The sequence below is a fragment of the Streptomyces sp. 6N223 genome (assembly GCF_052246635.1).
Taxonomy (GTDB): Bacteria; Actinomycetota; Actinomycetes; order Streptomycetales; family Streptomycetaceae; genus Streptomyces.
This window is the reverse complement of record NZ_JBQQCA010000006.1, coordinates 112,390-167,190: the sequence shown is the minus strand read 5'-3', so window position 1 is coordinate 167,190 and position 54,801 is coordinate 112,390. Positions and strand designations below refer to the sequence as shown.

46 protein-coding genes and 1 tRNA gene (1 of these 47 only partly in view) are annotated in these 54,801 nt (G+C 68.3%); 27 read left to right on the top strand and 20 right to left on the bottom strand.

All coding sequences use genetic code 11. From position 1 onward, the window contains the following. The first annotated feature begins 55 nt into the window (after window positions 1–55). Window positions 56–2,083, top strand: a complete 2,028-nt coding sequence (locus tag ACTWQH_RS06985) for a PTS fructose transporter subunit IIABC (protein ID WP_443285463.1) — start codon at window positions 56–58, stop codon at window positions 2,081–2,083. 52 nt (window positions 2,084–2,135) lie between these two features. Here the strand turns inward: ACTWQH_RS06985 and ACTWQH_RS06980 are convergent, their stop codons facing one another. Beyond that, window positions 2,136–3,263 (bottom strand): P1 family peptidase, encoded by a 1,128-nt coding sequence (locus ACTWQH_RS06980; protein WP_443285462.1) that lies wholly within the window; start codon window positions 3,261–3,263, stop codon window positions 2,136–2,138. 140 nt (window positions 3,264–3,403) lie between these two features. Here ACTWQH_RS06980 and ACTWQH_RS06975 point away from each other — a divergent pair, with 140 nt between their 5' ends. Beyond that, the gene (locus ACTWQH_RS06975) at window positions 3,404–4,144 is read left to right on the top strand and encodes an AMP-binding protein (RefSeq protein ID WP_443285461.1); all 741 of its coding nucleotides are present in this window, start codon (window positions 3,404–3,406) and stop codon (window positions 4,142–4,144) included. Between the two features lie 29 nt (window positions 4,145–4,173). On the opposite strand, the gene ACTWQH_RS06970 is transcribed toward ACTWQH_RS06975, so the two are convergent. Both ACTWQH_RS06970 and ACTWQH_RS06965 read right to left on the bottom strand, forming a co-directional pair. Further along, complete coding sequence (locus ACTWQH_RS06970; RefSeq protein ID WP_443285475.1) at window positions 4,174–4,668, bottom strand: MscL family protein; 495 nt, start codon at window positions 4,666–4,668, stop codon at window positions 4,174–4,176. 183 nt (window positions 4,669–4,851) lie between these two features. Then, the gene (locus ACTWQH_RS06965; RefSeq protein ID WP_443285460.1) at window positions 4,852–5,436 is read right to left on the bottom strand and encodes an RcpC/CpaB family pilus assembly protein; all 585 of its coding nucleotides are present in this window, start codon (window positions 5,434–5,436) and stop codon (window positions 4,852–4,854) included. Window positions 5,437–5,576: 140 nt separating this feature from the next. On the opposite strand from ACTWQH_RS06965, the gene ACTWQH_RS06960 reads away from it, so the two are divergent. Beyond that, a complete protein-coding gene (locus ACTWQH_RS06960) occupies window positions 5,577–6,104 on the top strand; it encodes a methylated-DNA--[protein]-cysteine S-methyltransferase (protein ID WP_443285459.1) in 528 nt (175 codons plus the stop codon). Window positions 6,105–6,135: 31 nt separating this feature from the next. On the opposite strand, the gene ACTWQH_RS06955 is transcribed toward ACTWQH_RS06960, so the two are convergent. The 3 genes from ACTWQH_RS06955 to ACTWQH_RS06945 all read right to left on the bottom strand — a co-directional run bounded on the left by ACTWQH_RS06955 (window position 6,136) and on the right by ACTWQH_RS06945 (window position 8,976). Continuing rightward, window positions 6,136–6,975 (bottom strand): S-methyl-5'-thioadenosine phosphorylase, encoded by an 840-nt coding sequence (locus tag ACTWQH_RS06955; protein ID WP_443285458.1) that lies wholly within the window; start codon window positions 6,973–6,975, stop codon window positions 6,136–6,138. Beyond that, on the bottom strand, window positions 6,972–7,322 hold the full coding sequence (locus ACTWQH_RS06950; RefSeq protein ID WP_443285457.1) for an FmdB family zinc ribbon protein: 351 nt from the start codon (window positions 7,320–7,322) through the stop codon (window positions 6,972–6,974). Before ACTWQH_RS06950 ends, ACTWQH_RS06955 begins: the two co-directional genes overlap by 4 nt. Before the next feature lie 133 nt (window positions 7,323–7,455). After that, window positions 7,456–8,976, bottom strand: a complete 1,521-nt coding sequence (locus ACTWQH_RS06945) for a potassium/proton antiporter (protein WP_443285474.1) — start codon at window positions 8,974–8,976, stop codon at window positions 7,456–7,458. 324 nt (window positions 8,977–9,300) lie between these two features. On the opposite strand from ACTWQH_RS06945, the gene ACTWQH_RS06940 reads away from it, so the two are divergent. Continuing rightward, window positions 9,301–11,982, top strand: a complete 2,682-nt coding sequence (locus ACTWQH_RS06940; RefSeq protein WP_443285456.1) for a penicillin acylase family protein — start codon at window positions 9,301–9,303, stop codon at window positions 11,980–11,982. A gap of 26 nt (window positions 11,983–12,008) precedes the next feature. Here ACTWQH_RS06940 and ACTWQH_RS06935 read toward each other — a convergent pair whose 3' ends face one another. Continuing rightward, on the bottom strand, window positions 12,009–12,680 hold the full coding sequence (locus tag ACTWQH_RS06935; protein WP_443285455.1) for a 5-formyltetrahydrofolate cyclo-ligase: 672 nt from the start codon (window positions 12,678–12,680) through the stop codon (window positions 12,009–12,011). A gap of 130 nt (window positions 12,681–12,810) precedes the next feature. Here ACTWQH_RS06935 and ACTWQH_RS06930 point away from each other — a divergent pair, with 130 nt between their 5' ends. The 7 genes from ACTWQH_RS06930 to ACTWQH_RS06900 all read left to right on the top strand — a co-directional run bounded on the left by ACTWQH_RS06930 (window position 12,811) and on the right by ACTWQH_RS06900 (window position 17,867). Further along, a complete protein-coding gene (locus ACTWQH_RS06930; RefSeq protein WP_443285454.1) occupies window positions 12,811–13,725 on the top strand; it encodes a UTP--glucose-1-phosphate uridylyltransferase in 915 nt (304 codons plus the stop codon). After that, window positions 13,718–14,977: a molybdotransferase-like divisome protein Glp gene (gene glp, locus ACTWQH_RS06925; RefSeq protein ID WP_443285453.1), complete on the top strand. Its 1,260-nt coding sequence runs from the start codon at window positions 13,718–13,720 to the stop codon at window positions 14,975–14,977. The genes ACTWQH_RS06930 and glp overlap by 8 nt, the downstream gene beginning before the upstream one ends. A gap of 22 nt (window positions 14,978–14,999) precedes the next feature. Then, window positions 15,000–15,482 carry a cyclic pyranopterin monophosphate synthase MoaC gene (gene moaC, locus ACTWQH_RS06920; protein ID WP_443285452.1) on the top strand — a complete coding sequence of 161 codons (483 nt, stop codon included), beginning with the start codon at window positions 15,000–15,002 and terminating at the stop codon, window positions 15,480–15,482. After that, a complete protein-coding gene (locus ACTWQH_RS06915; RefSeq protein WP_443285451.1) occupies window positions 15,479–15,982 on the top strand; it encodes a MogA/MoaB family molybdenum cofactor biosynthesis protein in 504 nt (167 codons plus the stop codon). Before moaC ends, ACTWQH_RS06915 begins: the two co-directional genes overlap by 4 nt. Before the next feature lie 5 nt (window positions 15,983–15,987). After that, window positions 15,988–16,638 (top strand): GNAT family N-acetyltransferase, encoded by a 651-nt coding sequence (locus tag ACTWQH_RS06910; RefSeq protein WP_443285450.1) that lies wholly within the window; start codon window positions 15,988–15,990, stop codon window positions 16,636–16,638. A 118-nt stretch (window positions 16,639–16,756) separates the two neighbouring features. Continuing rightward, window positions 16,757–17,716 (top strand): divisome protein SepX/GlpR, encoded by a 960-nt coding sequence (gene sepX / locus ACTWQH_RS06905; RefSeq protein WP_443285449.1) that lies wholly within the window; start codon window positions 16,757–16,759, stop codon window positions 17,714–17,716. A gap of 77 nt (window positions 17,717–17,793) precedes the next feature. Next, window positions 17,794–17,867: transfer RNA gene (locus ACTWQH_RS06900), tRNA-Ala, on the top strand. 234 nt (window positions 17,868–18,101) lie between these two features. Here ACTWQH_RS06900 and ACTWQH_RS06895 read toward each other — a convergent pair. After that, on the bottom strand, window positions 18,102–19,904 hold the full coding sequence (locus tag ACTWQH_RS06895; RefSeq protein ID WP_443285448.1) for a hypothetical protein: 1,803 nt from the start codon (window positions 19,902–19,904) through the stop codon (window positions 18,102–18,104). Next, entirely contained in the window at window positions 19,901–20,884 is a 984-nt protein-coding gene (locus tag ACTWQH_RS06890) for a hypothetical protein (protein ID WP_443285447.1), read from the bottom strand. Before ACTWQH_RS06890 ends, ACTWQH_RS06895 begins: the two co-directional genes overlap by 4 nt. Window positions 20,885–20,914: 30 nt before the next feature. On the opposite strand from ACTWQH_RS06890, the gene ACTWQH_RS06885 reads away from it, so the two are divergent. After that, on the top strand, window positions 20,915–21,262 hold the full coding sequence (locus tag ACTWQH_RS06885; RefSeq protein WP_443285446.1) for a helix-turn-helix domain-containing protein: 348 nt from the start codon (window positions 20,915–20,917) through the stop codon (window positions 21,260–21,262). Window positions 21,263–21,429: 167 nt separating this feature from the next. Here the strand turns inward: ACTWQH_RS06885 and ACTWQH_RS06880 are convergent, their stop codons facing one another. The 3 genes from ACTWQH_RS06880 to ACTWQH_RS06870 all read right to left on the bottom strand — a co-directional run bounded on the left by ACTWQH_RS06880 (window position 21,430) and on the right by ACTWQH_RS06870 (window position 24,767). Next, the gene (locus tag ACTWQH_RS06880) at window positions 21,430–21,963 is read right to left on the bottom strand and encodes a hypothetical protein (protein ID WP_443285445.1); all 534 of its coding nucleotides are present in this window, start codon (window positions 21,961–21,963) and stop codon (window positions 21,430–21,432) included. A gap of 513 nt (window positions 21,964–22,476) precedes the next feature. Next, window positions 22,477–23,919: a UvrD-helicase domain-containing protein gene (locus ACTWQH_RS06875; protein WP_443285473.1), complete on the bottom strand. Its 1,443-nt coding sequence runs from the start codon at window positions 23,917–23,919 to the stop codon at window positions 22,477–22,479. Window positions 23,920–24,503: 584 nt separating this feature from the next. Beyond that, complete coding sequence (locus tag ACTWQH_RS06870) at window positions 24,504–24,767, bottom strand: helix-turn-helix transcriptional regulator (RefSeq protein ID WP_443285444.1); 264 nt, start codon at window positions 24,765–24,767, stop codon at window positions 24,504–24,506. Window positions 24,768–25,522: 755 nt separating this feature from the next. On the opposite strand from ACTWQH_RS06870, the gene ACTWQH_RS06865 reads away from it, so the two are divergent. After that, on the top strand, window positions 25,523–27,610 hold the full coding sequence (locus tag ACTWQH_RS06865) for a tetratricopeptide repeat protein (protein WP_443285443.1): 2,088 nt from the start codon (window positions 25,523–25,525) through the stop codon (window positions 27,608–27,610). A gap of 90 nt (window positions 27,611–27,700) precedes the next feature. Beyond that, window positions 27,701–28,549 carry a methionyl-tRNA formyltransferase gene (locus ACTWQH_RS06860; RefSeq protein WP_443285442.1) on the top strand — a complete coding sequence of 283 codons (849 nt, stop codon included), beginning with the start codon at window positions 27,701–27,703 and terminating at the stop codon, window positions 28,547–28,549. A 4-nt stretch (window positions 28,550–28,553) separates the two neighbouring features. Here the strand turns inward: ACTWQH_RS06860 and ACTWQH_RS06855 are convergent, their stop codons facing one another. The 4 genes from ACTWQH_RS06855 to ACTWQH_RS06840 all read right to left on the bottom strand — a co-directional run bounded on the left by ACTWQH_RS06855 (window position 28,554) and on the right by ACTWQH_RS06840 (window position 33,476). Beyond that, window positions 28,554–30,842: an ATP-binding protein gene (locus tag ACTWQH_RS06855; protein WP_443285441.1), complete on the bottom strand. Its 2,289-nt coding sequence runs from the start codon at window positions 30,840–30,842 to the stop codon at window positions 28,554–28,556. A 127-nt stretch (window positions 30,843–30,969) separates the two neighbouring features. Beyond that, window positions 30,970–31,584 (bottom strand): DUF6879 family protein, encoded by a 615-nt coding sequence (locus tag ACTWQH_RS06850; protein ID WP_443285440.1) that lies wholly within the window; start codon window positions 31,582–31,584, stop codon window positions 30,970–30,972. Further along, the gene (locus ACTWQH_RS06845; protein ID WP_443285472.1) at window positions 31,577–31,846 is read right to left on the bottom strand and encodes a hypothetical protein; all 270 of its coding nucleotides are present in this window, start codon (window positions 31,844–31,846) and stop codon (window positions 31,577–31,579) included. The genes ACTWQH_RS06850 and ACTWQH_RS06845 overlap by 8 nt, the downstream gene beginning before the upstream one ends. A 349-nt stretch (window positions 31,847–32,195) precedes the next feature. After that, the gene (locus ACTWQH_RS06840) at window positions 32,196–33,476 is read right to left on the bottom strand and encodes a DGQHR domain-containing protein (RefSeq protein ID WP_443285439.1); all 1,281 of its coding nucleotides are present in this window, start codon (window positions 33,474–33,476) and stop codon (window positions 32,196–32,198) included. Between the two features lie 504 nt (window positions 33,477–33,980). On the opposite strand from ACTWQH_RS06840, the gene ACTWQH_RS06835 reads away from it, so the two are divergent. Beyond that, on the top strand, window positions 33,981–35,417 hold the full coding sequence (locus ACTWQH_RS06835) for a DNA phosphorothioation-associated putative methyltransferase (protein ID WP_443285438.1): 1,437 nt from the start codon (window positions 33,981–33,983) through the stop codon (window positions 35,415–35,417). A gap of 6 nt (window positions 35,418–35,423) precedes the next feature. Here ACTWQH_RS06835 and dndA read toward each other — a convergent pair whose 3' ends face one another. Then, window positions 35,424–36,569, bottom strand: a complete 1,146-nt coding sequence (gene dndA, locus ACTWQH_RS06830) for a cysteine desulfurase DndA (RefSeq protein ID WP_443285437.1) — start codon at window positions 36,567–36,569, stop codon at window positions 35,424–35,426. An 87-nt stretch (window positions 36,570–36,656) separates the two neighbouring features. On the opposite strand from dndA, the gene dndB reads away from it, so the two are divergent. The 9 genes from dndB to ACTWQH_RS06785 all read left to right on the top strand — a co-directional run bounded on the left by dndB (window position 36,657) and on the right by ACTWQH_RS06785 (window position 48,589). Further along, entirely contained in the window at window positions 36,657–37,775 is a 1,119-nt protein-coding gene (gene dndB, locus ACTWQH_RS06825; RefSeq protein ID WP_443285436.1) for a DNA sulfur modification protein DndB, read from the top strand. Further along, window positions 37,772–39,265, top strand: coding sequence for a DNA phosphorothioation system sulfurtransferase DndC (dndC, locus tag ACTWQH_RS06820; protein ID WP_443285435.1), 1,494 nt, complete (start codon window positions 37,772–37,774; stop codon window positions 39,263–39,265). Before dndB ends, dndC begins: the two co-directional genes overlap by 4 nt. Next, a complete protein-coding gene (dndD, locus tag ACTWQH_RS06815) occupies window positions 39,252–41,243 on the top strand; it encodes a DNA sulfur modification protein DndD (RefSeq protein ID WP_443285434.1) in 1,992 nt (663 codons plus the stop codon). The genes dndC and dndD overlap by 14 nt, the downstream gene beginning before the upstream one ends. Then, window positions 41,233–41,613, top strand: coding sequence for a DNA sulfur modification protein DndE (dndE, locus tag ACTWQH_RS06810; protein WP_443285433.1), 381 nt, complete (start codon window positions 41,233–41,235; stop codon window positions 41,611–41,613). The genes dndD and dndE overlap by 11 nt, the downstream gene beginning before the upstream one ends. Before the next feature lie 308 nt (window positions 41,614–41,921). Further along, entirely contained in the window at window positions 41,922–42,389 is a 468-nt protein-coding gene (locus ACTWQH_RS06805) for a hypothetical protein (RefSeq protein ID WP_443285432.1), read from the top strand. After that, entirely contained in the window at window positions 42,362–42,799 is a 438-nt protein-coding gene (locus ACTWQH_RS06800) for a GIY-YIG nuclease family protein (protein WP_443285431.1), read from the top strand. The genes ACTWQH_RS06805 and ACTWQH_RS06800 overlap by 28 nt, the downstream gene beginning before the upstream one ends. After that, complete coding sequence (locus tag ACTWQH_RS06795; RefSeq protein WP_443285430.1) at window positions 42,796–44,529, top strand: ATP-binding protein; 1,734 nt, start codon at window positions 42,796–42,798, stop codon at window positions 44,527–44,529. The genes ACTWQH_RS06800 and ACTWQH_RS06795 overlap by 4 nt, the downstream gene beginning before the upstream one ends. A gap of 156 nt (window positions 44,530–44,685) precedes the next feature. Continuing rightward, the gene (locus tag ACTWQH_RS06790; protein WP_443285429.1) at window positions 44,686–46,833 is read left to right on the top strand and encodes a hypothetical protein; all 2,148 of its coding nucleotides are present in this window, start codon (window positions 44,686–44,688) and stop codon (window positions 46,831–46,833) included. A gap of 214 nt (window positions 46,834–47,047) precedes the next feature. After that, complete coding sequence (locus ACTWQH_RS06785; protein WP_443285428.1) at window positions 47,048–48,589, top strand: restriction endonuclease; 1,542 nt, start codon at window positions 47,048–47,050, stop codon at window positions 48,587–48,589. Window positions 48,590–49,222: 633 nt separating this feature from the next. On the opposite strand, the gene ACTWQH_RS06780 is transcribed toward ACTWQH_RS06785, so the two are convergent. The 3 genes from ACTWQH_RS06780 to ACTWQH_RS06770 all read right to left on the bottom strand — a co-directional run bounded on the left by ACTWQH_RS06780 (window position 49,223) and on the right by ACTWQH_RS06770 (window position 51,230). Continuing rightward, window positions 49,223–49,954: a hypothetical protein gene (locus ACTWQH_RS06780; RefSeq protein ID WP_443285427.1), complete on the bottom strand. Its 732-nt coding sequence runs from the start codon at window positions 49,952–49,954 to the stop codon at window positions 49,223–49,225. Between the two features lie 258 nt (window positions 49,955–50,212). Continuing rightward, window positions 50,213–50,635, bottom strand: coding sequence for a hypothetical protein (locus tag ACTWQH_RS06775; RefSeq protein WP_443285426.1), 423 nt, complete (start codon window positions 50,633–50,635; stop codon window positions 50,213–50,215). 52 nt (window positions 50,636–50,687) lie between these two features. Continuing rightward, entirely contained in the window at window positions 50,688–51,230 is a 543-nt protein-coding gene (locus ACTWQH_RS06770; RefSeq protein ID WP_443285425.1) for a hypothetical protein, read from the bottom strand. A gap of 275 nt (window positions 51,231–51,505) precedes the next feature. Between ACTWQH_RS06770 and ACTWQH_RS06765 the strand changes: the two genes are divergently transcribed. From ACTWQH_RS06765 to ACTWQH_RS06755, 3 genes are all read left to right on the top strand, one after another. Continuing rightward, on the top strand, window positions 51,506–52,501 hold the full coding sequence (locus ACTWQH_RS06765; protein WP_443285424.1) for a phosphotransferase: 996 nt from the start codon (window positions 51,506–51,508) through the stop codon (window positions 52,499–52,501). A 487-nt stretch (window positions 52,502–52,988) separates the two neighbouring features. Continuing rightward, window positions 52,989–53,573, top strand: coding sequence for a hypothetical protein (locus tag ACTWQH_RS06760; RefSeq protein WP_443285423.1), 585 nt, complete (start codon window positions 52,989–52,991; stop codon window positions 53,571–53,573). Between the two features lie 525 nt (window positions 53,574–54,098). Beyond that, window positions 54,099–54,801, top strand: partial view of a phosphotransferase family protein gene (locus tag ACTWQH_RS06755; protein WP_443285422.1) — the 5' portion only. The gene runs 185 nt beyond the window's last position; the window shows 703 of its 888 coding nt (coding positions 1–703); it begins with the start codon at window positions 54,099–54,101; its stop codon lies off the right edge, out of view.

Below are 54,801 nucleotides of genomic sequence, written 5' to 3'. Positions count from 1 at the left end.
CCGCACCCCCGTCCCCCTCACCCCCAGATCCCTCCTCCACCTCCGGGAGCCAGTGATGAGCCAGCACGCTCAGCTGATCACGGCGGACCTGGTCGATCTCGATCTCTCCGCCACCACCAAGGACGCGGCGGCCCGCTCGCTCGCCGAACGTATGACCGCCGTGGGCCGGGTCACCGACCTTGAGGGCTTCCTGGCGGACGTCGCCGCCCGCGAGGCCCAGATGCCCACCGGCCTCGAGGGCGGCATCGGCATCCCGCACTGCCGCAGCGCCCACGTCACCGAGCCGACGCTCGCCTTCGGCCGCAGCGCCGACGGCATCGACTTCGGCGCCACGGACGGGCCGGCCGACCTGATCTTCCTCATCGCCGCCCCGGCGGGCGCCGACGAGGACCACCTGACGATCCTCTCCGGCCTGGCCCGCGAGCTGATGCGCCCCGAGTTCACGGACGCGCTGCGTGCGGGCACCGACCCGGCCAGGGTGGCGGAACTGATCAGGGGAGAGCAGCCAGAGGAGCCGGAGGAACTCGCCGCGCGGAGTGAAGCCGATGCCGAGGACCCGGCCGGGACCCCCGCTCCCGAGCCGTTCACGATCGTGGCCGTCACCTCCTGCCCCACCGGGATCGCGCACACCTACATGGCCGCGGAGTCGCTGGAGCGCGCCGCCGAGGCCGAGGGCGTGCGGATCAGCGTCGAGACGCAGGGCTCCGCCGGGTTCGAGCGGCTGGCGCCGGAGGTCATCGCCGCCGCCGACGCCGTGATCTTCGCGCACGACGTCGAGGTCAGGGAACGGGACCGCTTCGCGGGCAAGCCGGTTGTCGACGTGGGCGTCAAGGCGGCCATCAACCGGGCCGCCGAGCTGATCGCCGCCGCCCGCGCCCGGGCCGCCGACCACGTCCCCGGCGCCGCCGGCGTGGCCCCGGCCGCGTCCTCGCCGATGGACCGCGCCGGGGAGCCCGGCGACGGCTTCCCCACCCGGCTGCGCAAGTGGCTGATGACCGGCGTCAGCTACATGGTGCCGTTCGTGGCCGCCGGCGGGCTGCTCATCGCGCTCGCCTTCGCCATCGGCGGCTACCAGATCAACGAGGCCCCCGCCGTCGCCGACCACTTCGTGTGGACGCAGACCGACAGCTGGGCGGCGTTGTTCTTCCAGATCGGCGGCGCCGCGTTCGGCTTCCTCGTCCCGGTGCTCGCCGGGTACATCGCCTACGGCATGGCCGACCGGCCGGGCCTGGTGCCCGGCTTCGTGGGCGGCGCGATCGCGGTGACCGTCAACGCCGGGTTCCTCGGCGGCCTGGCCGCGGGCCTGCTGGCCGGGACGGTGGTGATGGGCATTCAGCGCGTCGGCATCCCGCCCGCGCTGCGCGGCGTCATGCCGGTCGTCGTCATACCGCTGCTGTCGTCCATCGCCGTCGGCTTCCTGATGTTCATCGTCATCGGCAAGCCCATCGCCGAGGCCCAGTCCGGGCTCACCGACTGGCTGAACGGCCTGAGCGGCACCAACGCGGTGCTGCTGGGCGTCCTGCTCGGCCTGATGATGTGCTTCGACCTCGGCGGGCCGGTGAACAAGGTCGCCTACACCTTCGCCACCGCGGGCATCGCCGTGGCCAACCCCGGCGACACGAACATGGAGATCATGGCCGCGGTGATGGCCGCCGGCATGGTCCCGCCGCTGGGCATGGCCCTGGCCACCCTGGTGCGCGGCAGCCTCTTCGACCGGACGGAGAAGGAGAACGGCAAGGCCGCCTGGGTGCTGGGCGCCTCCTTCATCACCGAGGGCGCGATCCCGTTCGCCGCCGCCGACCCGCTGCGCGTCATCCCCTCGGCCATGGCGGGCGGCGCCGTCACCGGGGCGCTGACCATGGCGTTCGGCAGCACGCTGCGTGCCCCGCACGGCGGCGTCTTCGTCACCGGCCTGGTCGGCAGCCCGGTGCTCTACCTGCTGGCGATCGCCGCCGGCACGGCGGTGACCGCGACGCTGGTGATCGTCCTGAAGGAACGCGCCAGGTCCCACCGCGACCGGGTCGGGGCCGCGGCCGAGACGGCCGCGAGCCCGGCACCCGTCGCCACGGCCACGGCGGCGTAGGACCACGCTCCCGGGCGGCGGCCCGGGAGCCTCCGCCCCCGCCTACCGGGACCTACTCCCCTCCGTACAGGTCCCGGTAGGCGGGGATCAGCGCGCCCGGCGTGTCCACGGTCTCCGCGGCGAGCACCGCCGAGACCACGGCCCGGGTCAGGACGTCCGCACCCGCGGCCAGCAGCTCGTTGAAGCCCGAGGCCGCCTCCAGGCCGGCGACGGGGGAAGGGAGCGGTCGCTCGCCGGTCGCCAGAGCGAAGACCGTGTCGCCGTCGACCATCAGATGCGCCGGACGCACCGCCCTGGCCAGGCCGTCGTGGGCGACGCCCGCCAGCTTCCGCGCCTGAGCCTTCGTCAGCGTCGCGTCCGTCGCCACCACCGCCAGCGTGGTGTTCAGCGGCGAGCTGCCGCCAGCGGGCCCCCGGCGGCCCGTCTCCCGCACCGACTCCGCCAGGCGGCGCATGGCCTCCTCGTGCACGGCGGGCGGCGGCGGGGTGCTGCCGGGTGCCCCGAACAGCGCGCCGGTCTCCCGGTCGAACGGCGAGCCCGCCGCGTTGACCGCGGCGAGCGCGGCGACCGTGACCCCGGAGGGCAGCGCCGCGCTCGCCGTGCCCACCCCGCCCTTGATGCCGCCCGCCTTCGCGCCCGTGCCCGCGCCCACGTTGCCCTCGGCGACGGGCGCGCCGGGCCCGGAGCCGCCCGCCGCCTCGGCCGCCGCCCGGCCCAGCGCCGCGTCCGGCCGCGCCCGCCCGTCACCGCCGCGCCCGAGGTCGAACAGGACGGCCGCCGGGACGATCGGCACCACGTGCGGCCCTATCCGGACGCCGCGGCCCTGCTCCTCCAGCCAGCCCATCACGCCGGTGGCGGCGTCGAGACCGAAGGCGCTGCCGCCGGTCAGCAGCACGGCGTCGACGCGCTCCACCAGGTTGCTGGGGTCGAGCAGGTCCGTCTCCCGGGTGCCGGGGCCGCCGCCGCGCACGTCGACCCCGGCCACCGCGCCGCCCGGCGGCGTCAGCACCACGGTGCAGCCCGTAAGCCAGCCGTCCCCGGTCCGCTGGGCATGCCCCACCCGCAGGCCCGCCACGTCCGTCAGCGCGTTCCGCGGCCCGGCGACGAACGCCCCGCCCGCGCGAACTCCGCGCTCGCCACGCTCTCCGTGCTCTTCCGGCTCGCTACTCGGCTCAGTCATGGCCCATGCGTACCACGCCCGGCTCATCGGCTCATCGGCCGCATCACCCCCACCCGTCTCACCAGCCGCGACGCGACCCGGGCGGGGACGTCCAGCGGACGTTTATCGGACGTCAATCGGGAGGGGCGAGGCTGCCCCGCATGCCGCCAGACGACCATGACCAGCGGGGCCGGGATGACGAGGGCTCCGGAAGAGGAGCGCGGGTCCGGCCCGCCGACGTGCTCGGCCATGCCCAGATGCTGCGGCAGGGGGAACAGGCGGCGGAGGCCCTGGCCCGGCTCGGCGTGCGCGAGGGCGACCCTGTCGCCGTGCTGCTGCCCATGTGCCTGGAGTCGGTGATCGTCACCCTCGCCTGCATCAGGCTCGGCGCGATGCGCATCACCCTCCCCGTCGGAAACCACCTGGGCTTCGTGCGGAACCGGATCCGCTCCTCCGGCGCGCGTGTGGTCGTCAGCGCGGACAGCTGCCGGCAGGACGACGCCGTCCAGGACGTGAAGGCCGTGCTCGACCGGGCCCTGTGGGGATGCCCGGGCGTCCACACCGTGCTGGTGGTGTCGCAGCTCGCCCGGCCCGTCCCCTGGGAGCCCGGCCGGGACCTGTGGTGGCACGAGGCGCTCGCCGCCCGGACCCCGACCCCGCCGGGGGGGCCGTACGCTGGGCTCATGACCAGCACCCCGAACTCCCCGGAGGGCCGGCGTCCGCAGCGGCAGAGGCGGGAGCGTCTGGCCGCCCTGGACTTCGGCGACCCGCTGGACCAGCGCGCGCCGGACGACGCCGACGAGGGCTGGGGCGAGCGGCTTCCCGAGGACCCGGCCCTCGGCGGCGGTGGCGTGGCGGACCTCGCCCGCTTCCTCAACGAACGGCCTCCGCACCACCTCTGACGCCCCGCCGGGCGGGCCACGACGTGCCGCTAGGGCCTGTTCTCCGCCGCCGACTCGTCGGAGCCGGTGCGCTGGGCCACGATCGCGGCGGTGGCGTCGCCGGCTTCGGCCGTCGGCCGCTGGGCGCGCAGCGCGTCGCGGATCTCGATGAGGACCTCCAGCTGGGTCGGCTCGGCGGGCGCCTCGGCCTGGGCCTCGGCCTGTGCCTCGGCCCTGGCCTTGCGGCGCTCCTGGTACCGGTTGATCGGCAGGATCATCAGGAAGTAGACCACCGCGGCGGTGATCAGGAAGGTGAGCGAGGCGCTGATCACCGTGCCCCAGCGGATCGGGATGCCGGAGACCACCTCTCCCGCCTCGTTCACCTCGCAGGGGCCGCGCAGGCAGGACTCGTAGGCGTCCAGGTCCTGGGTGCCGAGGGCGCCGATGAGCGGGTTGATGACGCCCTTCACCACCGCGTTCACGATGTTGGTGAACGCGGTGCCGACCACGACGGCCACGGCGAGCTCCACCACGTTCCCCCGCATCAGGAACTCCTGGAACCCCGACAGCACCCCCTTGGCTCCCGTCACCAGGCTCTTGCCTCGCTCGCTCACCGCGCTCCCTCCGCTCTCTCCTCCACGCCGGACGCGGCTCACGCTGCCCCAGGCGGGCGAGGGCTGTCCAATCCGATGACCACGTGAAGGTGTGGCCACGGGCAGGCGTTCGGATCACCATCGGGCCACCGCCAGTCCGCCGGCGGACGCCGCCCCGGCGAGGTCGGCGGCCGTGCCGGGCGGGACCGTCAGCACGAGCAGGGCGCCGGGCGGGCTTATGCCGCCCTCCTCGGGCTCCATCGGCGGCCTGGGCACCTCGGCCACCCGGGCCCGGTGGGCGATCACGCGGGCGCGCTCGGGCCCGTCGCCGCCCGAGCGCGGCGGGGCCGCCAGCACGTCCACCTCGTCGCCCGGCTTGAGCAGGCTCACCGCGGCCGGGTCGGCGATGCGGACGGCGGTGGCGACGAGACCCTCGCCGCCGGGCTCCCCCGGCCCGTCCGCCGTCCCGGGGCGGGCGTCGCCGGCTCCGGCGGGGGCGCCGTCGGGGCCCTCGCCGCCGCCCCAGGGCGCGGCGGCGGCCAGCGCGACGGCCGTGACCGCCAGCGCTCCGGCCAGCACGCGCCGCCCGCGCCGCCGGCGCCGCAGGACGCGCCGCAGCCGGTGACGCCCGCCGCGCGGGCCGACCGGCGCGAAGTCGGGAACGCGGGATCGGGCGGGTGACGAAACGGGGCCCGGTGCCGGGCGTGGTGCGGAGTTCATGCACCCACCGTGCCCGCTCGCGGCACGTCCCGCCGGGGCCTGTGGACAACTCGGCGCCTGTGGAAAACTCCGTCATCCGTTCGAGGTCGATGTCCGATCTCCGCTGGCGCCGCCGCCGTTCGATCACGGACAGTGGCAGCATGATCCGCTTCATCGCAGCGAGCCCGGATCCGGGCCGCACCGCAGAGCCGTGTTACGCCGTCATGGACTCGCCGCTGGGAGAGCTGCTCCTGGTGGGCGACGACCGGGGGCTGCATCGCGTGGACCTGGCGGCCGAGGCCCGCATAGACCCCTCGTGGCGGGCCGACCCGGCCCCGCTGGCCGACGCCACGGCGCAGCTGGCGGCGTACTTCGACGGTGGCCTCACCGACTTCGACCTCGCCGTCGCCGTCGGCGGCACGCCCTTCCAACGGCGGGTGTGGCGCCGCCTGACGGAGATCCCGTACGGCTCGACGGCCACCTACGGCGACCTGGCGCGGGAGCTCGGCCTGCCCCGGGGCGCCCGCGCGGTCGGCGCGGCGAACGCCGTGAATCCGGTGCCGCTCGTCCTGCCGTGCCACCGGGTCCTGGCGTCCTCAGGCGACCTGGCCGGGTACGGCCTGGGCGGTCCCGAGCGCAAGCGGCAGCTGCTGCGTCTGGAGAGCGGCCAGCTCGCGCTCGCCGGCTAGCCGGCCGGGCCACGGCTGGGCCGGGCCGGGTTCAGGGCAGCTCGATGCCCGGGTCCTGGCCGCCGAGGGCGCTGGTGCACAGGCACTCGCGGTCCTTGGGGAGGCGGGCGACGACGTCGAACAGGACGGTGCGCAGCCGGTCGACGTTCTGCGCGAAGACCTGGAGGACCTCGGTGTGGGAGACGCCGTCGCCGATCTCGGCGCCGGCGTCCAGGTCGGTGACGAGGGAGAGGGAGGTGTAGCACAGCTCCAGCTCGCGGGCGAGGATCGCCTCGGGGTGGCCGGTCATGCCGACGACGGACCAGCCCTGGGCGGCGTGCCAGCGGGACTCGGCGCGGGTGGAGAAGCGCGGCCCTTCGATCACGCACATCGTGCCGCCGTCGACCGCCTGCCAGCCGCTGCCCCGGGCGGTAGCGAGCGCCGCCTCGCGCCCGGCCGGGCAGTAGGGGTCGGCGAAGGCGACGTGCACCACGTTGGGCCGCAGGCCGTCCTGGCGCGGCTGGCCGTCGTAGAAGCTCTGGACGCGGCTCTTGGTCCGGTCCACGAGCTGGTCGGGGATGAGCAGCGTGCCCGGGCCGTACTCGGGCCGCAGCCCGCCGACCGCGCACGGGCCGAGCACCTGGCGGACGCCGAGCGAGCGCAGCGCCCACAGGTTGGCCCGGTAGTTGATGCCGTGGGGCGGCAGGTGGTGGTTCCGGCCGTGGCGGGGCAGGAAGGCGACGCGCCGGCCGGCTATCTCGCCGAGGAAGAGCGAGTCACTGGGCGGGCCGTAGGGGGTGTCCACGGTGACCTCGGTCACCTCGCCGAGAAACGAGTAGAAGCCGGACCCCCCGATGACGCCTATGTCGGCGGCCGTCTCGTCGGCGCTCATGCGGCGGAGGCGGTGCTCGCGGACGAGGACGAGGAGGACGACGAAGACGAGGAGGACGAGGACGAAGACCCGGATGATGACGAGGAGGACGAAGACGACGAGGAGCCGTTCTCGGACTTCTTCGCGGTGGACTTCTCCGAGCTCGACGAGGAGGAGCTGCCGGAGGAGGCGTTGCGGCTGTCGTTGCGGTAGAAGCCGGAGCCCTTGAAGACGATGCCGACCGCCGAGAACACCTTCTTGAGCCGCCCCTGACAGCTGGGGCACTCGGTGAGGGCGTCATCGGTGAACTTCTGCACCACTTCGAGGCCCTCCTGGCATGCGGTGCACTGGTACTGGTACGTCGGCACGAGTTCCTCCCGGCACTGGCACTCTTCCTGAGTGAGTGCTAACGACGCTCCATCGTGCAACATTCCCCGCCCCCGCGTCTACTCACGGCGGCCTCCGGGGGCACGCCGCGGTCACCCCGCCGTCAGCCCGGTGTCAGTCCCGCACCCCGGTGCTTCCGCCCGCGTCGCCGAGCCAGCCGGCGAGCTTGCCGCCCCGGCTGACCGCCAGCAGCCGCCGCTCGACCGCGTCCCGCACCGGGTCGGTGGCCACCACCAGCAGCTCGTCCCCGCGCCGCAGCACCGTCACCGGCTGGGGCACGAAGCTGGTGCCGTCCCGCACGACCAGCGTGACGGCGGCCCCCGGCGGCAGCCGCAGCTCGGCGACCTCCACGCCGTGCATCCGCGAGCCCTCCGGGATGGTGACCGACAGCAGGTGTCCGCGCAGCCGCTCCAGCGGCGCGGACTCGATGTCGACGTCCACCGCCTTCTCCGTCTCGCCCGGCAGCCGCAGCCGCCGGGCCAGCCACGGCAGGGTGGGGCCCTGGACCAGGGTGTAGACGCCGACCAGCACGAAGACGATGTTGAAGATCCGGTCGCTGTCCGGCACGTCGGCGACCACCGGGATGGTGGCCAGCACGATCGGCACCGCTCCCCGCAGCCCGGCCCACGACAGCAGCAGCTGCTCCCGCCAGGGCCGGCGGAACGGCAGCAGGCACACCACCACCGACAGCGGCCTGGCCACCAGGGACAGCGCCGCGCCGATCACCACCGCCGGCCAGAAGTCCCGCCACAGCCCGGAGGGGTCGGCCAGCAGCCCCAGCAGCACGAACAGCCCGATCTGCGCCAGCCACGCCACCGCGTCCGCGAAGCCCCGCGTCGCGGGCCGGTGCGGCAGGCGGGCGTTGCCGAGGAGGACCGCCGCGACGTAGACCGCGAGGAAGCCGGAGCCGTGGGCGAGCGCGCCCGCGGCGTAGGCCAGCACGGTGAGGGCCACCACCGCGATGGGGTACAGGCCGGACGCGGGCAGCGCCACGTGCCGGAGCCCGAGGGCGCCGACCCTGCCGACGACCAGACCGACGACCAGACCGATGGCCAGCTCCACCAGCATCCCGCCGGCCAGCAGCCACCACTCGCCCGGCTCGTGCGCGAAGTCCACGTCGGAGAAGGCGACGACGAGGATGACGACGGGGGCGTCGTTGAAGCCGGACTCGGCCTCCAGCACGCCGGAGAGCCGGCGCGGCAGCCGCACCCGGCGCAGCACGGAGAAGACGGCGGCGGCGTCGGTGGAGGAGACCACGGCGCCCATGACCAGCGCCGAGTCCCAGTCGAGCCCGGCCAGGAAGTGGGCCGCGGCCGCGGTGACGCCGACGCTGATGCCGACGCCGACGGTGGCCAGCACGGCGGCGGCGGGGATCGCCGGGCGCATGTCCTGCCACCGGGTGCCGAGGCCGCCCTCGGCGAGGATGACGACGAGCGCGGCGTAGCCGAGCACGCGCGTCAGCTCCGCGTCGCTGAACTCCACGCCCAGCCCGTCCTCGCCCAGCCCCATGCCGATGGCCAGGTAGATGAGCAGGGTGGGCAGCCCGCTGCGGGAGCTCAGGCGCACCGCGGCGACCGCGACGAGCAGGACGAGGGCGCCGGCCAGCATCAGTTCGTTGAGGCGGTCTACTGTCAGCGGCGGACCCCTCCTCTCTCGTCGTCGCGTCCGGCGGACGTGCCCGCGCGGACGTGCCCGCGCGTGTTCGCGCGTGCGTTCTCGCGCCTGCGGGCATATGGGCCTGTGGAAGGCTGTCCGCGGCAAGACTGCGAGCCGTCAAATTCACCGGCTTTGCGGAGAATTTACCAGCATATGAATGGTGAGGCCTGGGAGCCTGACTCGGAGCCTGACTCCCCGTAGGCACACCCCGGTAGCCGTATGTCTATGGTTGCCTTCGACCGCCGCGCTGCCTTGAGCGCCCTCGAGCGCCCTCGAGCAAGGACTGAGGACAGAGACACCGAGATGCCCCGCGCCAAGAAGCCCAGGCGACGCGCTCGTCTGATCCTGATCGTCGTCGTCATGTTCCTCCTGGCCGGGCTGGGCTACGGGGCCTACTGGAGCGTGAGCACCGTGCGGGCCTCCTTCCCGCAGGTCAGCGGCGAGCTGACGGTCGAGGGCCTGTCCGCCCCCGTCACGGTCGAGCGGGACGGGAACGGCATCCCGCAGCTGTACGCCGACACCGCCGAGGACCTCTTCCTCGCCCAGGGCTACGTCCAGGCGCAGGACCGCTTCTGGGAGATGGACGTCCGCCGCCACGTGACCGCCGGCGAGCTGTCGGAGATGTTCGGCGAGGGCCAGGTGGAGACCGACGCCTTCCTGCGCACCATGGGCTGGCGCGAGGTGGCCCAGCGGGAGTACGACGAGGAGCTGTCGGAGGAGACCAAGCGCTACCTGCGGGCGTACACCGACGGCGTCAACGCCTACCTGGCGGAGCACAGCGGCGCCGGGCTGTCCGTGGAGTACGCCGCCCTCGGCTTCGAGAACGACTACGCCCCCGAGCCGTGGGACCCGGTCGACTCGGTGGCGTGGCTGAAGGCCATGGCCTGGGACCTGACCGGGAACATGCAGGACGAGATCGACCGTTCGCTGCTGGCGGGCCGGCTGAGCCAGAAGGAGATCGAGGAGCTCTACCCGCCCTACCCCTACGACAGCCACGCGCCGATCGTGACCGAGCCCGGCAACGGCACCGAGACGTACTCCGTGCCGGCGGCCGAGGGCTACGAGGACGCGGTCGACGGCGTGAGCACCCAGCTGTCCTCCCTCTCCCGCACCCTCGGCGACATCCCCTCCCTCCTCGGCCCCAACGGCGCGGGCATCGGCTCCAACTCCTGGGTGATCTCCGGCGACCACACCACCACCGGCCAGCCGCTGCTGGCCAACGACCCGCACCTGGCGCCCTCGCTGCCGTCCGTCTGGTACCAGATGGGCCTGCACTGCAACGAGCTGAGCGACGCCTGCCCGTACGACGTGTCCGGCTTCACCTTCGCCGGGATGCCGGGCGTGGTCATCGGCCACAACCAGTCGATCGCCTGGGGCATGACGAACCTCGGCGCCGACGTCACCGACCTGCGCCTGGAGCAGCTCGACGACGGCAACTACCTGCGCGACGGCGAGTGGGTGCCGTACGACACGCGCACCGAGGTCATCGAGGTCGCGGGCGGCGAGACGCGCGAGATCACGGTGCGCTCCACCGACAACGGCCCGATCATCTCCGACCGCGAGGAGGAGCTGACCAACGTCGGCGCGAGCGCCCCGGTGGACGCCCAGGCCCCCGACCGCGGCAGCGGCTACGCCGTCTCCCTCAGCTGGACCGCCCTCACGCCGTCCAACACCATGGACGCCGTCTTCTCCCTCAACGCGGCCACCGACTTCGCCGAGTTCCGGACCGCCGCCCAGGACTTCGCAGTACCCTCACAGAATCTCATCTACGCCGACACCGCCGGCAACATCGGCTACCAGGCGCCGGGCGCCATCCCCATCCGCGGCGAGGGCAACGGCCGTTACCCCTCCCCCGGCTGGGACTCCGCCTACGACTGGCAGGGATACATCCCGCAGGAGGCGCTGCCGTACGAGTACAACCCGGAGCGCGGCTACATCGTGACCGCCAACCAGGCCGTCGTCGACCCGTCCGGGTACGACTACCACCTGACCGAGGACTGGAGCTACGGCACCCGCAGCAACCGCATCGAGGAGCTGATCCAGGAGACGATCGCCGAGGGCGGCAACGTCTCGATGACCGACATGCAGGAGATCCAGCTCGACAACCACAACGAGATGGCCGAGGTCCTCACGCCCTACCTGCTGGACGTCGACATCCAGGACGGCTACGTCCGCGAGGCCCAGGACCTGCTGGAGGGCTGGGACTACTCGCAGGACGCCGACTCCCCCGCCGCCGCGTACTACAACTCCGTCTGGCGCAACCTGCTCCAGCTGGCGTTCGGCGACAAGCTGCCGAAGGAGGTGCGCGTCGAGGGCGAGTGCCTGATGGTGCCGCCCGCCGACGACTCGCAGCCGATCGAGGACCTCGACGGCGACGCCCGGCTGATCAACGAGTGCGGCGAGCGCGACCCCGACACCGCGCAGCCCGACGGCGGGGACCGCTGGTTCCTGGTGGTGCAGAACATCCTCGACGACCCCGGCAGCCGCTGGTGGCACACCCCGGCCGACGCCGACCAGCCCGCCACCGACACCCGCGACGAGCTGCTGCGCCGCGCCATGCGCGACGCCCGCTGGGAGATGACGGCCGAGCTGGGCAAGGACATCGACACCTGGAGCTGGGGGCGGATGCACACGCTGATGCTGAACAACCAGACCCTCGGCACCGAGGGCCCGGGGCCGGTGCAGTGGCTGCTCAACCGCGGGCCGTGGGAGCTCTCCGGCGGCACGGACGTGGTGAACGCCACCGGCTGGAACGCGGCCGGCGGCTACGACATCACGTGGGTGCCGTCGATGCGGATGATCGTCAGCCTGGACGACTTCGACGAGTCGCTGTGGATCAACCTCACCGGCGCCTCGGGGCACGCCTACCACGACAACTACACGGACCAGACCGAGCTGTGGGCGGACGGCGAGTACCTGCCGTGGGTGCACAGCCGTCAGGCGGTGGAGGAGTCCGCCGGGGACACGCTGACGCTCAGTCCGTAGCGGTCCTCAGCGGCCCTCAGCGGCCCTCAGCGGTCCTCAGCGGTCTCGGGGAAACCGGGGGAAAACCGGTGCACCCCCTCCGGCGTGACGGCCACGCCCACCGGCCGGTCGTGCGGCTCGCTGGGCAGCTCGTCGACGACCTCGTGCCCGTACACCAGCGCCACCAGCGCCCGGTCCCCGCCCGCCGCCGCCAGCCGCGCCAGCGCCCGGTCGAAGCTGCCGCCGCCCCGCCCCAGCCGGACGCCGCGCCGGTCCACCGCCACGCCCGGCAGCAGCACCGCGTCGGCCTCGCACACGGCCTGCCGCCCCAGCCGGGGCCCGCGCGGCTCCAGCAGCCGGGCCCCGCCGGCGTAGTCCGTCTCCCGCAGCCGGCCCGCCCCCTCGAAGACCGCCCAGTCCAGGTCCAGGTCGGCCATCAGCACCGGCAGCAGCACCCGTACGCCGCGCGCGCGCAGCGCCGCCAGCAGCCCGGCCGTGCCCGGCTCGCGGCCGACCGACACGTACGCCGCGACGGTCGCGCCCGCCTCCAGCGAGGCCAGCTCCGGCAGTTCGAGCGCGCGCCGCTCGATCGCCCGCGCCGCCTGCGCCACCTCATCGCCCGCCATGGCGGCACGCACCGCCAGCAGGTCGCGACGCACCTCGCGCTTGTGCCGCCGCACTTGCTCGACCTCGTCCGCATCGCCTCGCACGTTCGCCACGCTGCCCACGCGCTCCCTTCACGACCCGTTACACGCTCTTCGACGATCTGTTCCCCGGCAAAACGCTCATAGCCCGACGCTTAACCGCAAAGTGCTCGGCGGCGTCGGCCCCGCTGGATACAGTGACGGCATGACGTCACCGCGCCCCCAGATCACCAAGGCTGTCATTCCCGCCGCCGGTCTGGGCACGCGTTTTCTTCCCGCCACGAAGGCGACGCCGAAGGAGATGCTGCCCGTCGTGGACCGGCCCGCGATCCAGTACGTGGTGGAGGAGGCCACCGCCGCAGGCCTCACCGACGTACTGATGATCACCGGCCGGAACAAGCGGCCGCTGGAGGACCACTTCGACCGCAACTACGAGCTGGAGGAGGCCCTGCACCGCAAGGGCGACGACCAGCGCCTGTCCTTCGTCCAGGAATCCAACGACCTGGCCACCATGCACTACGTGCGCCAGGGCGACCCCAAGGGCCTGGGCCACGCCGTGCTGTGCGCCGCGCCGCACGTGGGCGACCAGCCCTTCGCCGTGCTGCTCGGCGACGACCTCATCGACCCCCGCGACCCGCTGCTGACGATCATGACCGACGTGCAGCGCCTGTACGGCGGCAGCGTCGTCGCGCTGATGGAGGTGGCTCCCGAGCAGATCCACCTCTACGGCTGCGCCGTCGTCGAGGAGACCGACCGCGACGGCGTACGCCGCGTGACCGGCCTGGTCGAGAAGCCGTCCGCCGCCGACGCGCCCAGCAACTACGCCGTCATCGGGCGGTACGTGCTGGACCCCGGCGTCTTCGAGGTGCTGCGCAAGACCCGGCCGGGCCGGGGCGGCGAGATCCAGCTCACCGACGCGCTCCAGGCCATGGCCGCCGACCCCTCCCTCGGCGGCCCGGTGCACGGCGTGATCTTCTCGGGCCGCCGGTACGACACCGGCGACAAGGGCGACTACCTGCGCTCCATCGTCCGCCTCGCCTGCGAACGCCCCGACCTCGGCCCCGACTTCCGCGCCTGGCTCCGGAGCTACGTCAGCGAGGAGATGCCCCGCCTTGAGTGACCTGTGGTCGGTCGACGAGCACCTGACCGACATCCTGCGGGCTGTGCGCCCCCTCGACCCCATCGAGCTGCATCTCGCGGAGGCCGCCGGCTGCGTCCTCACCGAGGACGTCACCGCGCCCTTCGCGCTGCCGCCCTTCCCCAACAGCTCCATGGACGGCTACGCGGTGCGCGTCGCCGACGTCGAGGGGGCCACCGAGGAGTTCCCCGCCGTGCTGCGCCTCGTCGGCGAGGCGGCGGCCGGCGCCGGCGCCGGCGAGCTCCCGGCGGTGGGGCCCGGCCAGGCCGCCCGGATCATGACCGGCGCCCCGGTGCCGCCCGGCGCCCAGGCGGTCGTCCCCGTCGAGTGGACCGACGGCCGCATGACCAGTCACGACGAGGTGGACCTGGCGGGCGAGGTCCGCGTCTTCCGGCCCGCCGACCCCGGCCAGCACATCCGCGAGCGCGGCAGCGACATCGCCGCCGGCTCCCTCGCCGTCGCCGCCGGGGCGGTGCTCGGCCCGCCGCGGCTCGGCCTGCTCGCCGCCGTCGGACGCGCGACCGTCACCGTGCGCCCGCGCCCCCGCGTCGTCGTGGTCTCCACCGGCAGCGAGCTCGCCGCGCCCGGCGCGCCCCTCGCCCCCGGCCAGATCCACGACTCCAACGGCCCCATGCTCACCGCCGCCGCCCAGCGCGCCGGGGCCGTGGCGTACCGCGCCGACGCCGTCGCCGACGAGCCCGCCACGCTGCGCGGCGCCCTCGACGACCAGCTCAGCCGCGCCGACCTGATCGTCACCAGCGGCGGCGTCAGCGTGGGGGCGTACGACGTGGTGAAGGAGGCGCTGAGCCAGGAGAGCACCGTGGAGTTCCGGCGCCTGGCGATGCAGCCGGGCAAGCCGCAGGGCTTCGGCTTCCTCCACCCCGGCCGGGTGCCGCTCTTCGCCCTGCCCGGCAACCCGGTCAGCGCGTACGTCTCCTTCGAGCTGTTCGTGCGCCCCGCGCTGCGCGCCATGGCCGGGCACCCCGCCGAACGCCTGCACCGGCGCCGCGTCACCGCCCGGCTGGAGGCCGACGCGCCCCTCGCCTCCCCGCCCGGCAGGCGCCAGTTCCTGCGCGGCTCGTACGCCGCGGAGACCAACACCGTCCGCCCGGTCGGCGGCGCCTCCTCCCACCTCATCGCCGCCCTCGCCCTGGCCGACGCGCTGGTCGAGATCCCCGAGACCACCACCGAGGTGCGACCCGGTGACCAGGTCACGGTGGTGCTGCTCGACTGAGCGCGGAGTACCGTAGCCCTTCATGAACACCCCGCATCTGACCCACCTCGACGAGGCCGGGGCGGCCCGCATGGTCGACGTCTCCGGCAAGGAGGTCACCACGCGGACCGCGAGGGCCACCGGCCGGGTGCTGGTGACGCCGGAGGTCGTTGACCTGCTGCGCGGCGCCGGCGTTCCCAAGGGCGACGCCCTCGCCACCGCCCGCATCGCGGGGATCATGGCGGCCAAGCGCACCTCCGAGCTGATCCCGCTCTGCCACCCCCTCGCGCTGTCCGGCGTCACCGTGGACCTGTCGGTGGAGGACGACGCCGTGGAGATCGCGGCGAGCGTGCGCACCACCGACCGCACCGGCGTGGAGATGGAGGCGCTGACGGCGGTGAGCGCCGCCGCCCTCACCCTCGTCGACATGGTCAAGGCGGTCGACAAGGGCGCGGTCATCTCCGACATCCGCGTCGAGGAGAAGACGGGCGGCGCCTCCGGCACGTGGAGACGGGACCAGCGATGACGACGTCCCCAGCCGCGTACCGGGCGCTCGCCGTCACCGCGTCCAACCGCGCCGCCGCCGGGACGTACGAGGACACCACCGGCCCGCTGCTCGTCGAGGCCCTGGTCGCGCTGGGCTTCGCCGCCGACGGCCCGCGCGTGGTGCCCGACGGCGAGCCGGTCCTCGCCGAGCTGCGCGGCGCCGTCGACGCCGGGTACGACGTGGTCCTCACCACCGGCGGCACCGGCGTCTCCCCCACCGACCGCACCCCGGAGATGACCCGCCGCGTCCTCGACTACGAGGTGCCCGGCATCCCCGAGGCCATCCGCGCCGCCGGGCAGGCCAAGGTCCCCACCGCCGCGCTCTCCCGGGGCCTGGCCGGGGTGGCGGGCCGCACCCTGATCGTGAACCTGCCCGGCTCCCGGGGCGGCGTCCGCGACGGCCTGGCCGTGCTGGAGCCGCTGCTGCGCCACGCCGTCGACCAGCTCCGCGGCGGCGACCACCCCCGGCCGGTGTCGTGAGCGTCGTGAACCCCGCGAGGTCCCACTGGCCCGTCGAACTGGTGGACGGCGACGTGGGCCTGCGGCCCATCCGGCAGCGCGACCACCGCGCCTGGCGCGAGATCAACCAGCGCAACCGCGACTGGCTGCGCCCCTGGGAGGCCACCATCCCGCCCCCGCCGCCTGGCCACTTCCCGCCGCGCCGCCCCACCTTCCGGCAGATGGTGCGCCACCTGCGGAGCGAGGCTCAGGCCGGGCGGATGCTGCCGTTCGTCGTCACCTACCAGGGGCGGCTCGCCGGGCAGCTGACGGTCGCCGGCATCACCTGGGGCTCGATGTGCTCGGCCCACATCGGCTACTGGATCGACCGCGCCGTCGCCGGCCGCGGCGTCATGCCGACGGCGGTGGCGCTCGCCGTGGACCACTGTTTCGGCCCCCTCGGGCTGCACCGGATCGAGATCTGCATTCGCCCGGAGAACGGCCCCAGCCGCCGGGTGGTGGAGAAACTCGGATTCCGTGAAGAAGGCGTGCGCCCGCGTTTTCTCCACATCGACGGCGCCTGGCGCGACCATCTCGTCTTCGCGCTCACGGCGGAGGAGGTGCCGCAGGGCCTGCTGGCCCGCTGGCACCACCGGAGCTCCGACACGCCGAAGGCACCGCCCGCGCCCCAGAAATAAAATGCGTGTTCGAGCACTTGATAACAATCCGAAGAATTGACGGCCTGGGGCACCGGTTCGGACGACACACCGCCCGTTTTGGCCCACGCTCTCGCGCGAATCCCTCTACCGTGTGAGCGTGAGCAGCAGTGGCCTCATCTTCGCAGTGATCGTCGGCGCCTGGGCCGCGTATCTCGTGCCGATGTGGCTCCGCAGACAGGACGAGCTCAACGAGGCCCGCCCCACGGAGCGGTTCAGCACCGCCCTGCGCCTGCTGACGCGCGGCCGGCGCGGCGTCCCGGCCGAGCCCGCCGACCCCTCCGAGACAGCGGAGGCCGACGAGGCCCCCGCGCCCGCCAACGCCAACGCCCACGCCGACGTACGGGCGTACGCCGAGCCGGTCACCACGGTGCCCCCGCCGGCGTCACCCAAGGCCACCCCCAACCCCCGCGCCGCCGCCCGCGCCAAGGTCCTGGCCCGGCGCCGCCGCACCACGATGGTGCTCTTCCTCGCCTTCACCCTCGGCGGCATCTTCGCGCTCTCCTCCGGCCCCGGCATGCTGTGGCTGCCCGGCATCCCGGCCGTGCTGCTGCTGGCGTACGTCATCCACGTACGCCAGCAGGAGCACCGCCGCTACGCCGTCGAGCTCGACCGCCGCCGCGCCGAGGAGGCCGCGCGGCGGCTCCGCCAGCGCACCCAGGCCAGCGCCGCCGCCCGCCCCGACCCGCCGGCCGCGGCCAAGCCGCGGGCGCCGAAACCGGAACTCCCGGCGCGGGCCGTGGTGGAGCAGACAGACCACGCCGAGTGGGTCAACCGACAGCGCGGCAGCGGCGGCGCGACCCCCGAGGACGGCCCCGACACCTGGGACCCGGCCCCCGTGCCGCTGCCGACCTACGTCAACGCCCCGGTCGCCCCCCGCACCACCCGCGGCGTCGACCTGGACGCCCCCGACACCTGGAGCGCCGCCCGCTCCACCACCGCCGGCGGCACCACCCCCCAGCCCCGCCAGGACCCCGCCACCCCCCGGCGCACCCCCCTCTTCGACCAGTACGCCGACGACGAGCACCCACCGCGCCGCCGCCGCGCCGCCGGCGAGTAGCACGCCGGGCAGCCCGCGTAACCGATTTCGGCCCGCCCCCGCCCGGGTGCTAGAGTTTCTACGGCTTTAGCGGCCACGGGCCTGTAGCGCAGCCTGGTAGCGCATCTCGTTCGCAACGAGGGGGTCAGGGGTTCAAATCCCCTCAGGTCCACACCTGGGCCGTTCACGAGTTAGCTCCTGAACGGTTCACGAGATCCCGTCCGATCATGGTGATCGGATGGGATCTCGGCGTTTGTAGACCTTGTTCGATGCCTGTTCGGGGTGGTCTGTGGTGCTGTGCCGGAGTCGCTCGCCGGCGGGCTGGGCACTGCCACGGTGGGCGAGCACGCCGATGGGCCCCGCAGCGGCGGGGCTGGATAGAGCACTCGGTTGTGGTGCGGCCGGTTCAGAGTTCTCCGGATGGCGGCGATCGTTCGCCGGCTACTGCCGCCGCCGGCGGCAGATCGAGCGGCCCCGGAGCGGAGACGGCTTCGTAGTCCGCCTCGGTGAGGTGGACGCCGGTGCGCTCGTAGAGCCAGGTCTCCAGGATGGCCAGGTTGCCGACCGTGATCATGATGGCGACCAGGAGCGTATGCGCTACCTGGCCGCGAGCGAGGCGGATCTTGGGGTTGCCGATGTCCAGCTCACCGCTCTTGAGGCGACCGTTGATCCCCTCATTGTGGGAGCGGATCGGCTTGTAGGTGGCGTCCCAGACTGGGCTGAGGTAATGGACGTCCTGCCGGTACTTGGCGACGTGCAGGTTCCCGTCCGCGTCGGCGGGGACCTTGATGGCGTGCTCGCCGCAGACCTCAGGCAGCTCCTCCTTCGGCGGCGGGCCGGTCCACTCCTCCTCCGGGAGGATGACGGTGGGCCGGGCGGCGGGGTCGCTGGTGCGTTTCCTGATGTTGCTGAGGTCAATGACCGTCCGCGGCGCTCCGGGTGTCCCTGCCGGCCTGGGAACGAGCCGATTACGGCGGGGGCAGTTGACCGACCGGGAGTCGCCGTGTCCAGGGCACTGGAGGCGGATGGTGCCACGGTGGTCGGGGCCTTGCTTGAGCTTGAGGTGGTACGGTCCGCGGGCGTCGATGGCCTCGCGGAGTTCAGGGCTGCGCACCCGGATGGCCTTGTCTTCCGCGCCCTGGGTGGCGTCGACCAGAGGGACGGGCGTCAGAGGACACATGAGAGAGCCGTCGACCAGCAGGGCTCCCTTCCAGTCCTGCTGGAGTCCCCGTTCTTGGACCTTGTAGTCCAGGGCGAGGCGGTAGCCCAGGCGGCGTGCGGGAATCTGGAAGTTTTCAGCCGCGCATCCGGTGTAGGCCCGGTCGACCGCGCAGTACCCCGGCGGAAGCCCCAACTCCAGCACCTGCTTGAGCACGGTGATGGCGTTGTGCCCGGTACGGACGCTGGGAGTGTCCAGGGCCATGCCCAAACACATCTGCGGGTAAGCCGGGCGCTTGGAGGAACGGCCACCTTGGTGGGCTGCGACGACGAGGGCCGCGCTGTATCCGAAGACACCGTAATCCGAACCACCGCTGTAATGCTCACCTGCGGTGATCTCGACGGAGGCCAGACCGGTGTGCTTACCGTCGGGGCGGGGTTGCACCGGGATGGCGGTGGCGTCGACGCCGACGTCTCCCCGCCAGCCGCGCAGGTAACCGCGTGCCTGGGCAATACGGACGGGGACAAGCACGAGCTGGTTGGCCAGCCGTTGCAGGCGGTCGGCCGCTTCGCGTCCGGCAGGGCCGTCCCATGCGCCGCGGTAGGCACGGGCTTCATCCTGGGACAGCCGCTGCCGCCGGTCGTGGCGGGCGGGGTCCAGCACGGTGGTGGCGCGATCCAGCGCTCGGTAGAGCCGGTTACTGGTCGCCTTGTTCTCCAGTGCCGTACGCGGCGGGTGTTCGTCAATGTCCAGCCAAGCACGGGCCTTGGGTCGGAGGCTGAAGTACAGAAGCCGCCAGGCGTCGGCGATGAGCGGTCTGCCGGTGTAGTAGACGGAGATCATCAGGCCGGCCAGTACCGTGCGCGGCGGCAGCCCGGCCGGTCCGGGGCGCCCGGCCAGCAAGCGGTCGAGTTCCGCTGGGAGGCCAGAGCGGTCGAGCGCTGTCAGCAGTTGACCGACCTTGGAGTCTGGGATCTCCAGGGGAGCTCCGCTGCGTGCCTTCGGTCGTTGCTTTCGCGCGTTCAGCTCCGCCTCCGGCGGTCGCCTCACTGGCGACGTCCCCGCAGCAGGCGGTCCACCTCCTCATCTCTGATCGGAGGTACCCAGCGGTGGTAAGCGGCCAGTCCTGCCGGAGACTTCATCCCAGCGGCCATCGCGACGACGGCTGGGTCGATCCGCTCACGGAGGAGTTCGACGATCCAGGTCGACCGCAGGCGTCGTGCGGACAGCCGGGGCAATCCACCCGACGGGCGGTGTCGGGCTGGCCAGGAGGAGACCAGGTTTTTGGACGCCTCCACTTTGCGTCGCGGGCGGAAGAGGTAGGCGGTGTCTGCGGTGTGGGCGAGGTCGGCCAGTACGTCTTCCCAGGCCATCCGGCAGACGACGCGCCGACCAATCAGTTCCTTGTCCAGCACCGCTTTCCCGGAATGCGTAAAACGGATATGGCTGCCTCGCATCCGGGTCAGCTCTCCTGGGGTACAGCCGCATCCGGCTCCCAGCGCCATCATCGCCAGTCCATCGCGGCGGGCTTGTCCGGGGAGAGCATCCGCCCACGCTCGCAGACGAGCCAATTCGCCTCTCTCATAGGGCGGATGTGGGTCGCGGGAAGAAGACAGCCGGACGTGTGGCGCCTCACCCCGCTCCACCCACACCAGAGCCTCCCGCGTGCGACGCAGCCAGGTCGCGTAGGTCTGTGCAGTCGAGCCCTCCTTATCGGCGCAGCCGGAAAGCACAAAGCGGTCGATGGTCTCCGTTCGCAACCAAACCGCCGGGTCACGGGGCAGTCCAGAGCCGTCCGCCCAGACCGCCAGGCGCCCGACCGCGTGCAGGAGATGCTTCACCTCGTACGAGGTCGCCGGTGCGGCGGCGGCCACGGTCGCCCGTACCAGGTCGGCCACCGGGTCCCATACGCGGTGCGGGAGACAGGGCTTGTAGTCGCGGATGCGCCGCGAGACGTCTGGACTGAGATGCACGCACCAACGGAAACGGCTGGACAACCGGCCAGTCCAGTGATCAAGGAACACGTTCACGCGAAGGAGTGCATTCTGATGGTCGGAGGCATGAACCGGCGCACCCCTCCGCGCAAGCTTGCCCACGATCCGGAAGCCTGGCCCGACTCCAGCATCACCGACCCCGCTGCCGCCGTCGTCCAGCACATCGCCCGCACCCTCCAGGCGGCGATGGAGGAGCGGGGAGGAAGCCTGCGACGCTTCGCCGCCGCCTTGGGCGTCAATCGACAGGTCGTCGCAGACCTCGTCGCTGGACGAAGTTGGCCCGATATCGCCACTGTCGCCCGGCTTGAGAATGTTCTGGATATTCCACTGTATCCGCCCGGTGGCGGAACGCTTCGTACGCACGAAAAATCGGCCTTCCCGCACCCGAAAACCTCTTCGGGCACGCCGAAATAGGCCACACCGCCCTCAAGGCAAGCCAGAATGCTCTACCCTGAGGGGAGCGTGAACCACCACTTGCATGGGTGCACGTGATCGGCCGCCGAAAGATGCCCATCTCAGGCTGACCGAGGGTCCCTCCTCCCCGGACCGTGGGGAGGAGGGACGTCTTATATCCCCGCCCGCTAGGCAGCTCCCTTCGCCGGGGTCGCCGCCTGGAAGAGCCCTGGCTCGGACTCGATCAGGTACCCCTGCTCCACGAGGCGTTTCGCCGTCACTCTCGTGGTCTCTACCGTCGAGCGCGTTACCTCTCGCCCCAGCACCTCGGTAATCTCCCGCGACCGCATCGGCCTCCCGGAGGTAGCCATCACCTGCGTGATCGCCTCGGCGAGTTCACCGGACCGCATCTTTGCTCCATCGATCCGGCCCGGGGTCGGCTGCATAGCGGCCGGCGTGGCCCGGCCGATGTCGCTTGCTTCTACCGTTCCAGTCTCATCCGCCCCTTCGCTCTCCCCCGCAGTCGCTGGCAGTCTCGCGAGCGCTTGCTTGAGGGATTCATTCAGAGCACGGAGGTCAGATCGTTCGGCGTCGAGGCCAGCAAGCACTTTGGACACCTGCTCATATTCCGCGTCCAAATCGGCCAACCTCTGACGATAGAGGGCCATTGCCTCACGCAGCCCAACCATCGCGGCGTCCACATCATAGTCAGACGTCTTCATCACCGAGCCCTCCCCGCACAGACATCCCTGCCAGAAGCCATCCTAGAGAATCTCAGGAGAGGCCGCAGCCAAGCGCCAGCCGCACGGGCGCAGTTATCAGGAACGCATCCGGACCGTACAACATCAAGCCCCTCGATAAAATCCCCGAGAACGGACAATCCGGACGATGTCCAAATCCAGCGCCACCAATGCGGGGACGAGCGCCTGCGTTTGGCCCAACACGACCGGGTGACAGCCCTACACTTCCCGATAGGACATACAAGAAACTCTATTTCTTAAAGATCCACTTCGTCCGAATGGTTCCCCGGACTCTGCAGCGGTCCCCTGCCTGGCAGCCCAACAAGCAGGGGATGCCCCCTGGCTTGGCGACGACGTCGGGCTTGCCAAGGGGAGTCGGCGAGTCAACGCACCACGGTGATGGGTGCGCTATCCGGATGCCCGGTCTGCGTTCGAGAAGCCCGACGCCGCAGTGAGGTATGTTTTCCACTTCCTATCCGGAATCTTCTAGATGGGCTAGATGCTGGCTAGTTCGCCGGGGTCCAGGTGATAGCGGGCGCGGGTAACGGCGACGTAGGCCAAGCGGGCCTCGTCGGGATCGATGGAGGGGGGTGGCTGGCCGTCTTCGTTCGTCTCATCTGACGCTTCCTCGGCGTCGTCGGGGGTGAAGTCTGCCGAGATCCGTACGGTGGGCCACTCACGGCCCTTGGCCTTGTGCGCAGTAGAGACGGTGACCTGCGCGTACTCCTCGGGGGCGAGTTGGTCGACGGCGGCGAGGATGGCGCGGGTGCCGTGTTGTTCAACGACCTCGACGAGGGGGGCGAGGTCGCCGCCGGCGGGGTCGTATTCGGCGTAGTCCTTCAGGTCGCCCCAGCGTTCGAACAGCAGGAGCTCGGGGTGGGTGGTGCGGCGGCCGTGTTGCAGGTCGTCGGCGGCGCGTGCCAACGCTCGTAGGGGTTCGGCTCCTCCGGCCAGGGCGACGCGGCGGCCGGTGGGCAGCAGGTTCATGATCTCGATCATGGTGCCGACGTTAGTGCGGCACAGGATGGCGTCGGGCCGCTCCAGGGGACCGATGCGGGAGGGGATGGTGTCGGTGCCGGTCAGGCGGATCGGAGCGTCGACCAAGGTGAGCCAGCGGTTTGCTTCCTCGGCGAGGGCAGGGCCGAAGCGGAAGGAGCGGGAGAGGGTCAGGGCGGTGCCTTTGAAGTCGGTCATGACGTCCTTGGCGCCGCGCCAGCCGTAGATGGCCTGTGCGGAGTCGCCGACCATGACCAGTTGGGCGCGGTCGCGTTGACGGGTGAAGACCTCCTCAAGGACGGGGTTGGTGTCCTGGGCCTCGTCCAGCAGGAGGTAGTCGGCGTCGATGACGGGGTCGGACAGGGCCCAGATCTTCAGGTAGTGGTCGTGGTTGAAGCGCACAGCTCCCCTGTCGGGATGCTGAACGTCGGCCCATGCCTTCTCGGCGTGGGGCAGGATGGCCTCGGCCAAGCGGCTGTGGCGTTCGGGGGTGTCCAGGCCGCGCAGGTGGGGGACGTGATGGATCTGGAGGGTGGGGTCGGCGGAGTGGCAGAACGTGGTGACGGTGCGCAGCGTGACGGAGGCGAGGATGGGTTGGGGGATGGTGCGGCCGTCGATGGTCAGAGGGCTGGTGAGGTCCAGGTGCATGCCCTGTTTCCAGCTGGGGACGCGGGGGGCGTTCAAGCGGCCGGCGTAGCGGCGGCCGACGGCGGCGAAGGCGAGAGAATGGGCGGTCTTGCAGGTTACGGTCTGAGGGAAGACGGCGGCCGCGGCTTGCGCGATGGACCTGTTGAAAGCAATGTAGCGGCCGCGACGGGGAGTGGATGCGGCAAGCATCGCCAGCGTGGTGGTCTTGCCGGTGCCCGCGCCGGCCTGGAGTACGAGGTGATCTCCGGCGGTGAAGGCATCGGCTGCGGCGGCTTGCTCTTCGGTGGGTTCCAGCACGTTGGTTCCTTGCAACGTCAAAGGGGTTTCACGGGGAGGATGTGCTGAGGCAGCCGGCGTGGACTCGGACGGCACCGGATGCGGTCGATTTGGCGCAGCGCCTAAGCGGGACGAACCGGCCACGGTGAGGGAGGCATGCCGTACGGGGTGCGCGGGGGGGTATCGCCCGTGGCCGGCAAGGTTCAGACGTGAAGCCATGCGGGGAGGATGGCAGGCGACACGCCGCCGACTCGGCACCGATGCCGCTCATCTCACCCGAGCAGCCGCATCAGTGGCGCATGCATGTTCTAGCAGCAGGGATCTGTTCGGTCCGCCGCAGGAGTTGCGGTGGTAGCGCCGCTCCAGTTGTCCCTCGCCCTGTTCCGGGTGACCCAGATCGGCAGCAAGGCCAAGAGATCGGTCCTGGAGAGGGCGGGTGGCATCAGCTGTAGCTCCCGGAGCGCCGAGCCGTTCAACCTGCGGCCGACAGGCAGCTGATCCTGACGGAGCATCAGCTTCGTCGCACGGATAAGAGTTCGTCTGAATGCAGACTGTTCGATGACTGTCACTAGTTCGGGTGCGAATCGCCAAGTTCCCTGAGGTCAGGGAGTGGGCGGAGTAGGTGGCTGGTGCCCTTGGCAAAGGGTATCCATAAGGCTACCGACAGGCGCGCCCAGAGCATGGGCGATGGCGTGCCACGTAGCAAGCGTTCCGATGGTGCGGCCCTGTTCGATCTCGATGAGGGTGCGGCGCGATAGGCCACTGCGGGAAGCGAGTTCGTCGTAGGACCAGCTGCGCTCGGCCCGTAGCCGGGACAGCTCCGTGCGGAGCATCTCCAGGTTGGGCTCCGGCGGCAAGATCGTCACTCAGCTATCGCACGGTGCAGACCCCTGCCCTGTCAGTGCATACCTCTGCCCTACTTGCGCCAGCCTTTCGGCTACCGAGAGGGCAGAGCTCTGCACTATGGTGTGCCGCCGCCGGACGACTTCCCACAACCCGGGAGGACCGCACGGATCACCGGCCAGCCGAAACCCGCTGGAGGAACAACGCCATGCGGCCAGGCCCGCAGCCCCTCTCTCTGCACCGCCGCGTCTGGACGGTCACCATCCACCTTCGCGATGGTGCACCCGCCCTTACCTGCCTGGCCTGCGGTCCTCTTCTTCCCCCTTGCCATGCCGTAGCCACCCGCACCGCAGTGCTGGCGCATCTCGCCCGCCACACCCGCAGCACGCTACTCCCACCCCACCTGCGCATCTGCCAGTGTGGCCATCACGGCTGCCGGTGGCATCCCCGCCACCGCGGCTGCGACGGCCCGATCCTGCTAATCCTGGCCCGCAGCGTCACCGGGCGCACCTGGCGCCTGGCCGACGTCTGTCACGCTTGCGCCGTCGCTACGCCTCACGCGGCGACGGTCCCGAACACGCTCACCACCAGCCGTCCACAGGCATCTTCCCAACTCGCGGCTGCGAGCGGTTCGCCCACCCTGCAGCGTGAACGTGTCTCAGGTAGCGAGGAGGCCGTGCACCTCTTCGACCCGCATGACCACAGCCTTTGGGAATGGACCGACGATGAGTCAGCCACGGCTGGATAAGGTGGTCGGTAGTCGAGGGGGAGTGGGCCCATGGACTTGGTGGACGAATGGCTGCGGGCGGTGGCCCAGGGTGCGGGAGGCGAGACGGCGAGGTCAATCCGGACTGCCTTGACGACGATGGCGTCGCGACTGCTCAGCAGCCGCGGGTCCTTCTCGGAAGGCAACGCCGACGTGGCGACGCTCGCCAGCCTTGCTGGCGCGGTGTCCAGTCAGCCCGACGAAGCCGCCCTGCTCGGCATCCTGAGCGGGTTCGCCCAGGATCTGATGGCTCCCGGGCCATGCTCCCCGGCCTTCCCCCCGTCGGTCCATTCCAACTACTTCACCAACGCGGAAAGGGTGCTGGCTGAGCTGGACCGTGCCGCCGAGCAACCGTACGAAGGCGGCATACGCGGCGCCCTGCTGTACGGCGAGTCCGACAGCGGCAAGACGGCTACCGCCTCCCACTGGGCCTTCCGCAGAACTGCACATCGTTCGTATTGCAAGGCATACGCCGACCTGCGCGACATCGACGCGTCGCAGGAAGCGCAAGCCCGCGTGTACCGGCGGTTACTGAGTCAGCTGGGCATGCGCGGGGAGGACATGCCACCAGGAATGAGAGATCGGGCGTGGCACTACCGTCGTCTGCTGCACGAGCGGCGCGCGGTGCTCGTGCTGGACAACGTTCGTGAGGTCGCACACGTCCAGCCGTTCCTCGTCCCCGAATCCGGTGTTTTCACGATCGTCACCACCACGCGCCTGATGTCGCTCTTCGAGACGCACCTTGAAGTCGAATCGTTGAGTCACGAGGCCACGAAGCAGCTCTTCATCAAGCTCATTGGACCGGACGCCTTCGAACGAACGCTTCGTACCCATCCCACCCTCGTGGAGAGATGCCGGGGACAGGCGGCGGCCGTGCTGCGGACCGTCAAGGATCTGCAAGCCGGAGACGACAGCGCCGACGAGCGGTTCCCCGAGGACACCTACGAGCGGCTGCCGCCGGACCTGGCACGGTTCCTGAACCACCTCACCTTCGTGCCATGGCCGGAGATCACCTCGGGCGTAGCAGCGGCGGCTGCCGAGGTGACGCAGATCGACGCGGCGCGGATGCTAGAGCGCCTTACCGACCTGCAGTTTCTCGTCCACGAACCGGGACGCTCCGACCGCTACCGCTTCCGCCAGGGCTGCGAGAACTACGTCGCATCGATGGCATTGCGCCGGGAGGGGGCGCTGAGGGAGGACGCCGCCGTGACCCGGTCCTTGGAATGGCTGCTCGGCTTCGCCGTCCGCGCCGACTGGGACGCGCATCCGTGGCGATGGCCGGTTAACGACCTGCGGGAACGAATGACGCATCCCCCCTTTGGAAGCAGCGCGCAGGCGCTGACCGCACTCATTGCCGAGCTGGACTCGATCACTCAGGCCGTCGACGTCGCCTCCAAGCGCCGCGAGCCCAAGACCACCTGCGGCCTCTGCGACGCAATGTGGGCAGCTCAACTCAAGGACGGCCGGCGCCAGGAGGTCCTGCCCGCCCTCCGCATCGGCGTCAAGGTGGCGGACGAGCACGTCACCGACAAAGTCATCGTCGCACGGATGCACACGCTCCTCGGTCTGGCCCTGACCGAACTCGGTCCGGAGGGGTGGCGAGAGGCCAAGCGCGAGCTGGAACGCGCTGAACGGATTGCGCGGGCATCGGAGCATATCCTCAGCCTCGCGACGGCCATCGAGTCCCAGGGCCTGCTCAGCCTGCGGCGTGGAGACGGACGCTCGGCGTTGCGCCGTTTCGAGGAGTCCCACAATGTCCTCGCCCAGATACGTGAAGATCACCCCGACTTCGCACACGCTGAACGCGCCCGGGCGTTGCTTCGCCGCAATCAGGGGCGAGCGCTACGCCTTCTCGGCAGGCTTCCAGAGGCACAGGCGCGACTGGCTGCCTCTCTCGAGAACTTTCGCGGGATCAGAGACGAGTACAGCCAGGGACGCACCCTCACCGACATCGCCTGGACCCACTTCGACGCGGGTGACCTCAGGGAGGCACTACAGGCGATCGACCAGGCGATTCCTCTCCTCACTGAAGAGGGCGCCGACTATCACGTGCAGTTGCTCCGCCGGCTGCGCCGCCGTTGCGAGGACAGGCTGGGATGAGGGGAAGCTCACAGGCATCCCTGGCATGCTCGTGATACGTGATCCGCACGCTGGCTGGCCGGTCACAACAACCTCTCTATGCTGATCTGCGTGAGGAACGGCATGCGCGTCGGCTTGATCTCGTTCGGTGTCCAGGAGTTCGCCGCTCTGCACGAGACGTGCGTCGAGGCGGGCCACGAGCCGGTCGTCTACGGCTACTCCCGTTCCATGCGGCCCAGGAGAGCCACCGACGACGGGGTGGCCGAGGTGGTCGGGCAGATCACGGCGGCGCTCCCGGCGGGGATGGATCTGCTGCTGCCGGGCAGCTCCGAAGGACTGGGCGCCGCGCTGCGCGGCTACGACCTCGACCTTGTTGTCTGCTACGGGTTCTCCTGGCGGCTGCCCGCGTCCGTCCTGCGCATCCCGCGGTACGGCGTGGCCAACGTCCACTGCTCGATGCTGCCGAAGTACCGCGGGCCCGCGCCGGTGCCGTGGGCGATCCGGAACGGCGACTCGCACCTGGGGGTGACGGTCCACCGCATGAACGAGTGGTTCGACGCCGGGCCCATCCTCGCCCAGCAGGACGGGATCCCGATTCCCGACGACGTGACCCCCGCACGCCTGTGGCCCAAGTTGTCTCCCGCGCTGCGCCGTGTGCTGGCCCTCGCCCTGGACGGCGTGACGGACCCGGCGGCCGGCGAACCGCAGCCGGCCCAGGGGGTGAGCTACGCGGGGTTGATGGAGCCGGAGTTCTCCGTCGTCGACACCGCGAAGACCGCGCGGGAGGTGCACAACCAGGTGCGCACCTTCCGTTTCATGGGCCCAGGCCTTGGCCCGGTCGCCACTGTCGATGGTCACCGGCTGAAGATCCTGCGCACCAGCCTCACCCCTGCTGACGGGCCGCGTCTGGACTGCGCGGACGGCCCGGTGTGGATCACCGCCTTCGAACCCGTGACCTGACAGCTCACAAGCCATCGCTGCTGTTGAGCCGCGCGGCCACCCGTCGGGCCAGTGCGGTCGCCTGCGGGTCATCGAACGCTCCCACCAGCCGCCTAGCCTCCTCCCACGCGGCCTGTGCCCGCTCGTCCTCGCCGAGCGCGTCGAGGGCATCTCCCAGGTGTGCCAGGGCGTTGGCCAGGCGCCAGTGGGCGTCGACATCGCGGAATGTGGCGATCGCGCGGTGATGCAACTCGGCGGCCTCATCGACGCGGCCGAGTCCCTGGCAGGCCTGACCGGCGCCGTCCAAAGCGACGGCTTCGCGGGCGGCATCGCCGAGGCGTTGCTGTACGTCGGCCGACTCCTGAAACGAGCCCAGCGCCGCCTCGGGATTCCCACGGGCGAGCTCGACGCGCGCGGACTCCGCCAGCCAGTGTCCTTGCCAGAGCTGATTGTCTTCCTCGGCGGCCAGGGTCAGGGCGTCGGCGATCGCGGATGCGGCCGCGTCGGGGTCGCCTGCCTCGCGCCGGGCCCAGCTCAGCAGCCACAGCGCGTTGCCCTCGCCGGAGTGGTCGCCGAGTTCGCGGAAGTCGGACAGCGCCTGCTCGATCAAGGGCGCGGCCTGCTCGCCGTGGCCGAGTTCACACAGGGTCTCGGCGAGGTTGCTGCACATCAGGGCCGTCCAGCGCCGGTCGCCGAGTTGCTGGAAGATCTCCACGGCCTCGGTGAAGTGGGCCGCTGCCTCGTCTAGTCGCCGGCGGCGCAGTCCGATCAGGCCGAGGGCGTTAACGGACACCGCCGTGCTATGCCGGTCGCCGATGCGCCGGCGGATGGCCAGCGCGGCCTGGTGGCACTCCTCGGCCTCCTCCAGCCGCAGCGCCTGGAAGGCGACCTTGCCCAGGTTCTCCAATGCTTCCGCCTGCCCGGCCTCCTCGCCCGAGGCGCGGGCGGCGTCCACGGCGATCCCCGCGGTGGTGCCCCAGTCGTCGAACGCATTGTGGTGCATGTAGATCGCCCGCAACACCACGGCCAGGCGCCAGGCCATCCCGGGGAAACCGGCGTCGGCGGCGGCACGGGTGCAGGTGACCAGATTGGCGGACTCGGCCTTGTACCACTGGAACGCAGACTCGTAGTCCTCGAAGGCAAGAGTGCCCGTCGGGGCGGGGACGTGGTCGTCGAGGACCCAGCGGTCATATGGCGCGATGGCCCGCTGCGCTGCGTCCGCGGTGTGGAGGTACCAGGCGACACACCGCGCGAGGACCGCCGAGCGCTCCTCCTTGTTCTCCTCCCGCCGCACGCGCTCGCCTGCGTACGCCTTCATCAAATCGTGGAACTCATACCGCCCGCCCGGGCGCCGTTGCAGAAGGTGGGCACGGACCAGGGCCTCCAGCAGCGGACGCACACGGGAGGGTTCTCGGCCGGCCAGACAAGCCACTACCGGCAGGCCGAACTCGTTGCCCGGATGCAGGCCCAGCAGCCGGAACAACCGCGCCGCCCCGCTGGGCAGCGCCTGGTAGGACCACTCGAACACGCTGCGCATGGCGTCGGCTCCCTCCTCGGCCTCGTCCTCGGGATCCGCTGTGAGTACGCTCCACCGTGCCGTCTCGTCACGCAGCTCGTCGATCAACTCGCCCAGCGGCACCGTCGGCCAGCCCGCCGCCCGCTCCGCCGCGATACGCAGCGCCAGCGGCAGCCCGCCACACATCAGCGCCAGCTCACTCAGGTCGGAGCCCTGGTCGTCGGGCCGGTCCTCCGCCGTGGCCGCGCGCAGCAACGCGACGGCATCGGGCGTCGGTAACGTCGCCACCCGGACACGTACTGCGTCCTGCTGCGCCACCAGGCTGGTCAGATCGTCCCGGCTGGTGACCAGCACCAGGGACTGGGCGGTCCCCGGCAGCAGTGGTCGTACCTGAGCGCTGTCGGCCGCGTTGTCGAGGAAGATCAGCATGCGGCGGTGCGCCGTGAGTGAGCGGAACAGGGTCTCCCGCCGCTCCCGCGTGACTGGCACCTGAGCGGCGGAGATACCGAGGTCTTCCAGAAAGCGGCCGAGGACCACCTCCGGCGGTGTTGGAGGGTCGGCAGCATAGCCGCGCAGATTGGCGTACAGCTCACCGCCGGTGAAGTGCTCCCGGATGGTGTGGGCCCAGTGCAGTGCGAGCGAAGTCTTCCCGACTCCGGCCGTACCGGTGATGACAGCCACGCGCGACGCGTGCGGCTCGGTGCCATCGTCGGCGACGAGCGCGGAGAGCCGGGCCACTTCCTGTGAGCGGTTGACGAAGTGACGCACACTCCCGCGGAGCTGGTGCGGGATCACCACCAGAGGATGGTCGGGGTGCTGATGGAAGTGCACCCCACCCTGAACATCCCGGGCCTGTACGACACTGTGCGCGGCCGTCTGGCCCTCAACTCGATTGACGTGCCCTGACCCGTCGCCCATCGTCTCGCTAGATCTGTGCCAGCGGAGGCGGCAGGTGCGCGACGTGCTCGGCGAACCAGTCTGCCAGTGGCTCCCCGGCGTGGTACAGGTCCTCGATGAACTTCTGGCACCGCCGGATGAGGTCGCGGTCGATGTACTTCCGCGCGGCCTCCAGCACGCCCCGCTCGTCGTAGACAGCCTCGTACATCACGCGAGAGCCGAGGGTGTAGATCTCCGGCAGTGGCCCGTCGGCCTCGAAGTCGGCGACTTTATCCACGTCGATGACGCGGACCGGGCCCCCGCACTCATCCCGAATCCGCAGGGCCTGCAGTTCCCACTGCATGTAGGCGCTCAGCGGCTCCTGGACCACCCGGATCCGCCGCGGCGTGAAGCCATGTCGCTCGGCCTTGCGGTGGTACCCAGCCATGTCGGAGCGTCCGGCCTCCAGCAGCCGTAGCGACTCCTCCCAGTCCCCGCGGGCGAACGCCACCCAGCTGTCGTAGCCGGGCTCCTTGAAGGTCTGCTGCCGCTCCAGCTTCCAGAACCCCAGGTCGGCGCTGTGCCAGAAGTGTGCTTCGAAGTCGGCGTAGTAGGCGTCCAGCGGCATGAGTTCGCTCGTGGCGCCGTCCAGCAGACTAGACATCCGGGATGTCCGCCTTGGCCGCGACGATCGTCGCCCGCGGAATGATCACCAGCCGCTCGCCCGGGTCGACACTCACACCGTCCGGGAGCCGCCCCTCGTAGTCGGGCGTCAAGTCGGTGCCGATGACAGCTACGTCCCCGTTGTCCAACTCCCATACGTCCGGACAGCTGGCGTTCCCGGAGGTCTGTCCCAGCTCGTGCGACGACTTCCCCAGCCGCCGCGCGAACGACGCCGCCGGATCGGCCTCCCACTTCTCGGCCATGTTCCCCTCCACCTGAAGCTCGGTCGTCGTCCCAGCGTTCAACATACTGAGGCTATCACTTAACGTGTCTGTCCGACCGTGCCTTGTCACGTCCTTGGTGGCTGCCCGATACCTCTCAGCCATCTCAACGCCCCCCTGTGACCTTGCTCTTCCCTGAACGCTGCAGAGTCGATGCGCATCGCAGAATGGCTCTGCCGCGTCGAGGTGCGCCTCCGCTTCAGTGTGCTCAGCGGCTACGACAACACCCTGCCCTGCCCAGTGCGAGCTGGTGGTGGTTATGACCCAGGGGTGCAGCTGGGCCGTAACCACGGACTCGGTGAGTCACATCGCCTGGCGATCGTCTGCCCCGTCAGTTCGGAAGCGGGTTTGGAAGTCTGAACGTCGTCTCATCTTCATCGCGGGCCCTCGCGATGCGGATACGGAGCTGATCGACGTGGTCGGGAGTCAGTTCGTTGCCGATCACGAGGTACGTCAGGAGGTCGGCAGCGAGGTTGTAGTTCTCCTTCTTGGTCAAGATGTTGTAGGCGGAGTTGATCAGAACATCACGCCACAACAAGCTCGTGATCTTCCACTCGACCTGGTAGACGCGCTCGACAGCCTCCCGAAGCGTTAGTTCCTCTTGCGCTTTCAGGATCTGGGACAGCGCCTGAAACAGCACGATGTGGGTGGCGGGCTTGAACAGCAGTCCGAAATCAGAGTCTTTGGCCCGCAGCTCCGGCAGCACCTTGGTGTTGTCCCGGCCGTACTTGAGCTCCGGCATCCCGTCGAGGACGATCGTCCACCAGCCCTGGACGTGCTCGTAGCCCTGATCCAGTGTCTCCTCCGGAGGGCGTACGTGGGTCTTCTTCTCGTTGAGGGCGTCCGCCATGTCGTAGTGCTCCGTGATGATGCGGACGGTCTCGTACACGGCGCTGAGCGTGGTGAGCTGGACGCTGCGGTCAGCGATGGTGTTGGTCTTGTAATTGACCAGTGACTCTCCCTTGTGGTTCTTGCCGGCCAGCGGCCCGTCGTCGTCAGCTAGACGGCGGGTGAGTATCGCGAAGCCGTCGTCCTCGCTGGTGAGAATGTTGTCGCCACGGCTGGTGTTCTTGGCGTACCGGTTGACCTTGTTGAAGATCTTCCGGGTGTGCTGGGTGCTGATGCGCGGGACGATGATGACGGTCAGTTCGTCATCCGCCACATCCCTGGCATAGTTGCCCTCAATGTTCCGTGCGATGACCACCTCGCGCAGGGCGGCGAAGCGGTGCTGTCCGTCGAGGATGATGCGGTCACCACTCTCGATGGTCAGGAAGCCGAATGAGTCCTTGGTCATCGTGGACCGGTATGCCTTCGGCAGGCTCCTAGCCACCTCGCTGAAGGACTCGAACTCGGGCTCCTCATCAGCATCCAACAGAAGGATCACGGCCCCGAAGAACCGATCCGGTGAGTTGGCCAGGTACGGCGCGATCTCGGTTCGTACCCGGGTGTCGTTGAGTTCGCGCTGCAGCCGTTCGGTCAGTCCGCTGGTGGCCCATTCCTCCTGTTCGCTCGCCGGGCGCGCTACCTGGACGAGGTCGCTCGCCTTCATGGTGGTCACGTAGTACGGCGTCGAGCCCATCTTGGCCCTAATCGCCGTGTGAAGCGTAGCCATCTAACCTCCCGAGGCTGTTTGCGGACTGACGCTACATGTTTGCGTATACGTTTGCAAGTTCCAGCGCTCAGTATACGCAAACACCGTGCGTGCGAGAGATGCGCGGCTGTCCAGCGAAGGGGGACGAGAGACAGATGAGGCGTCCAGGATGAGAAGATCGTGGGCTTCAGGAGCTGATGACACATGTCTGCCACCGGCCAACGGTGGTGGATGCAGCTGGCCCAAGGCTGGCCGCGGTCCGAAGCTGTCGAGTGCGGGGACACAGGGGCAGCAGCGAAGCGTCACCGGGCGCCTCGCTGTGCCGCCCGCGGAGACGCTGCTGTTCTGACTCTCTGACGAATCGGCCGAGAGGGCCGGCATAGACTGGCGTCGGGCTGCCGGTAGGCCCGCTGACCTCACGCCATCTGAGCCAGAGGATATCTTGCGTTCTCGGCGGCGGTTGGGGCTCACAGCTGTGCCCTGGCTTGCAGCCGTGTACCTGACACCGGTAGGGGACGTGACCAAGTGGCTCGGGAAAGGTGGGGCAGCGAGCGTCGGTTGACCGCGATCAGCCGAGGTAAGCTGTCGGCTCCCGCCCGCCGGGCAGTCCTGGACCACCAGATCCAGCCAGGAAGCGCCGTGCTGGACTACGGGTGCGGGCGCGGGGAAGATGTGCGGGCGCTGCGGCAAATGGGTTGCGATGCGACCGGTTGGGATCCGTTCTACCGGCCGGAGGGCCGGTTGGAGTCAGCTCCGGTCGTGCTCCTCACCTACGTCCTGAACGTTATCGAAGACCGCGATGAGCGACGACGGGCCCTCCAACAGGCTTGGGAGCTGGCGCACACCGTCTTGATCGCATCCGCCCGCCTGACCTGGGAACGGGCGAAAGTCAACGGGGAGACGTACGGCGATGGCCTGCTGACCCAACGCAGAACCTTCCAGCATCTCTACGGTGCCAGTGAGCTGCGAAGCTACGTGGAGGACGTCACCGGCGTTCGGGCTGTCTCAGCATCGCCGGGGATCATCTATGCCTTCAAGGACGACACCGCGCGGCTTGGCTACCTTGCGCGCCGGATCGTCACCGACGAGGAGTGGCTGGCGTCGGACGACATGGCCTCGGCTCTCGCCGCCCTCGTCGATCACATGGAGCGACGTGGGCGTCTGTCGAGGTTGGAGGAGATGCCTTTGCCCATGGCGCAGAGGCTGGGTCCGATGCGTCCTGCGGAGCTGCAGCGGCTGGTGCGTGAGTCAGCCGATCCAGGCAAGGTCGTTGAGGGTGCCAAGCGCACCACCCTCAACACGCTGCTGTTCCTCGCGCTCGAGTTGTTCAACGGCCGTGGCCCGTTCAGCAGTCTGCCGCTGACCGTCCAGTTGGATATTCGGGCGTTCTTCTCCTCCTACAAGGAGGCCAGCCGACGTGCCGACCGGCTGCTGCTCAAGCTGCGGGACGATACCTACATCCGCGGAGCCATGAACGCCTCCAGCGTGGGGAAGCTGACCCCAACCGCCCTGTACGTTCACAGGCGAGCCGTGGAGCGGATGCCTACGGTGCTGCGGTTGTACGAGCACTGCGCGGCGATCGCCGCCGGTAGGCCGGAGGCGTGGACGGTCACCAAGCTCTGCCACCAGGGGCGGGCAGTGAGCTGGCTCGACTACCCGAACTTCGATACCGACCCTCACCCCCGCCTGCTGACCTCCTACCAGGTGAACCTGAAGACCTTCGATACGTCCCACCGCTCGTACGACGGCAGTGACAACCGGCCGTTGCTCCACCGTAAGCACGAGTTTCTCCACCCCGATGACCCGGACACGGGCAAGTATCGGCGACTGACCGATGCCGAGGTGCGGGCTGGCCTGTACGCGAACCCGCACCTGATCGGTACCGAGAACGGGTGGGAGGGTGAACTCGCACGGTGTGGGCGGGCCCTGCGGGGCCACCGCCTGGTTCGCGTGCACGACTGACCGGGTTCAGGAGTGCCGTCGCAGCTTCACGACGCCGCGAGCGAGCTCGTCAATGTCCAGGTCAGCTGTCTGAGCGGGGATCCAGGAGAAGCGGAGCCCGTTCGAGGCTGCTTCGTCGGGGAGTCCCATGCCGCGGAGCACGTGGCTCGGCGTGTATGAGGCGCTCGTGCAGGCGGAGCCGGTCGCAACGGCCACGAGGCCGTTGAGCCCAGCGAGGAAGGCCTCGGCGTCGACGTCCTCGAAGGAGAGGTTGATGATGTGCGGGACGACGTGGTCCTGGTCGCCGTTGACGTGGAAGCGCGTGGAGGCTAGCCCGGCGAGGAATCGGGAGCGCAAGTCCCGTGCGGCGGCCTCCCACTGGGCGTGCTCGGTTTCGAAGATTCTCGTCGCTTCGGCCAGACCCATGATCAGCGGAACAGGCAGGGTGCCAGGGCGAAGCTTCCGTTCCTGCCCTCCGCCGAACATGATCGGCTCGAGGGGAGGCCGCTCGTCGTCCAACTCCTCGCGGCGGCGGGTGACGAGCGCTCCCACGCCCTTGGGGGCGCCGATTTTGTGTCCGCTGATGCTGATCATGTCGATGGGGGCTGTGAGGTCGCCCGGCACCTTGCCGTAGCCTTGGGCGGCGTCCACGTGGAGGTACGTGGACGTGGAGAACAGCTCGCGCGCCAGATCTGCGACCGGCTGGATGACGCCGGTCTCGTTGTTCACATGCATCAGTGACACCAAGAGGGTGTCCGGGCGCAGACGCTCCATTACCGCTTCGACGGTGATCCTGCCGGAAGGTCCCGGTTTGAGGAAGTCGACCTCGAATCCGCGGTCGGCAAGGTGCTGTAGAGGTTCCAGGACAGCCTTGTGCTCGATGGCGGAGGTGATGATGTGGCGCCGACCGGTGCGCTCGGCGTACGGGGCGAGTCCGAGCAACGCGATATTGTTACTCTCTGTGGCGCCGCTGGTGAAGATCAGCTCGTCAGGCTCTGCCCCGACAGTGTCGGCTAGGTACTCACGGGCGCGTTCCACGCCGCGCTTCGCCCGCGCGCCGTACTCGTGGCGACTGCCCGCGTTGCCATACTCCGTGGTCATCCAGTGCAGCACGACATCGGCTACCCGCTGATCTACACGCGTCGTTGCCGCTGCATCAAGGTACGTCACCATAGGGTCTCAACCACCTCCGTGCGTTATTCTAGCTGTCGTGTACGTCATATCCTTGACGTACGATGGGCGTCAGCAGGTGGGATCGTCGTGGCTTCACAGTCTGCCGAACCGGCTACGTCTGCCGGATTTGAGTACGTCTTCCCAGCCATCCGCGGGATCCAGGCAGGGCGTGAGTTCTACGTGTCCATGTGCCCACTGCGGCTCATCCCGAAGATCTTCCTGTTCGACGAGGACGAGCTGGCCCCGGAGGTACGCGCGCAGCGGATCTTGAACAAGGGGCGCCTGCCGGCGCTGACCCGGTACATCGTTGACAATCCCGACGACTACGTCTTCAGCGCGCTCACCGCCTCCGTCGACGGCGACATCCGCTTCGAGAGCATCACCGACAGCGGCGTGGGGATGCGAGCTGGCCAGGTCCGCATCTCGATGGCCGCCCGGTTCGTGATCAACGATGGCCAGCACCGGCGCGCCGCAATTGAACAAGCGCTCAAGGAGAACCCCGACCTAGGAGAGGAAACCATCGCGGTGGTCTTCTTCCACGACGCCGGACTCGCCCGTTGCCAGCAGATGTTTGCCGACTTGAACCGGCACGCGGTGCGGCCCCCTCGCTCCATCGGAGTGCTGTACGACCACCGCGACGACCTGGCAGCCATCGTGCGGTTGCTGGCCATGCGCACGCCCATCTTCAAGGGCTATGTGGAGATGGAGAACAGCACGCTGGCCCAGCGCTCGCGCAAGCTCTTCACCTTGAGTTCCCTCTACTACGCCACCCAGTCCCTGCTGCAGGGCCTGGAGATCACCAAGGACCAGTCCCAGGAACTCGCCGAAGCCTTCTGGACAGCGATCGACAAGCAGATCCCGGAGTGGCAACAGGTACGACGCCGCGAGCTGTTGGCATCGGATGTGCGACGCGACTACCTCCACAGCCACGGGATCGCTCTGCACGCGCTGGGACGGGTGGGCAACTCACTGCTCAGCACGTCACTGTCACCTCGCAGCTGGACGCCGACCCTCAAACGCCTGTTGACGGTGGACTGGTCACGCACCAATACCGACTGGGAAGGACGCGCATTGGTTGGCGGGCGCGTTTCCAAAAGTCACCACAATTTGACCTTGACAGTCAATTACTTGCGTCAGCATATGAACCTCGAAATGAGCACCGAAGAACGGCGCGTGGAAGCAGCGTACCAGCGAGGAGAGTCATGAGCACCCCCAAGGCGACGACACTTTTCCAGGACAGGTCCCTGGGAGAGGTGGTCGAGGAGTTGACGGAGGAGATCCGCGAGCTCTACATGGCCGATGAGGTGCCCTGGGTGGTCGGGTACAGCGGCGGAAAGGATTCCACTGCTGTCCTACAGTTGGTGTGGCTGGCGTTGAAGGATCTGCCGAACGAGCGGCGAAAGAAACCCGTGCACGTGATCAGCACGGACACCCTGGTCGAGAACCCGGTCGTCGCCGCGTGGGTCGCCCAGTCGCTGGATACCATGGGCATGGCCGCACAGGACCAGCAGCTGCCCATCGAGTCGCACAAGCTGACCCCTGACCTTAAGGACACCTTCTGGGTCAATCTGATCGGCCGTGGCTATCCGGCACCTCGTCCCAAGTTCCGGTGGTGCACCGAGCGATTGAAGATCAAACCGTCGAACGCCTTCATCCGCCGCGTCGTCCGCCGGCATGGAGAGGCGATCCTGGTACTCGGGATCCGCAAGTCGGAGAGTCAAGCTCGGGCGCGAGCCATGGCCCGGCACGAGAAGCGCCGGGTCCGTGACCGGCTCTCCCCTAATGGCAAACTTCCCAACTCCCTCGTCTACAGTCCCATCGAGACATGGTCGACCGAAGAAGTTTGGGCGTTTCTGATGCAGTACCCCAATCCCTGGGGGCACCAGAACAAGGACTTGTTGACGATGTATCAGGGCGCCTCCGACGACTCCGAGTGCCCGTTGGTCGTGGATGACAGCACTCCCTCGTGCGGGGACAGCCGTTTCGGCTGCTGGACTTGCACGCTGGTGGAGCAGGACAAGTCGATGACGGCCATGATCCGCAACGACGACGAGAAGCGGTGGATGCGGCCGCTGCTCAAGCTCCGCAACGAGCTCGACGATGTGAGCAAGGAGGGCCAGACGCGGGACTTCCGCCGCATGAACGGCAAGGTCCAGCTGTTCGGCGACCGGACCATCCCCGGACCATACAAGCAGTCCGCCCGCGAGGACTGGCTTCGCAAGCTCCTTAAGGCTCAGGCCCGAGTTCGTAGGAGAGCCCCTGAGCAGGTCCGTAACATCGAGCTGATCTCGATGGCGGAGCTACACGAGATTCGTCGGATCTGGGTCTTCGAAAAGCACGAGGTCGAGGACTCCCTGCCGAGCATCTACGAGGAGGCGACCGGCGAGAAATTCCCTGGGCCGCCACTAGACGAGCAGCTTGTCCTGGGCGCCGAGGAAATCGGGCTACTCATGGATGCGTGCGAAAAGGACTCGATCCACTTCTCGATGACTCGAGAGCTCCTTGCGATCGAGCGCCAGTACCGGACGATGGCGCGAAGGGCTGGCCTTTTCGAGGCTCTGGAGAGAGCGATCAAGAAGGGGTATTACGAAGACGCGAGCGATGCGGTGCAATTCGCTAAGAAACTACAAGACTTGCGTGACGGCGACCCCGCCCAGATGACGCTGGACGAAAAGACCACTGATGCACCTGCATAACCTCACACTCCATGACTTCGGAGCTTACAAGGGCAGGCAGGCCCTAGATCTGCGCGTCAAGCCGAAGCGTCCGATTGTCTTGATCGGCGGCCTGAATGGCTGCGGAAAGACAACCCTGCTCGACGCGATCCAACTTGTGCTCTATGGCCCTCGGGCTCGCTGCAGCGGACGCGGCAACAGGTCCTACGAGAACTATCTGAGGGAGAGTATCAACCGTACGGCCGACCCCAACCGCGGCGCCGAGCTGCGACTGGAATTCTCGATCACCGTCGAAGGCCGACCCCGAACCTACGAGGTCTCGCGCACCTGGTGTGTGAGCGGCAAACAGGTGCGCGAGAGCCTGTCCGTCGCGGTCGGCGGAAGACATGACGAGACGATCAGCGAGACGTGGGCTGAGCATGTGGAGGAGATCCTTCCCCTCGAAGTCGCTTCGCTGTTCTTCTTCGATGGCGAGAAGGTCGAGCAGCTCGCCGACCCTCAGCGCGCCGCCGGCGTGATCGAAGCCGCCGTCCAGTCGCTCCTCGGGGTCAGAGCTGTCGAGCAGCTACGGACCGACCTCCTAGCCCTCCAGCGCCGTCAGCGGTTGTCACAAGAGGACCAGGGGATCATCGAGCAGATCCGCGAGCTCAAGGCCAAGGCGCAAGCAACAGCCCAAGAGATCTCCGACCATAGCCAGCACCTTGAGCAGGCCACCTCGCATCTGGACGTCGCCCAAGCGCAGCTTGCCAAGGCAGAGCGGGACTTCGAGCGGGCGGGGGGCCGCCTGTATGAGGAGCGGCGCGCACTGGAGGCGGCGAAGGATGCCGCTGCGCAGCACCTAGCCCACACTCAGAAGGCGCTTCGCAACATGGCCGAAGGCCCACTGCCCCTCGTACTCCTGCGCGATCAGCTCACCATGTTGCGAAAGCAAGCCGTACGGGAGCAGGAGGCGAGCGAGGCACGGCAGATCGTCGGCGCGCTACGGACACGCGATGCGTGGCTGATCAATCAACTTCCCGACGGTGTCCCCGACCAGGTCCGCGCGGAACTGAAGAAGAAGCTGGCCGCTGACCGCAAGACTCGCTCGGCCAAGGGCAAGCTAGCCGTTGATCTTTCCCTGCCGAGCGGTCTCGCGCAGAAGCTCTCAGCGTTGGAGGACATGCTGCAGGCGGACACCGCACGCATGGCTGAGCTCCTCCAGACTGCGGACAAGACGGTTCACCAACTGCAGCAGGCCGAACGCCAGCTGGCGGCCGTCCCTGACGAGCACCGGATCAAAGCCCTGATCGAGAAGCGGCAGCTGGCTGCAGAGGCTGTCGTCGTCGCGCGCGCCACTGTCCACCGCCATGCGGCTCAGGTGGAGGAGGCCAAGGCCCATCACAGGCGCCTCGAGGCAGACCTGGAACGCGCGCGGCAGTCGCAGGTCAGAACACTCGTTCGCGAGGAGGAGATTCGACGCGTCATGGCCTATGCCGAGAAGGCCCGCGGCACCCTGGAGCGGTTCGGCGAAGCCCTGCTGCGTAAGCACATCAGCAGCCTTGAGGTGGCGGTCCTGCGCAGCTTCCAAGCACTGATGCGTAAGAACGGGTTGATCAAGGATCTGAGAATCGACACCGACAAGTTCACGCTCTCCTTGACGAACCGTGACGACGAGCCGGTTGACCCAGCCCGGCTGAGCGCCGGAGAACGGCAGCTACTGGCCATCTCGCTACTGTGGGGGCTAGCGAAGGTCGCCGGCAACCGGTTGCCCACGGTGATTGACACGCCATTGGGGCGTCTGGACAGCCGTCATCGCGAACACCTCGTGGACCGATACTTCCCGCACGCTGGTCGGCAGGTCCTGCTGCTGTCGACCGACGAGGAGATCGACGAGTACCTCCTGGGGCGTCTGAGGCCCTCCATCGCCCACAGCTACGTCCTCGCCCACGACGACACCACGTTCACCACCCGCGTAGCGGAGGGCTACTGGTGGACCGAGGGAGTCCTGCATGCCGTCTGAGATCACCATCCGGCTGTCGCAAGCTGCCAAGGATCAACTGGCCTGGCTCAAGCGCCACACCGGACTCACTCAGTGGAACGAGCTGTGCCGGTGGGCCCTGGCGACGTCCTTGCGCGATTCCTCCCCCCCGCTCGTGCAGGACATCACCACCGATTCCAACGTGGAGATCGCGTGGAAGACCTTCGCCGGCGCGCACGGAGACATCTACCTGTCCCTCCTCAAGCAACGATGCGTGGCCGACGGGGAAGAGCCCACGGACAGTGCCGTGAGCAAGACGCTTCACATCCACCTGCACCGCGGCATCGGCTTCCTCGCCGGACGCCAGGACCTGCGCTCCATCCAGGGCCTCCTCGCAATCACCACCGAGTAGAGAGCCGCACTCTGGCCCGCCTCTCCGAACGAGCACCGGGAGGCGGGCACGCCTCCCGGGAATTAACCGGAACATGGCCGTGCCGACGCCCCGTCAAAACCTTCAGCACCGGGCGCAACAAGTACGCCTCCCACCCGACCTCTACGGGTGAGGAGGAGCAACCAGGACCCCAGCAACCGCTGGTCTGGCTGAAGCTCCCTCGCGCATCAGCCTCATCCGCTACGCTGACGCCCACAACTCCATACACCGCTTCACCTTTCGGACGTGTGCCACCGCATGGGGCCCACCACCAGACACCCGGAGCGAACGTGATCAGCCCTCCCATCGCCGGGGCGGTCGAGACTCTGCAGAAGCAGGCCCTCACCAGCCACGACACTTACGAACTCGATCGCATCGACCGCGCCCTCGACGAACTCCTGCGCAACCCGGCGGACACCTCTACCCCGGCGAAGTTCCGCATCCGCTCGGCCATGGGGCACGCCTACGAGGCCCTCGAGCGCCGCCGGGCCATCGCCCCGCGCGTGGCGCTCGACCCCGAGCACCACGATAACGGGCACGATGTCCCCTACGTGACCGTAGAGATCCTCGCATGGCTTCGGACCGAGCCATCGCTCTCCGATAGCGACCGTGTCCTCCTCAATGACCTCGCCCGCGGACACGACGCCGCCTCCATGGCTCAGCGCCACGGCGTGCCGCTTGCCCGTATGCGCGAGCGCATCAGCCGCGCCCGCCGCCGTGCAAGGAAGCTGTGGCTGGCTACGGAGGCGACGTCGTGACACCCATACCCCTACGGCTGCGGGCCTGGCTTGTACGTGCCCTCATACCGCCCCGTCGGATCGGCACCTACGTGCTGTACACGCCCACCGGTCAGCCCTTATACGTCGGTCGCAGTGACACGGACATCCGCCGTCGACTCCTGCGTCACTGTTCCGACCGGCATGGGGACTACTTCACCTACGACGTGCACCCCAGCGCAGTCGGCGCGTACGACGTCGAGTGCGCGCTGTTCCACCTTCTCTCCCCGCAGGTTTCCAACCGCATCCATCCCAGCCATCCCGAGTTTCACGCCACCTCGTGCGCGTTCTGTCTATCCAGCCAGCGTGCCGCACGCCAGGACCGCCTCCGCCAGTTGGTCTCCGAGCACCCCGAGCTTTGCCCACCGACGCGAGCTAAGGACCAATCATGACAAGCAGCCCGCTGTTCCTCTCCCCTGACGACAATCGCGCCGACCTCATCCAGGCAGACCGCGCCCTAGACTCCATGCGCGACGCGGGCTTCGACCTCACGGCCGCCATCGGCGAGCCGCTGGACAACTCCATCGAGGCCGACGCCACGCTGATCCGCGTTCTGCCCGTCTTCGGCCGCGGCAAGAAGACGATCGACAACATCCTCATCACCGACAACGGCGTTGGCATCGATCCCACCCAGATGCACCACGTGCTCTCCATGGGCTACAGCAGCCGCTATGGCCAGCGCCAGGGACTGGGCCGGTTCGGCGTCGGTCTCAAGCTTGCCGGGCTCAGTCTCGGAGAACGCATCGACGTCTACAGCAAGCAGACCGGCAATCCGAAGATCTACCACAGCTACATCGACCTCCAGGAGATCCGGGAAGGTAAGCAGCGCTACATCACAACCAGCGAGGTCGAGGACTGGCCTACGGCAGCTGCCAAGCTCATGACCGGGCGCGATAACAAGGCGCTGTCCTCCGGCACACTCGTAGTCTTCGGGAAGATCGACCGCTTGACCAGCGGCGGCACCTACGGAACCTCCCTGGACCAGAAAATCGCTGAACTACGCAAGTTCATCGCCCGCGCCTACCGGACCTACATTGACACCGGCCGGGTATTTGAGCTCGACGGCAAGGTCATCACACTGCACGATCCGCTCTTTCTGCGAGACAACCCGAGGATCATCTCCCGTTACAAGCCACTCGACCCACGCGGTGAACTCATCGAGGAGACTGACCTGACGATCGACGGCCAAAAGGTCCACGTGGCAGTAGCCATCGTGCCAAAGGAATTCCGCCCGTACCAGGGCGCCGGCGGCGAGTACGACTTCAAAGGCCAGGACATCTCCGAGTTCCAGATCAACGCCGACAACACCGCCAAGATCAGCATTCTACGCAACGGTCGCGAGATCTACTACGACATCGTCCCGCGCCTGCTGGAGAGCGGACGCAACGACAAGGTCCTGCGGTACGTCGCAATCGAGGTGAGCTTCCCCGCCGCGCTGGACGAGTATTTCCAGGTCCGCAACGTCAAGCGGGGTGCGGAGCCGGTCAACAAGCTGCGGGGCGAGCTGCGGGAGTGGCTCAGGGCGCCCGTGAAACAGGCGCTTCGGCAAGTGCGGGCGACGTGGAAGGAGACCGAAACCCAGAAACGGTTCGAGGACGGCGAGCACGGCACGAGCATGGACACCGCCTCCAAGATCGCGCCGGCTCTCCCTAGAGGGCTGGCTGGCCGCGGGGCGACACCGGAGCTGGAAGAGAAGGTTGTCCAGCAGGCCGCCGCAGACATGGGCCTGGACGCCGATGTCGACGCTGCCAAGATCGAGAAACTGCGTGAGCAGATCAATTCCAAGCCCATCACGCTGCTGGACGCCCAGTGGCCCGGCAAGGAATTCCTCGTCATTCACCACCTCAATGGCAAATCCGTGGTCAAGTTCAACCACCGGCACGCATTCTTCGACAAGGTGTACTCGCCGCTGAAGAAGGTCGCCGACAATGGTGCAGAGGGGATTGAACCTGAGGAACTCACCGACCTGGCTCGGCGAGCCGAGGCAGCCATCGACCTACTCTTCATGGGCTACGCGCGGGCCGAGGGCATGTACGAGGACCCGGAGCGCTTCGACGACCTGCGCACGTACTGGGGCATGTTCACCGAGGCACTACTGCGTGAACAGTTCAAGGATCAGTAGACCGGAACGGCGAGGTCAACAGGCATTCCGGACCCCAGTGTCACCGACTCGCTCACCAGCACACAACCTCGTGCCGCCCTTATGCGGTATCACCGTTCCAGAAAGGCTACGTAAAAGATGTTTGGCTCGGGTTCCAAGATCACATTTCGTGACTACGTGCAAGGCACATGGGGAAGTTTCGATACTCCCGCCGGCCGGGTCGACTACATCATGACCAAGGCCCGCCTCGGCGGCGACGCCGATGCCCCCGAGCGGCAGCTCACCAAGAGCCTGGCCCCGGTCCGCGAGGTCATGGACCCCGGCGACCTCGACTTCAACCAGCTGCTGCAGCGCGATCTGGACGACCACCGCGTTGCAGTCAACCTGATCCCCTACCTGCTCAAGCCCAAGGCGACCGGCCCAGCGTTCTACCCACCGATCGTTGCCGCACTCCTGCCCTTCCAGAAGAAGCGACCCACCATTTTCCCCGAGTTGGGAGCACCGATCCCGATCGAACACGACGATGCGCTATGGCAGGAAGAGCGAGCTGGCAATGCCTTCCGTGTCCACCGCCTCCTCGGCCCGGAGGGTGAGTTGCATGGCGCAAACCTGGGAAAGCTGTGGTGGAACCAATCCGAGGCGACCCTCGTCGTGCTCGACGGACAGCACCGGGCGATGGCACTGCTGGCGGTCGAGCGTACACTCTCCCGCACCTGGCAGGGAAGCGGCAGCCAGTTCCGTCCGTTCTACGAGCACCAGGTCGAGCGTCTGCTGGACGAGTACCAGGTCTCGGAAGGGGACCTAGCCAAGATCGAGGTGCCGGTGACCGTGTGCTGGTTCCCCGGCGAGACTGGAGATTCCTCGCGGCCTCACGAGGCAGCACGTAAGTTGTTCGTGGACGTCAACAAGGAGGCGCGTCCGCCGAGCGACTCCCGGATCATCTTGCTGTCTGACGGCGAGCTGAGCAACGTGCTGACCCGCAGCCTCCTGAGCGCCCTGCGGGGTCGCAGCGACACCTACATGCCGCTCTACGCGGTGGAGTACGACAATCCCGAGATCAACACCAGCCGCCCCGCTCGCTGGTCGGTCATGACGAACATTCACCTACTCAAAATGGCCGTCAACCGCTGCATCTTCGGCCCGCCGAAGTACCTCACCAACCTTGCCCAGCCCTTCGGCGGCCGGGAGAGCATCGAGACCCGCGACGGCTTCATGCGTGAGCAGTTGGATCTCCTCAGCCTTCTGCCGGAGTTCATCGACGACGCGGGCTACGCCTACGACCGGGACGGCATCGGCAACCACAAGTTCCCGCTGGGCCGCTCCGAGGCACTGACCCAGAGGTTCATGGACACCTGGGGTCATGCGATCTTGACTCTCCTGACGCAGACCGCACCCTACGCGGCGCACGCGGCCAGCCTCAGCAACTTCAAGGAGAACTGGCACACCACGAACACCCACGCGGCGCTTGCCCACGACGCACTCTTCGGAGGAGTCGGGGTCTACTGGACCCTCCGCGACAGCTACGACCACTACCAGGACGCCATGCGCGACCTGGACGGACCGAAGCCACCGAAATCAGACGTCATTCGGGCATGGGAGGCCCTGAAGGCTAAGGAGACAGAGTTCGACGAGTACCGCGCGCACGAGTACCTCGGCTCGACCCGCCCTCAGGTCATAAGGCGCTGCAAGATCGCCTACGGCGTCCTGAACACCCACGCGTGCCAGCTCGGCATGATCATGACTCTGGCCTCCCTGTGGGAGATGCGCAAGAACCAGCCCGGCGGGGCCCACCTCAAGGATCTCCCCGCCTTCGCCGAAGCGCTGGTCACCGCATGGAACACCTTCTTCCAGATGGAGCACGGCCGTGCGCGAGACCGCAGGTTCGCCTTCAGCAGGGACTGCAGTCATCCGATCAACCAAATCACCAACATGGATACTCCCAATGCGGTGTATTTCAGGTACTTCTGGATGCAGGCTCTCGCCATCCCCTCGGTCTGGCAGCACGTCACACCGTGGCTTCCGGACCGGGACGTCTTCGACGCCGGCCTGAGCAAGGCCCGGCGTCTCTACCTGGACCTGTGCATCAAGCAGCAGTCCAAGGCTCTGGATGTGAGCCAGCCCGAGCTCACACCTGACAAGCGGGACGAGGAGGCCGAGAGGCTGGCAGTCAGCGCGCTCAAGAAGGCGCTCAACTACTGGTTCGAGGTATCGACCGGGGACTTTGAGGCGTGGTGGGCAAACCATTCCTCCCAGACCCGCCAGGTCGAGCTGGAACTGATCGAGGAGGGACCCACAGATGCAGTAGCGGATCCGGACAACCAGTAGCCCTGGTGGGGCGGCCGTTGTGGTGCAGCGCGACTGCCGCCCTTCCCGTTTCCGCGTGTAGGAGGGCCTCCATCACCGGAGGGGGCATCGACAGAGAAGACTGCAGTCCGCCGGTCAGCGAAAGGGTCGGTCTCTCGTCCCAAGAGAGGTCCCGCCCAAGTCGCTCAACCGACCTCACACCGCTGGATTCCTACTGTCCTGCGATAATTGCGGCATGGAGATTTTCAACCTAAGATTTTTCCAACTTCACCGATTAATAGCATTTCTACAAAACGCCTCCAATGAAGGAGTGAAAGCATATACCATGACCACTGAGGCCGGGCTGACAAGAATCCTACAAATAGCCAGGGAGAAAGGCTTCGAGACCGATGAGACAGCATCTGGGGCGAGGATTAGGATCCCATGCTCTCCTATATCCATGCAGATGGATATAGTTGATGACCAAACAATTTTCGCCGCTTTTTATCTGCGTACAACTTCATGGGAATGGCCTGGGGAGAGATCAGATCTTCACGACGCCTTCTCTGTCATCGCAGCGTCCCACCTTGCAGAGAAGGGCATTGCTTCATGTGCCCTTCTGGACGTCCCGCATCCTGCCGCCAGAACCGCCGAGGCTGAAATTTATGCAAGATTTATGGCTATTGGACAGCCAAACGGGGGGTATTTCCACAGCTCGGATGGAGATTTTGCTGGCCTCCGTGAGATAATTGAGCAATTTTATTGGACCGAATACTTTCTTCACAGCGTTTTCCCGATGCATCCTGAGGAGTCCAGTTTAGAAAGTCAGGATGATGAGGAGTTAATCCCTTGGGTCGAGTCAGTCACTCGCAGTCTCGGCAAGTCCGTTGATCCCGTCGAGGATACATACGGCAGCAGAGGTGCGCCAGCATGGTTTTATTACCGATGCGCCTCCGAGGATATCTCCATTTTTCAAGGTGCGGAAATATCGGATGCGTTTGATATGGCCATAAGAAAGGCTAGTCGGCAGCAACTTTCTGGAGTCACGGGGGATGTTAAGCTGCGAGGAAGCTTGCGGAATTATCTTCCCGCGCACACAGTCAGTAGAATGACTGAGCTGCTCGACGCGCTGGCCAGGGAAGAGGCAGACACTACACCTCCGGTGATCGCGCTGGAAAATTGCCTAGTCACAGCCCGAAGCGAGATCGTTATAATAGCGGGTGCGCAGACTGGCTACCGGAAATTCGATGAAGAAAGAGCTAGAATTCTTCGACGACACCAGGACGAGGCATCATTCCTCTTTCCTGTTCAAAAGTTCGTTTGGGCGCCGAAGATCGATGGAGGAAGGTTCCAAGATTTGGTACACGATCTTTTAGTGCGCGAGCCTGGGGTGGAAACAGTTCGAGCCGTCGGATCTGCAAACGAGCCAGATGGAGGTCGCGACCACATTGCTGAATGGTTTACACCAATCCAAGACAACGGCGTAACCGAAGAGAATGCGGCGCGTCTAACCCGCAAGCGAAGGGTGATAATTCAATGTAAAGCCTCGGCGAAATCCGTAGGAAAATCAAAGATCCCAGATGTCCGCGACATTATAGAGCATCACGATGCGCAGGGGTATCTGCTTGCAGCATCCAATGAAGTTGGCGTAACTGCAAGCGACTTCCTTATCCGTCTCCGTGAACGAGGGGACTACTTTACGGATTGGTGGGGAAGGAATGAAATCGAAGATCGCCTGCGCCGCAACCCCGATATTGCAGGTCGCTACCGCGATATCGTTACTGCTGACTCTGATTAATTAGAATCGACGTTCTCACCGGGCTTCATTCCACAAATTTTGAGAATAAGGACTTTTTGGCGATGGCGCCGATCCGGGATTGGTGATCATGAAGCGCCGCAGCGTCCGCCAACGATGTTTGAGCTCGACAGGGGCGAGACGCTGGCGATCCGCCGGGGGAGGACATGTGGGGTCGGTCCGCGCAGCGTCCAGACTGTCGAGTTGACGGTCTAGTTCAGATCTCGTGCACCGCAGCTTGTCATAGTCGAATACGCCTCAGCGGGATTCCACCCCGGCGACGCCCCACCTGGTCCCTGGGGAACGATCTTGGTCGATCTGGGGAACGATCTTGGAAGGGCCGAGAACACGCTGGTCAGAACCACTCGTGAACACCCCACACCTAAGGCCGTTCTTGAGTTAGCTCGGGAGCGGTTGACGAGATCCCACCGATCTTCATGATCGGTCGGGATCTTTGTCGTTTCCGGGGCTTGTTCGAGGTGGTGTCCGAACGGGGATGGGCTCCGGGGCGGTTGCTCGGCGGCCTGTGGGCCGATGACGGAGGCGGTTCCAAGGTGCTGGAGGCGTGCCGGGGCTGCTTCCGGGCGTGCGCATGCCGCCTGGACGGTGCGGGGATGTCAGGGGTTCGGACTGGTATCACTGCCGGGGTGGGGAGAGCCCGTCCGTGGTCGGGGGTGGTGGCGTGTGTCCGGTCGGCTCGGGGGTCGCTTCCGGTTCGGCGATGGGTGTCTGGCCGGTCGCGTTGTGCCAGCTCGACAGGATGTTCACGTTGATGGTGGCGATCATCAGGGCCGGGAGGATCGTCTGGGCGACGCGGCCGTGAGCGAGGCGTTTCCTGGGGTCGGCGATGTCGATGCCGTGGCTCTTGGCCCTGCCGTTGAGGCCCTCGGTGTTCGCTCGGACGGGGCGGTAGACGTCGTGCCAGGACGGGTGGAGGTAGTACCGGTCCTGGCGGTACTTGTCGATCTTGCCCAGGTCGCCGGGGTGGACGGTGATCGTGGTGCGTTGGCAGACCCTAGGCAGCTCGCCTTTGGGCTTCGGTCGCACGCGTTCGGCTGGCGGGATGGGGACGGTGGGCTTGGCCGCCCTGGCCGCGGCGGTGGCTCGCGGGTTGGTGAGGTCCACGACCGTGGGCCGGGGTGCGGTGATGCGGTGGACCTGGTTGAAACGGGGGCAGGTCACCGAGGGCGAGGGGCCGGCGGCGGGGCACTGCAGCCGGATCGCGCCTCGTGTGTCGGGCGACTGCTTGAGCTTGAAGAAGAATGCCTCGCGGGCGGCGATGCGTTCGGCGAGCTGGGCGTCGCGGTCGATCGCGCGGACGGCCTTGTCGTCCAGACCGGTGGTGGCATGGGCCAGGGCGGCGGGCATGGCGGGGCAGGCCAGGGAGCCGTCGACGAGGAGGGCGCCGTGGTGGGTGCAGGCCGACCAGCACAGTCCGCACTGGCAGGCCGGCTGGTCCGGGGCGGCCGGCGAGGTGGGCGTCGATCAGGTTCAGCACGCCCGAGGAGTGCAGCAGCGCATTGAGCTGGCCGACTTTCGAGTCCGGGATCAGGGCCGGGGCGTCGCTGGCCGACCTGGGCCTGCATCGCGTGATCTTCCCCGGGTTCCGCCAGGCCCGGGGCGTGGTCACCGGCCGGTTCCCCGCAGCAGCGTCACGGCAGTGGCATCATCGATCGGTGGCACGTGGTGCTGGTAGCGGGCGAGAGAGGCGGCGGAGGCGAGCCCTGCGGCCTTCACGATGAGGTCGTGGTCGATGCGTGCGGTCATCAGCTCGACGATCCAGGTGGCCCGCCGTCGGCCCACCGACAGCGCGGGCAGGCCAGGCGGGGGCCGGTGCGCCAGGGACCAGGAGCTGATCAGGTTCTTGGCGTACTCGACAGTGCGGCGGGGGCGGAAGAGATAACCGGCGCCCGCGGCTTCGACCAGGGCCTCGAGCACGCGCTCCCAGCCGGCGCGGGCCACCAGCGGAACCAGGCGGTCGACCCCGGTGTGCAGAACCGGCCCGTCGTGCCGCAGGAACCGCAGATGATGACCGCGACTGGCCGCCACCTCTTTCGAGGTGAGCCCGAAACCCGCACCAAGCCCCAGGAGGGCGAGGGCATCAGTGCGCTGCTGGTGAGGCAGATGCGGCCGCCCAGTGCCGCAACCCGGACAGCTCGGTCCGGGTGTAGGGCTGCTGGGTATGCGCTTCGGTGTGCAAGCGGACCGGGGCGGCTTCCCCGCGCTCGCTCCAGGCCAGCGCATCCCGCACCCGCAGCAGCCACGTCCGGTAGGTCCGCACCGACGACGCCCCGATGTCCCCGACGCGGGAGAGGACAAAGGCACCGATGTTCTCATTCCGCAGCCAGACGTCCGGCTCCCGCTCCAGCCCCATCCTCTCTGCCCACAGCGCCAACGCCGCGGTCACGTGCAGCAACCGCCCAACGTCGTAGGAAACCGCGCTCACCGCGGCGGCGACCACGGACCTCACCCGCGGCGCGACCTCGCACCAGGCCGGCGGCGCGTTCCTGGGCCGGTAGCGGGTGATCTTCGCGGACGTGTCGGGATCAAGGATCACGATCCATCCATACCGGCTGGACAAACAGCCATCCCAGGACAGATCCACTTCAACCGATAGGACGCAGCGCATATGGTCGGCGGACACGCCCGCGCACGCTCCCCCAGGCAGATGACCGGAGATCCGGAAGCCTGGCCCGAGACGCCCAGCCCCGACCCCGCTGTCGAGGCAGTCCGCCATCCTTTGGGCCAAAGACCAGACCACCGTAGGGCCGTCAGCCAGAAGATCGCAGGAGCAGACCACCAATGCCCCAAACCGACAACTCCCGCCCAGCAGACGACCGTTACCACACCAGCACCGACCACCCGAGCCCATCCCAGCTCGAAGCGGCCGGATCTTCCACGGCGTGATGGGATACCCGCATGGACGCCGATGCGATCACGGTGGAGACCGGCGGCTATGACGCCACCACCCCCTGGGAGGACCCAGCCTGGAGGAGCGAGGCTCTGCACTGGATCACCCGGCAGCTGGCCCGCCACAACGCACCGCCACAAGGCCGACTCCAGGCACGGCTCAGGCCATGGTCAGTGGTGCTGAGGATCCCGCTGTCGAACGGGCGATTGGCCTGGTTCAAAGCGAACCCGCCCGGGTCGGCCTTCGAGCCGGCGCTCGCCCAAGCGCTCCATACCTGGGTGCCGGGCAAGGTGCTCGAACCACTCGCCGTGGACACCTCACGCGCCTGGTCACTGATGCCAGACGGAGGCCCTCTCTTCGCGCAGACGCTCAGGCACGTCAGCAGCTGGGAGGAGATGATGCGCGAGTACGCCCAAATGCAACGCGCATTGACACCGCACACAGATCAACTGCTCGCCCTGGGCCTACCCGACTTCCAGCCCTCCCGCCTCCCGGAACGGTTCTCGGCGCACCTGCAGTCCACGAGCGCATTCCAACCCAACGAGCGTGCGGCACTGCACGACCGACTCCCGCTGTTCACCGACTGGTGCCAGCAGTTGGCGGCCTCCACGGTCCCGTCCTCCCTCGACCATTCCGACCTTCATGATGGCTCCGTGCTGGCGAGCGGCGGGCAGTACATCTTCTTCGACTGGGGAGACGCCTCCCTCGCCCACCCCTTCACCAGCCTGCTGGTCGCCGCCCGCGTCATCCGCGAACACTTCGGCTCCGCCCGTGCACCCACCGCACTCTCCCGCGTACGCGACGCATACCTCGAACCCTGGACAGAACACGGCAACACCCTGACCGACCTACGACGCCTGGCCAGCATCGCCTGCCGAGTCGCCGTGATCAGCCGAGCCGACACCTGGGGACGTGTCTTCCCCGGCGCCCACCTCACAGCAGCGGACCATGACGCACACGTCGCCCGCTGGCTACGCGAACTGCTTCAGGACCCACCCCTCTGACCCGCCCACTTCCTCCCTGGGAAACGATCGCCCACCAGACGGGAAACGATCATCAAAGGTCGCGTCGTCGCACGTCACCCCTACTCGTCAACGCCCCACACCGGACCGTTCACGGGACCAGGTGTGAACGGTTGACGGGATCCCGTCCGATCGGTCAGATCGGGCGGGATCTCGGCGTTTCCGGGGCGTGTTCGAGGTGGTGTCCGAATGCGAACGCCCGCTGAGGCAGTCACAGTCGGACGCTGGCCAAGGTGGCGGAGGCTGTTTCCACGTTCGGAAAGCCCGTTGGTGCCGCCGCTGGATGTGCGGGATGTCCGTGTGTGGTGCGGAGGTGTCAGGCGTTCGTGCTGGTCACTGCCGGTCTGCATTCGGCGGCGGTCGTCTGGCTGGAAGGCCCCCGCACAGCCGCGCTCCCGGGAGCGGACTCCGAAGTCCCGGGGACCCCTCCCGGGCAGGTCCCTCTATCAAGAGGGATATGAGACGACCCATGACTCTAGCTGCAGCCGTTGCCGCCGTGCTGGCCATCGGCGGCTGTTCCGATGACGGCGGTTCCGCCAGCGACGACAGGTCTGCGGCCACACCGTCACCCACGCCGACGCCCACGTCAGGAGGAGGATCTCCCACACCGAGTCCGAGCAGCAGCCCCAGCCCCACCCCGACCGTCTCCGGCGTTGAGGACCTCGCCGGAGGCTGGATGCCGGCCGACTCGGACCACGGCGCCGTTTACAACCTCCTCATCGACGAGAAGGGGGACGCCGACTCGGTCGGCAGCCCCGGTCCCTACTCCGCTCTTGATGAGGACAAAGTCTGCTTCGGCTCCATCGAGGACGAGAACGACGGCCATTTCAGGGTAGAACTCGACTGCAACAGCCTCGACGACCTCACAGGCCCCCAGGACTCATACCGGGGCACAGCCACCGTCGAGGCCTCACCCGAGTCGGCCGGTTCCATGTGGGAAATTCTTGGCTGCGACGAGGGTCCAGGCGTACTGCTCATCACATGGGCCGACGGGTACCAGGATGCCCTGTGCCGGACCGGCGACTCCGACACCACCTCGGATACTGAGAGCTGAGGCCCCAGCCGTCTCACCGGGCGCAGGCCAAAGGTGCCGACCGGGCTCTTACACCTGCACAACACGTTCGCCACGAAGACCGACGGTGCGCACCCCCGACCGACAACAGGAAACGATCTTCATCGAGCTGGGAACCGATCTCGACGAAGAACGTTCGCCGCATGTCAGACCCACTCGTGAACACCCCACCCAGGGGCCGGTCTTGAGTTAGCTCGGGAGCGGTTGACGAGATCCCGCCGCTCTTCATGATCGGTCGGGATCTTTGTCGTTTCCCGGCGCTTGTTCGAGGTGGTGTCCGAACAGGGACGGGCTTCCGGGCGGTTGCTCGGACAGCACCGTGGTCGACGTCCTCGGCGGACCACCGGAACGCGCCACGACTCACCGATCGCAGAGCGCGGTAGCCTGGGGGCGTGGCGTGATCTCACCGCGGCCGCCGGCCCCCGTCCGGCCGCCGGAACCCGAAGCCGCAATGCCGCTGCCGGTAGCCGACGGCGGCCCATCCGCCATGCGCGAGGAGATCACCCCATGCCCCACGACACCACGCCCGACCGCGCCGACGCCCACACGGCGCACGCCCTTCTCACCGACGCCAACCGCGACCACGGCACCCGATTTCGCCTGGCCCACCGCTTGGACGGCGGGTTCCAGTCAGGAACCTGGCTCCTGACCGACACCTATGGACGGCAAGCGGTCCTCAAGTGGAGTCCGAACACGACCGCGGCGCCTCAGGTCCTCCACGCTGCCGACGTCGTGGCACGGGTCCGCGCCGTGGGGTACCCCACTCCGGCATGGCTCGCCGTCGGCGTCAGCCAGGGCGGGTTCCCCTACCAGATCCAACAGTTCATCCCGGGCCGCCCGGCCAGCCGCGTGGACGCCGGCACCGCCAGGCTGCTGATCGACCTCCTCGAAAGCCAGACCGGCCTCGACCCCAACCCCGACCACTGCTGGTCGCACTACGTGACCACTCGCCTGACGCAGCAGCGCGACGAGATGCGGCGCGAGGTCGCCGCGACCGGCCCGGCCGGGCGGGATCTGCTCGACGCCTGCGAGCGCCTGCTCGCCGCCCACGAGCCGGTGACGTTGCCCACCGGCGACCTGGTCCACGGCGACTTCCGCCCCGGCAACATCCTCCTCGACGCCGGTCGCATCAGCGCTGTCATCGACATCGAGGCTCTGGGCAGCGGCAGCAGAGTCTTCGACTACGCCACCCTCCTCTCAGCCGACGAAC

Excerpts from the sequence above, each read along its gene's own strand:
- dndE (WP_443285433.1), top strand. The coding sequence starts at position 41,233 with ATGCCGTCTGAGATCACCATCCGGCTGTCGCAAGCTGCCAAGGATCAA.
- ACTWQH_RS06785 (WP_443285428.1), top strand. The coding sequence starts at position 47,048 with ATGGAGATTTTCAACCTAAGATTTTTCCAACTTCACCGATTAATAGCA.
- ACTWQH_RS06795 (WP_443285430.1), top strand. The coding sequence starts at position 42,796 with ATGACAAGCAGCCCGCTGTTCCTCTCCCCTGACGACAATCGCGCCGAC.
- ACTWQH_RS06880 (WP_443285445.1), bottom strand. The coding sequence starts at position 21,963 with ATGAAGACGTCTGACTATGATGTGGACGCCGCGATGGTTGGGCTGCGT.
- ACTWQH_RS06955 (WP_443285458.1), bottom strand. The coding sequence starts at position 6,975 with ATGAGCGCCGACGAGACGGCCGCCGACATAGGCGTCATCGGGGGGTCC.
- ACTWQH_RS06780 (WP_443285427.1), bottom strand. The coding sequence starts at position 49,954 with ATGCCCGCCGCCCTGGCCCATGCCACCACCGGTCTGGACGACAAGGCC.
- ACTWQH_RS06965 (WP_443285460.1), bottom strand. The coding sequence starts at position 5,436 with ATGAACTCCGCACCACGCCCGGCACCGGGCCCCGTTTCGTCACCCGCC.
- ACTWQH_RS06975 (WP_443285461.1), top strand. The coding sequence starts at position 3,404 with ATGCCGCCAGACGACCATGACCAGCGGGGCCGGGATGACGAGGGCTCC.
- ACTWQH_RS06845 (WP_443285472.1), bottom strand. The coding sequence starts at position 31,846 with ATGGCCGAGAAGTGGGAGGCCGATCCGGCGGCGTCGTTCGCGCGGCGG.
- dndA (WP_443285437.1), bottom strand. The coding sequence starts at position 36,569 with ATGGTGACGTACCTTGATGCAGCGGCAACGACGCGTGTAGATCAGCGG.
- ACTWQH_RS06850 (WP_443285440.1), bottom strand. The coding sequence starts at position 31,584 with ATGTCTAGTCTGCTGGACGGCGCCACGAGCGAACTCATGCCGCTGGAC.
- dndD (WP_443285434.1), top strand. The coding sequence starts at position 39,252 with ATGCACCTGCATAACCTCACACTCCATGACTTCGGAGCTTACAAGGGC.
- ACTWQH_RS06980 (WP_443285462.1), bottom strand. The coding sequence starts at position 3,263 with ATGACTGAGCCGAGTAGCGAGCCGGAAGAGCACGGAGAGCGTGGCGAG.
- ACTWQH_RS06765 (WP_443285424.1), top strand. The coding sequence starts at position 51,506 with ATGGACGCCGATGCGATCACGGTGGAGACCGGCGGCTATGACGCCACC.
- ACTWQH_RS06840 (WP_443285439.1), bottom strand. The coding sequence starts at position 33,476 with ATGGCTACGCTTCACACGGCGATTAGGGCCAAGATGGGCTCGACGCCG.
- dndC (WP_443285435.1), top strand. The coding sequence starts at position 37,772 with ATGAGCACCCCCAAGGCGACGACACTTTTCCAGGACAGGTCCCTGGGA.
- ACTWQH_RS06985 (WP_443285463.1), top strand. The coding sequence starts at position 56 with ATGAGCCAGCACGCTCAGCTGATCACGGCGGACCTGGTCGATCTCGAT.
- ACTWQH_RS06760 (WP_443285423.1), top strand. The coding sequence starts at position 52,989 with ATGACTCTAGCTGCAGCCGTTGCCGCCGTGCTGGCCATCGGCGGCTGT.
- ACTWQH_RS06865 (WP_443285443.1), top strand. The coding sequence starts at position 25,523 with ATGGACTTGGTGGACGAATGGCTGCGGGCGGTGGCCCAGGGTGCGGGA.
- ACTWQH_RS06915 (WP_443285451.1), top strand. The coding sequence starts at position 15,479 with ATGACGACGTCCCCAGCCGCGTACCGGGCGCTCGCCGTCACCGCGTCC.
- ACTWQH_RS06940 (WP_443285456.1), top strand. The coding sequence starts at position 9,301 with ATGCCCCGCGCCAAGAAGCCCAGGCGACGCGCTCGTCTGATCCTGATC.
- ACTWQH_RS06885 (WP_443285446.1), top strand. The coding sequence starts at position 20,915 with ATGAACCGGCGCACCCCTCCGCGCAAGCTTGCCCACGATCCGGAAGCC.
- ACTWQH_RS06930 (WP_443285454.1), top strand. The coding sequence starts at position 12,811 with ATGACGTCACCGCGCCCCCAGATCACCAAGGCTGTCATTCCCGCCGCC.
- ACTWQH_RS06970 (WP_443285475.1), bottom strand. The coding sequence starts at position 4,668 with ATGCGGGGGAACGTGGTGGAGCTCGCCGTGGCCGTCGTGGTCGGCACC.
- moaC (WP_443285452.1), top strand. The coding sequence starts at position 15,000 with ATGAACACCCCGCATCTGACCCACCTCGACGAGGCCGGGGCGGCCCGC.
- ACTWQH_RS06960 (WP_443285459.1), top strand. The coding sequence starts at position 5,577 with ATGATCCGCTTCATCGCAGCGAGCCCGGATCCGGGCCGCACCGCAGAG.